The organism is Butyribacter sp. (genome assembly GCF_056818865.1).
The window spans coordinates 1-57,671 of the sequence record NZ_DBLYGC010000018.1; the positions used below are offsets into that span (position 1 = coordinate 1).

Sequence of the window (57,671 nt, forward strand, 5' to 3'; positions counted from 1 at the left end):
AGAATTAAGAATACTATATATTGTCGAACCAACATTAGGAATTAGAGATAACGCTGAAATTAAAACTTTTTTTGCATTGCTTTTTACTTCTTCAATATACGTACTTTTATCTAAAAAAGACAGAAAGGTATTTTCTTCTGTTACATAAGTTACGTTACTTTCATTATATTTTGTCTTTTTTAAGAGTTGATATGTCAAAAAACTGTAAAAAGTATCTTTCTCACAATTCTCTGGTATCTGAATAGCATCTAGATGGATTATTGTGAAATGACTAAAACAATCACTTTCATGTATAATACTAATTGCTTTTTTAGCTAATTCGGTTTTTCCTGTACCAGAATCTCCTAACATAAAAATGTTGCGATATATATTAGGAGTTGATAAATAATCTATAATTTGTTTTTCTTCTTCTCTTTCATAGTAGTCTAAGTTTGTTATATTAATTTTAGGCATATTTCCTCCCTAGAAGCGTAATTCATTCAATATAACTCTGACGATGGATAACTAAAAATCACCCATCACGACACTTCTCTCCGCGCGATAATATTCAATTATCAGTACCATTCCATTATACCACCCCCTTACCTTCTGTTTCAATATGTTTCTCTAAAATTTCCATTCGATTTCTAGGATGTTTCATTTTCAAAATCTCCATCTGCTTTTTTAATGCAACCTCAGCATAAATCTGCGTTGTCATGATTGACGCATGCCCCAACATTTTCTGAATAAAACGTATGTCAACTTCTTCTTCCAAGAGTAATGTAGCAAATGCATGGCGGAACATATGCGGTGTAATATGTATTTCAATCATTGCTTCTTGAGTGTAGCGCTGGATCATTCGGCGTGCTGACTGCTCAGAATATCGTTCCCCATAGCGATTAAGAAAGAAAAATTCGCTCGCATCCAATTCCTTTTCCCAATGCCTCTTGTATTCTTTCAACTGCACTAACACTTCTTCCGTTCCTATCTGCAGATAGCGTTCCTTCCCACCTTTTCCTTTTATGCAAAATATCCCCTGTTCAATGTCAATATTTTTTTGCAACAAATTACACAATTCCGATATTCTTATTCCTGTAGAAAATAGCGTTTCAACCACCGCTATGTCGCGATTTAGCAATTTTCTTTCATATATAGTACTCTCTATGCTTTTTTTTGAGTACATACTACTTAATAATGACTGCAAGACAGAATACGGAATCGAGCGTGGTAAAATTTTTTCTTCCCGAAATTCTGTCCGAATCTTTCTCAAAGGGCTATCATCTATGATTTCTTCATCCTCTAAATAAGAATAAAATGCTTTTATACTAGCAACCTTACGTTTCACTGTCTTTTGTTTGTATGATTCGTGTAGATGCAAAATGTATTGACGAATTACTGCTTTTTCAGTTACCAATTTCTTTTGAACACAAAATTCAGAAAATTGTCTTAAATCAATTTGATATGCACGAACTGTTTTCTCGTCCAACTTTCTTTGTTTTAAACAATAATACAAATATTCATCTATTAGTTCCTGTTGATTCTTCATGATATTCTCCTTTTTCAAACAAGAATACCACGCACACATATTTTCTGCAATTTCGACTCCTTTAAGGCCAACTACATTGCTGCATCTCCAGCCACATCTTTTTCTTCTGCAGCACCTGTCCTTCCTCAATCTCCGGACGAATGATGGACTTGATCACCTCTTCCTCTGCTCCTGCCTGCAGCAGTTCGCGGATTACTTTTCTTCTCGTCTCGCTCATCCACTCGGAAGCATAGATATCAAGAAGTGTGAGCTTATCAAAGTTTTCGATAAACCATGCTTTTCGTTCTTCCGCTTCCCGTTTCATTTCATGACTTACCGCAGACTGGATCATGCCGGCAGTGATCATCTTTTCCACTTCTGCTCCTTTGACATCTTTTGGTGTGGAATGAATCTTCTTCTCCATCGCATCCAGATCCATCATCATAAAGGAAAAGGCGTCCAGTTCATACAGCCGGATGTTTTCATTTTTCGATTGCTGCTTTTTGAGATATTCCAATGACCCTTCCCCGATAAAGTCACATTCTTCCATCTGCTGTTTCTGTTTTTCTTTCTGCACCGCCGGGACAAAAGCACCACATTTTCTTGCTTCCAGATATGCTTCGTGTTCCCACGGGAACCATTTCTTATCCCGAATCGGATTTTCCCCACGCACAAAAATAATACATTCATCATCCGGCAACAGGCGAAGCTCATACTCTAACATCAGCTCCCTGCCAAGCACATCGTAATTCTCACTGTAAGAACCGCTGGTTCCTTTGCTTTCTCCACTGGTTCGTTTGTCGATCGTCCATTTTCCAAGCAGCTTTGAGACATATTCATAGGTGCTTGCTTCGTTACCGCCCAGATAGATAAAAGTGTCGCAGTTTCCGACAATGCCTTCCCATGCTCCGTCCGCAAAAAGCGTTTTTAACTGTGCCAGGGACTGTAAGATTGGCACACAGTACACACCACGGCTTCTACAGGTGGCAAGGATCTTATCAAAGTTATTCGGCATCTTGATGTTCGCCATTTCATCGAGCCAGAATCCCACATCCATCGGCAGTTTTCCACCAAAGAATCTCGCCTGCCGGTACAGTTCTTGAAAAAGCAGCGTGTACACCATCCCCGGTACGAAGTTAAAGGTATCGTCATCATCCGGAATGATGATAAAGAGGTTGCTCTTTGTTTTCCCGTCTCCATCCATTCCCGTTCCAAACTCGTCCAGCGGGATGTCATTGGATGAAAAGATCTCTAGAAGTTCCTCATTATCAAAGGGCTGCATCCGGGCATTGACTGTCATAATGACGGAACGGATTGTTTCATCCGGACCGCCTCTATAACGCTGGTACGCTTTTACGGCTGGATGATCCGGCTTTTTCTTCGCCAGTTCTTTCATGCGTTCATCTAACTTTGGCAGCGTATCTTCATCTACAAACTGTGCCTCATCTAACAGGTAAAGAATGGATTTCCAGTTTCTCTGCAGAAGCTCTGCCTTCCCTCTTTTCGGGTTATATACCCCTTTCGGACACTCCATCCATACATAGAGAAAAAGGCTTTCTAAGAACATTCGTTCGGCACGCTCCCAGAAAGGATCTGCACTCGAATTTTTAATGTTGGGTGCGTTAGTATTCTGGATCAGATTCGTCACCAGCTTCGTGATATCGCTCTTACTGCGGATATACGGAAACGGATTGAAATGCATGCTTTTCTCCATTTCACACAAGTTCAGCGTATATACTCTGGTATCCTTCTGTTTCGCCAGCCATGCTCCCAGCTCCTCCGCAAGGCTTCCCTTCGGATCCGTATAGATGTTGCAGTCGTGTAACGACATTAGATTCGGTGTCAGGAAGAACGCTGTCTTACCGGCACCACTGCCGCCGACAACCACGATGTTGTTATTACGAAGGGTATCCGAGTCGTAGCGGAAACGCACATTTTGAGATAATACTTTGTTTTCCGGAGACAGACCGGACTTTGTTTCTTCTGTCCTTGCGGCATACTTTTCATTGAATGCCCGCACTTCACCCCATTTGGCAGAACCAAACTCATTGCCGGGCATCCGGTTATGGTCGCTTTTACTATATGCCTGAAAACTGCAGATCATCCACAACAAACCTCCCACTAGAACCATACTGTAACTTTTGTCATTATAAACTTTCAGCGGATGCAGCAGACACCAGATGATCTGTTCTTTCAATTTTGATATTTCCACATCCACAAGATACAATCCGCTCAGACTGTAAAACAAATAAAGCGTGGGCAGTAACAAAACCGCACACACTTTGAATAATTGGTGTAATCTTCTTTTTCTGCTGTCACCGGCAACATGCGTTGCACGGGAGCGTTCTTTCTTTCGTTTCATATAGATCCTATATTCCTTTCTCAGCCCACAAAGTTTGAGCTGAAACTATAAATTCGCCGTGTAAAAACGCTGATCATTTATTTCACACTGCTTTCCTATCGTTTCTTAAGGTTTACATCCGGTTTGTGCCGCAATATCTCTTCCGGCATCGGCTGCCTCTCTTTCCCTCTGCTTCTCTGATACTTCAGACACTCCGCTGCAATGTCTTCATTCTTTTTGCTGTATTTTCGCAGCTCTTTTCCCTCCAGATCAATTTCCCGAACCTCAGAAGTTCCGCTCCGCTTCAGGTATGCCTGCAGCCGTTTTCCATCCTCCGAAATACTTACTTCTGCCTTATCCAAGGAAATACACCGGATAAAGTCTTTGGATTCCTGCGGCTCCTTTGGAAGATTGGCTATATAGAGATTTGGTGATTCTGCCACCATCTGTGTTTCCATGTCAAAGGTTACCGGGATGTATTCCGGACTTTGATAACGCTCTTTCATTTTTTCCAGGGCCAACACTTTCCCCACTGTTTTCTCTGAAACCGGTTCAGGGACAGAAGATTTTTCTTTCATCTCCTGTCCCTGATTAAAAGATGGAAAGATCGCTGCATACTCCGGTTTCAGTTTTTCGATCATTTTCACACGGTCATTTCCCACCGGGGCAAATGCTTTTTCCAATTTTGCAATGTCCAGTTTCACTTTTTCTTTCTCATGGATGTTCTGCCTTTGATCCAGTGCATATCCCCAGATATCTCCCTCTCGTTTCAGGCAGGTAATCACAGTCTGTCCCTCATCCAAAAGAATACAGTCTGACTTTTTGATCCGTATGGCACTGGAAAGATTTTCTCCCAACCTGCCACGGGGAATACGAAACAGATAAGCATCTTTTTCTTCCCGCAAAAGAAGGGATTCCACATTGATACTGATCGGAAGATACTCTTTATCCTGTATCCGCTGCTGAAGCTCCTCAAGCTGCTCCTCATGCATCCTGCCTTCATATCCTTTGGCGGCAAGTTCATCCAGATATTCCAGTCCTCCGGAACTTGCCATTCCCATATATTCGTCCAGATCGATCTCTTTCGCTTCTTCCCTGAATTTCTTTTTATAGTATTCAATGACCATACGCACGCTCTCCACCTGCTCCGGATTGTATGCGATCTGTGTATAGCCGTCTCCCAGATTTAAGTCCGGCAGCTCCGCAAAAGCTACTTTCATCTTTTTCAAACGGTCATAAAAAGGGAGTAGCTCTTTTTCCCCTTCCAAAGGAATATTCAAGATCGTATATCTTCCACCGGTCATTTTCTCCAGATCGGACAATTTCATGGTATTGTGTGTCCCCTCACTGGCATAATGAAGTTTCATCCGGTGCTGCAATGCTTTCACCTGTGCGATCTGCACCCCTTTTGCTGCTCCTTTCGTTGAAAAGCGGATAGCCTTTCCTAAACCGCCCAGCCCTCTTCCATACAATTCAATGATCTGCACTAAGGATTGTAATTCTTCACTCATCTACGTTCCCTCCTGTTTTTCTTTGCTTTCTCCTGTGGTTCCTGTTCCTTCTCCATCATTTCATAAAATTCGATACACCGTCGTATCTCCATCACATACTTTCGATTTTTCGCCATCTCAAGAACATCCTCTGCAGTCTCTCTGCCGGATTCTCCATTCTTTGAATTTCACCATTAGATTCCGGTTCTATCCCAAATAAAATACAGAGCATTTTTTCATGCTTTGCAAGCAAATCCGATGTGTCTGCTGTCAGATAACTGGCGATCTGTTTTTCCGTCAAGCCGTAGCTGGCACCAAGAAATACTAAAGTCCATTCGCCATCTGTTGCTGAAATACCGTGCTTTTTTATCAATGTCTTTATCAATGTCATTTATTCTTCCGTCACCTTGTTTTATTCCTCCTTTGCTTCATCACTCGTATCAACTCCCTCTGTACCCTGCGTGCTTCTTTACGCTTTACATAAATACCGCATTTTCTGGTTTCATTCTTCATCTTTTGAAGCACTCCGACGCTCCGCTCATGCATATAAAGTGGTGTACCTGTCCGCTGGTACAATCGTCTTGCCTCCAGCACCTGACGCACCATTATTTTCTGGTACTCTGACATTTCACCATAGGGGATAAACTGATAGTTTCTGCTCATTGCCCAATCAAGGTTTTTATTTCTGCCTGTGGGCAGTTCTTCTTTTCGTGCCTGTCTTTGCGATGCGATACGCCTGTCGATATCCACCGGCATATACCCCTCACTTAATCGGTAACTGCAAATTGCTTTTCCTCTCCCCGGCGGTGTAAGGGCAAGGTAGACACCATGCTCTCTTGAAACTCCTTCCCACAACTGATAATAGTGATCCTGCACCATTCTTCTCTTAAAATCTGCATAGGATCTGCTTTCAAGGATGCCACTGGTCAATGTCCCGTTCCACCTGCTCTTTTCCGGTCCGTTTTCCATCCTTTTTCTCATAATCTGTTGAATAATCCAATGCCGGATCCTTTTCCTTTAATGGTCCGGTATGATATTTTTCTGCCAGCCGGTTTGTCAGTGGTCGTATTACTTTCTCCCAGTCTCCTTTTTGATAACGGTACTTTCCACCACTTCTGCTGACAGAATTAAAGACCAAGTGCATGTGCATATGGTCTCTGTCTTTATGAACCGAACAGGCATAGTCATACGCCCCGGCAAGATATTCTTCTGTCCATTCCTTTACAAACTCCATAGCCTGCTCCGCCGGTATCGTCTCATCCTTTGAAAAAGAAAACTTAAAATGATAACCTTCTCTGGTGCCGTGCGTAGGGCGTAGCTGCTTTGTCAAAAAGAAGGTATCTAAAATCTGCTCTGGTGTCACCCCGGCATTGCTGAAGCACAGACCATCCGTCTTTCTTTCATTGAAGATATACGGAATGGACTTTCTTAAATGTTCCTTTGTCTTGATGGCATCCATCTTGATGATTAACGACATCACGCTCCCTCCGTTTCTTGTGTTTCCTTATGCCCCTTTCATAAGCCGGATGGTGCTTTTCATCATTCCATAAACTTCATCCAGCTTTTCTAACAGATCTGCTCTCGGTTCCACATAATTGTGTTCGTTATACTTTTTGGCGATCTGATTGATGTTCACACCGATTTTGTTGATCTCATAGATCATCTGCAGAATCGAACCGTCAAACTCATCCCTTGTCACCTCCGGCGGACATTTGGCAATGCTGCGGATATATTCACTCATAGTTTTGTGCTGATCGTTTGCCTGTCTTGACAGGGCAGCTTTTTCCATCGGTGTCATTCTTACTCGAAGGATCTCTGTTTTTGCGTCATTCATGCGGTCACTCCCTTCTTATGTTTGGACAATTTGTCTAAACGCTATTTTTATCTTTTTTGTTTCTTTTTGTCTGGACAATTTGTCCAAACATAGTGTTTTCTGAGCTTTATCTGCTTTATTTTGGCACATAAAATGTGCCTTTTCCCTCTCTCATTCAAGCCCTGCAAGATACGCATAATGTGGACACATCTATGCTTCATCTTGTAAGGGATTGATCCCTTATACCCTCTGATAATGAATATAATATTACTTCTTTGTTCTTTTCTTCTTAACCTTCTTTTTCACCGGCTTCTTTTTTGCTTTTTTCTTTTTAATCGTTTTTTTCTTTTCTACCTTTTTCTTTTGTAGCTTCTGTTTTTCCGCTTTCTGCTCCTGTTCCAGTTTTTGCTGTTCTTCCTGCAACTGCTTTTCTTTCATCTGATTGATCTGGACTTCCGTATAATCCGTTTTGAAAACAGACATCTGACAACTTTTCAGATTATAATTGCACTGATAAACACTGCCATCGGACAACAGGATAAAACTTGTCACATCAAAGGCTTGTGTCTGTTGATAAGTCAGCTTTCTGACTGAGCTGCAGTTTCTTTCCTGACATATCTGAACCAACTGCGTTTTTAACTCTTCATAGGCTGTCTCCGACATAAACCCCAAAAAGGGTTCCAGATCCGTCATGTCTACAGACACATCATTATTTGAATCATCTGCCGTGGAATCCGTTTTTTCACCCTCCGACTCAACGCCTGTTTCTATATTCTCTATCGCAACACCTCCTCCGGATGCTGGCTCGGCTCCGATAGCAGTTCCACTGGCAGTCTCGGTTCTCGCAACATTTTTCTGACTCTCATTTTTTGGCATAATCACATTTTTTGTCACTGCTCCCAAAATGATCATCAAAAATAAAGCTGCGCCCACCGCCGCCATAACAGTCTGCCTACCAAGTCCTCTGTCTCGTTGTTTCCAGTAAAATCGCCGTATTTTTCTAAGCATAGTCTCCTCTCTTTCTGCGTCTGGACAATTTGTCTAAACGCTTGCTTTCTTTCCTCTTCCTCTGTGTCTGGACAATTTGTCCAAACGCTACTTCTTGTCCCACTTCTTTAGTCTCCTGAAATATGTAAAATTCGTATATACCCCAAACATCGCACCTTCAATATTCCCTGTCAAAGAGGAGCCACTGGAACTGGTACAGTGAAGCCATACTACTCTGCCATCTTTCAGTTTTCCACAGTAAATCCCTACATGGTTTGCTCCACCGGTTTCACCGGTCCTACTTTTTAGTCCGATGTCGCCCGGCTGTAACCGTTCCGCAGAAATATCGTGAAACTTTTTGGAACCGATAAAGGTTGCCGTCGTAGAGCCATATGGCACACTGGTCACTCCTGCCTTATGAAATGCCCATGCCGAAAAAGAAGAGCAGTCCAAAAACTCTGGCTTGTCTCTTCCGTCTGCCTGCCGTTTTTCCATGCTGTATTTTACACTTCCGATCAGGGAGGCACCTTTCTCGATCACATCCCATGCCTCCGCCGGTGCCGTATTGTTTTTCTTTAACTCTTCTAAGATTGTTTTGGCAGATTCATTGGATACTCTCGTTTCTTCATTCATCACATAGTACCGCAGGACATGAGGCACATACTCCACATCCCCGTAAGAAGCATAACCAAGCTCGGCACACATCTTTGCTGAAAATATCTGTGCATTTTCTTTGGTATAACAGCCATAGTTTTTGAGCGCCCAGTCAATATAGCCATTGCCGAAGTTATATCCCTGCAGGGCAAGGGAAATTCCGTTGATGTCATTGGGATCTTTGCACTTTGCTTTTGTCAGGCAGTCTGACAGTTCATGTGTCCCACAGTCTATGCTTTCCTCTGCACTGTCGATAGGCGGATTCACATTATAATAAGACTGTGCTGTCTGCATCACATCCGGCGGATTTCCTCCACTCTCCTGCTCGATCATGGCAAGACACAGATCCACATAATCATCAATACCATATTTTTCACAATACTCTGAAACCATCTCCCGGTAACTTTCTGTCTTTTCCGATACCTGTGCCTGATAGGTTCCATCCTGTGATTCATTATCAGCTCCACCGGAACCAACAATAGTACCGATTGCCCCGACAATCACAGCAAGCAAGATAATGACAAGCGGCACGATCCACACGACCGGATTTGCTGCCACTGATCTCACGATGCTCTGCATTGTCTTAACAAGTGTTTTTGCAGCCTGCGTTCCCGCTTTTGCACCTGTCTGAACCGCCTGTGCAGATTTCTGTGTAGATTTCCCTGCAGCCTTTCTCTGTGCTTTTTTGTGTCGGTTTCGTTGTACTAAAGTCCGCATACCTCCCATTGCTACCCGACTGCTCTTTTGAACCGTCTCTCTGGATAAAGCAACTTGCGGCTCATCCGTATGAGCAAAGTCTCTTTCTTCATAAGCATTGTCTGCCACGCTGCTTCCAAGCAGCATCAGATGCATGGATTGCACCATAAGATCTTTTGTTTCATAAATAGAAAAAAGGACTCGTTCACTTTTGGATGAACTGCCCTTTTTCTTTCTTTTTGCTTTATTCTGTTTTTCAATCTCCTTTTTCTTTACCCGGCTTTTCTTTTGGTTTCTTGTTTTTTCTTCCTTCGCCATTGCTCTGGCTTTCTTTAACATTCGCTGTCTGGAACGGTAATCCAGACTCCCAAATACTCTCTTTGCCGGCTCACTCAAGGATTCAATGACCTCTCTGTCGAGCTGATCCATTGATCACCACCTCCGATTTTTCATCATAGGACTTCGTGAGATTTTCAATTTTCTGTTGAATAGTCTGGGGAAATGTGATATATTGATATTAGAAAAGGAAAGCACCCACTCCAAAGTGGATGCTCCCGCATAGTGCTAAATGTCCTTACGGACACCGCCTATCCTGTTTGCAGACAGGATAGGCATTTTTATTTTCGCTTGTTTCTCTTGTCGAGAAAGGCAAGCAACGCTATAACAAGACTACCAAAGGCACATAACAATGTCAGTATGCCCAGGAAAATCGAAAGGATTTCAAAAGCTGTCATTGGCGCCACCTCCCTTCCTATGTATTCCGGCAAGCCGGTCATTGGTGTTGGGAGGCTACCACCCTGTCATGGGTACTTTCCTATGGCTTTCGCCACGCTACTAATATATCATTTTTCCTGTCACAATTCAACGATTTTCGTCAATTCATTTGTCCTTATTTTTTCTTACTTTCTCACTGTCTGCTATGCATTTTTGTCTTTTACCATCTCATGAAAATTCGTATTAAATAACTGGTACAGACTGCTGTCCTTTTCCATTGTATTGTCAAAAGGAACAATCTTATCTCCAAACCGGATAAGACCTGTTCCCGGCTCTGCTCCATTGACACAGGCAAGCTGCTCCGATGAAATATCAAACAGATCTTCCACCGCTTCTTTATCCATTGTGCCCTGGTCAAGCAAAAGCATAAACTCCGAATTGGATACCATTGTTTTCGTGGAACGGTTCCGTTTTGCATCTATAAGATTCTGGCTCATGCCGGTGCAGATACCACCCCGCTTGCGGACCTCACGCCACATCTTTTCCAATGCATGTAAGCTGTATTCCTCTCCCCAGAGTTCATGCATTTCATCCACATAAACCCAGGTGGCAACTCCGTCAGACTGATTATATTTGATCTTCGCCGTGATGCTTTCGATCATCACAAGCATTGCCATCGCACGCATCCGCTTTCCAAGCTCCGAAAACCCCTATACGGTAAAACGGTTTTCATCGGATATGGACTGTTCTCTCGCAAAAATATCCAGCGTACCATCCGCAAATACCTCCAGCTGCTCCACGATTTCCTTTGCCGCTTCGTTGTCATCATATAATTCCATGATCCTGTTTCGCATCACAGGAATGGTTGGCGATTCCGATCGGTTCTTTCTTCTTCGTTTATCCTTTCTTTTCCTAAAATATTCCTCATACATACTGCTGACTGCCTTATCGATCACAGCGATATGGCGGCTGGTAAGCGGTGCCGGTTTCAACGCCTGCTCACAAATGGCATACGCAAACTCTGCTTTTTCTGCCACAAAGCGGTCAATATCCGGCACCTCGTCCGGCACATGAAACGGATTGACATAAAAAACATTTTCCGCTGACTGTGTCAGATTGATATACTGACCACCCCATGCTGCAGCAATGCCTTTGTACTCACCCATTGGATCTACCACGATAATGTCATCCTTTGAGAAGCACAGCACCTGTCCCATTTCCGATTTCTCATTATAAGATTTTCCGGAACCGGGTACTCCAAATACCATCCCGTTTCCATTCTTTAACAGTTTTCGATTTCCAATGATCAGATTTTTCGATACCTTGTTAAATCCATAGCAGTATCCCAGATCATCATGGATCTCCTGTACATTGAACGGAATAAAGATTGAAAGTTCCTCCGATGTAATGGTCCGCATCGTATTCACAAATCTTACACCCGTCGGCAAAGAAGTATTCAGTGCGTCCAGCTGCCTATGTGAATGGGGAACGATATCCATGTTATGTGTTTTTCCTATGATGCGGACTTTTTCCGTCCGCTCCTCCAGTTCTTCTCCGGACGATGCTTTGATAACAATCGTGATTCCCACATAAAGAAGCCGTTCATCAAAGGAAGAAATGCGGTCTAACATCTCCTCCGTATCTCTTTGCTGCTTTCTTCTCTCATAGTTGATGTTGGTGGAATAATCACCATTTTCGTTTTTCAGCTCCTGTTCCCGGTTAATGCTCCGCTCATTTGACATATATTTCTTCATCACCATCTGATAAGCCACATCATTGTCAAGCGGCTCCACATCCATTGTATAGATAAGAGGAAAGTTCATGTTGGTAAGCTCATTTAAAAACTGGTCGGTAAGTCCGTTCGGATATTTTCGGATAAACATCACACAGGCACAGTTTCCACCCTCCATCTCCAGATGCTCCGGATACTCTCGCAGAGAAGTATTGATAATGTCATTTCTCCAGTCACGCTTCAGATGCAGATATTCATTCCAGTCAAAAGAAAAAGATGCCTCGTCACCCATGCGGTAATAACTGTGCAGTGCCCGCAAGCGTTCTGTGGCATCGAGTGGGATCAGGCGGCTTCCCAGCCGGTGAAATAACTGCTGAATGGAAAACTCTATGGTATTGAAATAATTCTTTGCACTCTCATAATCCGGCTTTCTGCATGTGACTATGAAATACTTGGATTGCAAAAGTCCTCCCCGTCCTTCCTGCAGCCGTTCTTCGATCATTTGGTGGTATTCCCTTGCCAAAGGCTCCCGTTCTTTGCTCACTGCCTTCTGCAGGATCTCCTCCCGCAGCTTTCCGTTATCGGCATAATGGTTGGACACGATGATCTTGTAACTGACATTCATGGAACGAAGCAGCGTTTCAAACCGTTTCCCGGTTTCTTCCTTTTCTTCTTCATCCTGCGTGGAAAAGTTGATATCCTCAAACAGATACATCCTGTCAAACTGATGCAGCTTCTTTTTCCCACCGTCTTTGTTAGTCGGACTCTCCAGCTCAAAGATACCGTTTTCAGCAATCCGGTAGATGGGAATGGTATCCTGAATGCACAGCGGAACCTTGTAAATGCGTTCCGTCTGCGGTGTAAGCGTGTCCTTTCTGAATAAATTTAGCATTTGTTTTCGCCTCCTGTTCTGTATTTTTGTGTACGAAAAAAGAACCACCGAAGCAGTTCTTTTTTCATGTGATATTAAGTTGTTATCTGGTATGTTAGATTTTCCAATTAAAATTATATTCCATTTACATCTTTATTAATAATGGCATTAACTGGTACCGTCTTTAACTTTTTCATGAGTTCTGGAGTAATAATTCTATCCTTCTTTGGAACATTCCAGTAATCATCTAAATACTTTAATAAAACTTTCGAATATCTCTGTTGTTTTTTCCAATGTTCTTTTAATGTTATGTCAGAAATAAAATTGGGATCCCGATATATGCGACACAATATTGCCAATCTTATCTCATACGAGTATTCTCTTTGAAATGTTTCACGAAAATCACCCGGAATTTTTCTCAATAGTTTAGGCAAACGCAAAATAGGAATATTATAATAATATGGTATACTTCTTGATTTTGTCGAAAAAAAAGTTCCCACTCCATCATTTATGGTATTTGTTTTTTGCATTTTATTAAATTGTTCTCTTTTGCAATTTAATGTTTCACTATTAATTATATTATTAAAATCTCCAGCCGCTTTTCCCAGTAGTCGTTCATCTGCACTAACATATTGGTATTGATTAAATATTTCAACCTCCCTCTCATCAGAAATTTTATTTGGCAGTTCACCGAATACCTTTTCATCATAAAAAAATATTATTTTCCAAGGAGATATCGGGAAAAAAATAACCTCCCCAACTGAATTCAAACCAGCTCTATAGATGCCTAACGGATTTATAATTATAATCGGCACATCCGATGTAATGAGTTTCATCTCTGTTTCATTAGTAATAACCTTCATTTTTAGATCGCTAATTACCGGTATTGTTTCTTTCACAATTGACAATCCAAATTCAGGCGTTATTTCATTTTGAATTTTATTTTCAAGTAACTCATTAAACGTCTTTCCGTCTGCCATATTCCCAAATTGTTTTTTGGAAACAGCTTCCATTACATTAGTTACCATTTCCCTATTGTGAGACAGCATTGCCTTAGTTCTACTAATTTGATATATAACAAATTCCCTGATACTTTCAATATCGCCTTCCGCAAAAGTATTATCATTTACATTCTTAAACGCTATACTCCATCTATTCTCCATTTCGGCTAATGAATTTTCTGTTTTGCCATCCTGACCATAAAAATAATCTTCCGAGCATACAGAAGTAGTGGGTATGTTTTCCCTTAATATATTATCTTTGAATTGGTAAAATGAAATCAAAACCTTTTCCTTCTTTGTACCAGCATTTCTTATATTACTAAAATATTTCATATAAAATCGTGGCACATAATGCTGATTTTTTGTGATTTGCATATACATTCCCTTCCTTGCAATAATAATTATAATCGCAAGCACAACAGCTTTTTATTTAACTCTGTAATACTTCCTTGTCAGCATCATCTTTCACTTTGAAAGCATTGCATCATTCCGTGAAAGCAGATAGACACAATACTGGTTCATGCTTATCCCCTCTCTCTTGGAATGCTCTGCAAGAGATCGGTGCAAACTGCGAGGTATCCTTAACTTAAACTGTCCGGAATATTCTTCCAAACTGTCCGGCTCATGAATCTCGATTCCTTCCTCCAATGCTGCCTGCAGCCAGGATTTCTTTGCATCCTGAGCATTTGTAATGGCTGATTCCATTGTTTCTCCACAGGTAATGCATCCCGGAAGTTCCGGATAAGAAACCACAAAACCGCCTTCCTCTTTGTCTTCAACAATCTCCATACGATAATTCATATTCATGTAATCATCCATCGTTCTCATCATTCATCGCCTCACTTTCCACAATCTGCTTTACCATCTCAACATATACCTTTTTAATTGGCTCATGTTTTGGTATCGTAATCGGCTGACAGCCGCTTTTTCGAAATGTATAATGACTGCTTCCGCCTTTGGGAGCATTCATTTCATAGCCATAACTTTCCAATACTTTCCGCAACTCATCAAAGCGTAAATCCTTTGATAAAGTGCATATTTTTCTTAATAGTTTATCCCATTTTGACATTCATAATTCCTCCTACTTATAGTATATATGGTGTCGTATTTGGCGTCAATCTTTTTTCTTCTATTTTGTCCCTTGCCTCCTGTATCACCAATGCTGCATCCTGTTTTCCATACTTATCCTGATGACAAATACACTCCGCCAATTCCCTTGTTTTCCGCGCATCTTTCATCTGCAAACCATACTTCCGGATCAGACTTTTCTCTTCTTCTGAAAAAAGACTCTTTCCCGGATCCAGTTCCCGAAGGAGCAGCTCCGTCGATATTCTCTCCGGCACTTTCTCGACCATTCCGACTTCCGGCAGATTTTCGATCAGTTCACATATTTTTTCAATGGCAGCCTCTTCTTTGCAGATTATCGGATAGTACTGCATCATATCCAGATCGATCTTTTGTCCGGATAACAGATCTAACTGCTCATCTTCCAAATCTGTTTGTCCCGGCGTATGCACTAGGATTCCGATAGATGGAATCCCATTTAACGGACTGTCTTGAAACTCTTTCCACAGTTCGATTGCTTCCTGCACATCTTTGATGTCATCCCGGTACCGTCCTATACTATGAAATTCACCGCATTCCGCAACCGTATAGGTCACTTCCGGTGGCACATAATGACTTCGTTCCAATGCTTCTTCAAATTCCTCCAGATTGATAGGGATAAGTTTCGATTCTTCTGTAATTTCTCCCTTTATCCTGTCAGTATCCGGCTGCATCTTCAGATCTTCCACGATCTCATCCAATGCCTCATAGATGGAGTTCTCCGGATCATCATAAACGCCACCGTCCAGTTCTGTGAAATCTGAATCATAGATTGTATAATCATATCCTTCCGTTGCATCCTGAATATAAATGTAGCGATCTGCGATGGAAAATGCCAGTTCACTTTCCATAAAATAGACTGCCTGCTGTAAAAAAGCGGTCAGACTTCCTGATTTTTCTTCTTTGATGGGATTGATATCCACCTTACAGCCTCCAATACAAAAATCATCCTCATGAAACAGGTTAAACAGATCATCTTCTCTGGATGTTCCCTTATATTCGACTAAAATATCCAGATCAGAAGTCTGCTTTTCCGTCCCCCGGCTTCTGCTTCCATATAACAGCACTTCACCGAATTGTATCGGCAGACCCTGCTCTCGCACTTTTTTATGAAGGTACTCTCTGACATTGTTTTCAATCTCCTCTGCCTTTCTCCCATCTACCGGGCGAAAGTATTTTTGTGTTTTCTCCCGGAAATCTGATATTATTTTCTTTTCTGCTTCGGTTCGCACAAACCTTTCCTCAAAGAAATTTTCCAGTTTCTGAAATCCAAAAGAATCCACATAAAATGGTGTTTTCTTTCCCTCCGATTCCAGCACGATCACATCACTGACCGACAGCGAATGCCCGGTAAAATCATCCGGACGGTTTATATTGAACCGTTCATACAGTGTATCCAGTGTTTCTCCCGGCTTTAATTCCCCTTTATATTTTGATTCGTAGTCACTTGCATTGACCGGAAGTTGCTGTTGTCTGATATACCGTGTTCCCATAAACCGGTATGCTTCGCCATTACTTCCATCCTTGATCTGCAGGATTTCATAGGTAACCGGAGACACCTCTGAATCGGGTGTCTCCTCTCTTACCAGATCTGCTACATGTGCCATCGGCTCCATATAATTTTTTCGGTCAAACAGTTCCGGCAGATGTTCCCGCATACTGAAAGTTTCCCCGGTTCTTCCGGCAACAATGATGTGATCCTGCAGTTCAATATCAAGAAAGATCCCGGCATACATCATCTTTCCGGTGACTTCACGGTCTTCCCTGCTCGGTGCGAGACTTGACGAGGGATAGTTGTGAAGCAGTATCACTCTGGCAGCATTACTCAAAACCGCCGATTTATACACTTCCCTGCCGGTCACCAAAGAAGCATTGATACTCCCAATGCTTACGATGTTAAAGTTAATGGGGTGGTTCTTTCCATCCAGATTGACCACACAGACCTCCTCCCGGTCAAGTTCTGCAAGGATCGGAGCCATGATAGAAACAGCTTTTGCCGGTGTATCGATCGACTCCATACTGAAGACTCCCTCTTTATCCACCAGTTTCAGCCGGACATCCACCTGCTTTAATTCATGATTCATCGGCAGCCACCTCCACTGTTACGGTAAGTATCTCATTGTCATCCTTTTCCATAATAAGTTTTTTCAATTCTTCCAGAGAATGAATCTCGATGCACTCTTTCGTTTGCTCACTCATGTAAACCTCCGTTCTTTTTGTTACCGGCTTCTTCCACCGTGCTTGATCGGCTCATGAACCTGTTCCTGCGTTTTTGTCTCATACGCAGTCTTTTCCTCCATAACCCCCATTGCAGGTTCTTGTGAAATATTCTTTCCCTGCTCCTGTGTTAGTTCCTTTCCTGGAGCACAAATGCTCAGCTTGTGTGTCTTAGCATCATACTCATACACCTGATCCGAAAGGATCTCCCCTTCCGCCAACTGCGTGGCATTGACATCCTGCACCATATTCCGAAGTTCTTTCGGATCCATATCCTCACTTTTGGGCATGATCAGCACTTCATGAACAGATGACGGGAGAACAAAATAGTCTCCGCCCACCTTTTCCGCTATCATTTTCTGGATATTGTCATCGATAATGCAGGCTGCTCCATTGATCTTGCATTCATTACTCAGGCAGTACAACTCCGGTCCCCCTGTCGGAACCATCTCTTTTGCACACTCTTTCGCTTCTTCTAACGGCATCCCTTTCCTTCTTGAAAATTCATCAGCAAAAAGTTCGATCATCATTTCCTGCAGCGACTGAAATGTAGGAGGAAATAACCGCCCCATGTTATCCATTGCCAACGCATGCAGCTCCTCCTTGTTCACACCGTACCCTTCCAGCATTGCATCCGTGATCATCAAAGAACCGAGAGTCCTTGAATTCCCTGTCATCTTGATATGATAAGTGACTGCAAGATCTTCCTTCTGTGTATATGGTACATGTTCCAGACGGCTGCTGTTCTTTTCAAGATTCACCAGTTTCGGAAAGATATTGTCTTTGACTGCCTCAAAGTTTCTGATATCATCTACATTAAGCTGAAAATCTCTTGTGAGTGCCGATCCCATATTTTCCACATAGGTATCGGCTACCTCTGCAACGATCTCATCCAGATCTCTTCCATTTTCATACTGCTCATATAGTGGATTCAGATAAATATTGGGAGAAAGATTGCTGTCTGGATCGTGAATATTTAACCCATCTAACACAACATCATTGTTTTTTACCATCTGATGCACCGTGATCTCTGCCTGCTCAGATTTCTCCGGCAGATAATCTGCCACATTTTCTTTTACATAATCCATAAATTCCTGATATAGGACTGACCCTGTTTTGTCAAAGCCTTGGTGACTTTGTCTGCTCCGGCAGATTTAAGTGCTAATCCGTCATGAAGCATAGCAAGTACCCAAGTGTCTTTTACACTGGTTCCAATCGGTTTAATGCCTGCATCAATGAATTTCTTGCAGACAGCTTTGAAATCATCCCATGTGGCTGGTACTTCGACACCTTGTTTTTTGAACATTTCCTTGTTGTACCACATTACGGATACCGGTGTACAAGTTACGGAACCATACAATTTGTCATCGTAGATATCGTTGGCAAGAGCGGTTTTACTGATTTCCTTTTCGTAATTTTTGTAATAATCATCCAGGCACATTACTTTTCCGGAAGATACGAAAGATTTGGAAAATCCACCCGCCCAGGTAAAGAAAATGTCAGGAAGTTCATTGGCAGCGACGGCCGCTTTGATCTTCGTTTTATAGGATTCATTTTCAAATGTTTCCATATTAATCTTTACACCGGGATGATTTTTCTCAAACTCCTCGATTGCCTGAAGATAAGGTTTGTGGAAAGAGTCGCTTTCTGTGGCGATCGTCCACATGGTCAGGGTTGTCTCAGTCCCTGATGAGCTGTCTTTCTCTGAACTGCTGCCACAGCCGGTCAACGCGGACACAGCCATAATGGCAGATAAAGCCAGGGGAAGAATTCGTTTTTTAAGTAACATAAAAAACCCTCCTTGTTCAAATAATGATATAGTCATTATAAGGAAAATGCAATCGAATTTGAACGGATTAATTTTACTTTAAGGGGTAAAATTTTTACTTTTGTAAAAAAATCCCCTGCCGCATTGCATGTAATACAGCAGAGGATTTTTGCGGTAACCATTCGGTTACTTCCTATCAGCCCATTGATTTTGCAGCGTTGATAAATTCATAGAAAGAAGCTTTTGGATCGGTGATTCCGTAGGCTCCAGTTTCCAACTGTATACAAAGTGTGGTTTCCCATCAATATGATATTTATATTGATATTTTTCATCTGCTCTTACACACTCTCCCGGTCTAAGGACTCTTCTTTTGGAATCACGCATTGTCTGTCCTCTTCCCGCCTTTGCCATTATACCCGCATCCTTAGTTCTGGATGATTACGCAGATACCTTTCAAAGGCAACACGAAGAATCAGCTTGCGTTCTCCGTAGTATGTCAGAAAATCTTCTCCATCCGTATTACTCAATAAATCATAAAATTTTCTCCGGCTCAAAACAAAATATTCAAATGAGAGGACTTAAAAATCAAATAATTTTGCTCCATTTATTATTCTTAAACATCAATTCTACTTTAAATATTTTACTTCTCTTTATTGTTCTTCAATACCAGTCTCTTATGCTTTGAAGAATATACCCAGTATTTTGAAGACAGTTTCGGACAGCTCTTTGTCTTGATTGAAGACACTTTCACTGCTTTTGCCAGATATGGTTTCCACGAAATACCAGCTTCTCCATATGCTTTTCCTGATTTGTAGTAGTTGTCATAAACAGCCGCTTTACCTGAAATTCCTGCCACTTCATAGCGTCCAATAATGGCACCTTTTACTACTTTCTTTCCTCCTTTAACTGTACCGATATTATAATTGCAGGCTGCCGCTTCTTTTTCTCTTCCTCTCGCATACGCTTCCTGCCATCCTGCTATTCCACCTATGTAACTGACTGCATTTGTTTTTGTAGAAACACTTCCTGTATTATAACAGTTACGCACATTACAGATGTCTGCCGCTATACCGCCTACTTTTACCCCACCGGTTTTTACATTTGCTGCAATCTTTCCTGTATTATAGCTTTCAGTGATTGAGGCTACATTTAAACCACCTATACCGCCTGCTCCTGATTCGATACCTGTTTTGCCTCCTGCCACTCCCAATATCTGAACTGCTCCCGTATTATAACATCTCATGATTCTTGTGTCTGTTTTGCTTGCAGCATTTACAATTCCTGCTGCAACTGTTCCAACATCATTACTGTTATTTGATGCGCTAATCTTTCCGGTATTGTAGCAGGATACCATCTTCTTACCAGCTCCATACACTTCACCTGCTATGCCAACTGCCAGAACTCCCCCACTTGCATAATCACCTTTGCTTACATTTTTTGCAGTGATAGTTCCTGTATTTTTGCTGCCTGTAATCCCCTTTATACTGCCAAACAGACCAATTGCACTAATTTTTTCACTTGCCCAGCGAAGATCGCCGTTTATCGTAATTTTTCCTGAATTTGAACATTTCATTGCCGTACTGTCATATGCTAAACCTGCAATTCCGTTTGCATCACCGCCCTGGTCGTCTACGCTGTCTGCATCCTCACTATTGGTAGTGTCATATGCATTTACCGTAATATCCGCTTTGTTTACGCATTTTGTAAATGTACATTTGCCGTTGGCTAATACTACTACTCCGGATGCACTGCTTGTAGTACCGCTGACTGTTATTTTTCCACTGACCGTAATATTTGAAAATGTACATTTAGTTGGATATGCTGCAAGTGCACTTGCCTTTCCACTCTTTTTTAACGATATGTTTACATTGCTTAACGTCAGATTTTTAAATGTTGCATTTTTTGCATATACAAAAAGACTCGCATAATCTGTGTATACACCGGCAGAATAAGTATAACCTTTAATCTTGTGCCCTTTTCCGTCTAATGTTCCTTTAAACTGCTTGTCCCATTTTGTAAATAAAGACGTGTTTGCTGGAACAGTAATATCTTTTGTCAGATAATAACTTCCTGATGGATTATCCTCAATCTTCAGGAAATCATCTGCCGAACTAATTGCTACCGCCTGTGCCGCCTGCGTTTTCTGTGGATGTGCAATTATAAAGCACCCTGTCATAAAAACTGCCGCAAATATTCCTGTTGTCACTCTTCTTTTCATGGCTGTTCCTCCTTGTTCAATGCTTTTCTGATGAATTTACAAACATTATACTGTGTTTAACATCAAATCAAGAAGGTTTGCGTGAGTGGTACATATATGGTGCGAATTGAATGTTGGCGACATTCCTTTTTAAATACGAAGTTTTAAAATTACAAATTTCTTATCTCCTATTTTCTGCCCTTCCATCTCCACTTTCCAAATCCACAGTTTTGTGCTGATTGATACACTGGCAGAATAATAGATTTCAGTTCTCCTGCAAATTCCGCATAATCAAGTCCTTCTCTGTAAACACGCTCCCTAATCTCGTCATTGTTAATATGTTCTTTGGCACATTTAACGAATTCATCATGAATTATGTCATACTTCCACATCAGCCGATACGATTGATACTCCTGTCTTGCCAGTTTTTCAAAATACATATCCCACTCAGGCAGATTATTGCTTTTAGAACTGTTGATACTCTTTGTTGTCGGATTCAGGTTCCACATTTCATCATGTGCCACATACGACCACGGAACAAAATGGTCAATCGACATGTCTTTTTGATTCAATATCTGACCATCATATATATCCCGCACCTGTTCTATTGACAAAATCATCTTCCAATATTTTTTAATCCTGTCAAGTTTACGTTCCTGTGGCGGGTATAGTTTATCTGCAATTCCAGGTACACTTGGATTGCGCTTTTGAAGATATTTAATCATTTTGCATTCAAGCCATCCCCGGATAATTTCCTTATTTTTTACAATATATTTCATCCAATCTTCTTGGACTGTTATTTTAGTAGAAAGACCTTCAAATTCTTTAAAATAATAAATCAGCCTGCTTTCCTGATTAATTTTCGTAATCAGTTTACTTTCGCCTATATCCCATGTTTTTCCCTTTATATTTACCATAAAAGGTGCCTGCAGACGATACGGAACATTCCGTGTTAAAATTCTTTTTTTACTTATAATTTCACTGTCATCAGTATTCTTTAAAAACTCTAATATAGTCGATTTTTTCTCACATGATTTTAATTGTGGATTTTTAGCCTTGATTAAATCTATCAGCCCCTCCAATGTATCTCTGGGTCCGAGGTTAAGATGATATTCCGTTACCATATACCATGCTTCTGCTATCATCTCATCGACCATCTCTTCATAATCTATTTCATTTTTGCCGTCAATTACCTTTGTAATAAGCGCATCAAACCAAAAGAATTTATAACATTCACTGGTATTATCAAATAAACGTCCGAGATATTCGATATTTAGTTCTTCGGAATATGGTAACTGCATACACTCACCCTCCTTTCATTTATCTGCCGATTGCCTTTTTTATTTATCCGTTACATTATCCCTTTCACCTATCCCAATCGCACTGAGTCTCTTCTTCCGTCTATCTGAAGCACTGCTTTGGATGCCACAACATGACTGTCACCGTTTTTAAGCCATTTGACAACTTTTCCATCCTGCAGTATTAAAATATCAGCTTTCGAGTGGCTCTCAATTTTATATTTTTTAGCCGCCGCGTCAAATGTCACCGTACAATTATTCTCTGCTATGGCATTCATGTTTTTAAGGCTGTTTGATGCCAATGCATCCATTGCATCAGCCGTTGTTCCGATTGTTACAGTCTGTTCATTTCCATCTGTGAGATTCCATGTAAGACCGTGGTAAATTCCGTTTCCGTCACTTATCTTTCCGACAACAGCATTACTGTTTTTATTTTTCTGTTCATCCTTTTTGTCGTCTTTTTTGTCATCGTTCCTGTCAGAATTCTTATCTTTTTTCTTTTTCTTCTTTGTTTTCTTTTTTCGGCGTGTTTTCCTTTTTGTTCTCTTCCGACGTGAACCGTCATTGTCATCATCACTGCTCTTGTCATTATCATTTCCATAACGTCCAAGTCTTCTATCCGGCTGACTGTAGCCACCTGTCAGCCAGCCTGCAAGTATAAATATCAGCGCAAATACGTTAAGCAATGTAAAAAGATAAACTCCGACCATTAAAAATGGTCTTAACTGACTAAACAACAGCAGTACAAGCACCATTTCCGCTGATGTTGCAAATGTAAATACCGTCGGCAGAAACATTGTCTTTTTTCCCTCAGCCATAAACAACATTATCATTGAAAGAAAACACAATATTATCGGAATTACTATTGCCGCCCCACAAAATACCATTATCTTTGCTCCGCCCGCATTATTTATATACAAAACACTTTGTTTTATATCTCCCCATGTGTATGGTGATTTTAGTATATAATCATCAGAAAGAGCACCTGTTTTAAAATATGTATAACCAGCTTTTCCTCCGGTTTTCAAAACTTCCACTCCTGAAAGCGTCATGTCGCCTGCTCCTGCATTAAACTTACAAAACGGAAGCAGCAAAGACAATAATGCCAGTAACAGTAAAATTCCTGCTATATTCTTCACCAGCCTGCCATGAGTTCTCATTTAAAATTCCTCCTTAGATTAATATGATGCATGTTCTTTACACACAACAAAGTTTCGATATAAACCTTTACGGTGAACGCTTATGCTTTGATTATGTCATGTAATCATATGCAACATTCTCAAGTTTCCATTCCCCTGAAACTTTCTTATATGAAAAATCATATTCTGTCATTGAACTTCCTGTATCTCCATTGTATTTTTCGGAAGTTTCACGCACTACCAGCACTACATTTGCTTTATTTTTTCCAACCTTTGAAGCAACCTGTCTTACACATTCAACCTTAGTAGACTTTACTCTCTTGTCAGGAGACATTTTCATTTCATTATCAATAATTTCCTTTATATCATCCTTTGTCATCTTATAATACGAAGATTTTTTGTCAATATTATTTAGCAGCTTATCCATCATATGGGAAATCTGCTCATTATCACTTGTCGATAATTTCACACATTTCTTATCATAAATTTCAGCCGGATGGTAGACCTCGTTAAGTTTTTTAATATAATCCACCGATTTGCTTTTAAGTACACTTTTCTGATACTGATTTTCCGCTGCAAATGAAACTCCTGCAACGACACATATTAACGCTCCACAACATAAAACTCTTAACATTTTTTTACCCATATTATACCTCTTTTCCATACATTTCGCCTTACCAAAAAATTTACTCATTGGTGCACAACCTGACATCAGGTGTCATGCTTGCGAGTGAACAATAACCATAAATTATCTCTTATATAATAACCTAAACAGATGCAACATAAAATATATTTTTTATTACATTTTCTGTGTTTTTTTAGAATGAGTCACTTATCATTTTTATTTTTTTCAAATCAGTTTATAGTTCCATCAAAAAATGCCACAGAAAACACGATAAATTCGTGACATCCTGTGACACTTGTTTTTTTAATTATTCAAAATAATGCAGATATACATCATCAAGAGACAACTGCATTTCTTCTGTTATCTCATTATCCGGTACATCATCTATAATATGAAGTGAAAGCCCCTCATCTCTTTGAATGATATTTCCAATTCTGTATTTCTTTTCATACTCTCCTAATTCTTCTTTAGAACAAAGTATTTCCTTTACATAAGGACGCACCTCATTTATCAGCACAGACGGTGCCTGATTTTGTATTACCTTTCCTTTTTTTATAAGTATTACGCTGTCTGCAATACATTCTACATCGGCTGCTATATGCGTTGCCAGAATGATTATTTTCTCCCTTGCCATATCGACAATCATGTTTCGCATGGCAATGCGTTCCTTTGGGTCAAGACCCGCCGTTGGCTCATCAAGAATCAGAATTTCAGGCTTTCCAAGAAGTGCCTGTGCAAGCAGAAGACGTCTTTTCATTCCACCTGAAAATCCACCTGCTTTCCTCTTTCTGTCATCATACAAATGCACCGATTTAAGCAGTGTATCAATCTGTTCCTTAGTCTCTGTTTTTTTAATATCTAATCCCTTTAAAACTGCCATATACCGTAAAAATTCATACGCACTAAACTGTGAATATCCCACCTGCTCCTGGGGCATATATCCTACAATCTTTCGATAATCCGCACCCATTTCAAGTATTTCCCTGCCATCGTACAAAATCTCACCGTCATCACGTTTAAGATTGTCTGTCAAAATATTCATAAGGGTTGATTTGCCGGCACCATTGGGGCCTAAAAGTCCATATACCCCCTGAGTCATAGTCACTGAAAAACCGTCAAGTGCTCTCACATCATTATATTTTTTTATCAGATTTTTTATTTCCAGTTTCATATTTTTCTCCCATTTAATTGTATAATTTCACACCCACAAAAGCAAAATAGGCAGAATGCCAAATCCAAACAAAAGAACAGCCGCCACCAGACCGTTTTTTATTACCCTGCTAAGAACTTTAGTTATAAAACCTATTGCCCAAAGATACAACATATGAAGCACAAAAAATGCTATAATCACTGCAGACAACGGAACCCATACCGGAACCTTGGAAAACATCTGCAAACTGTTTGCCGGTGAAGAAAGTCCTGCACAGCCAAAAACAGAAAACACATTATAAACCCATGGAATATATGTTATTGCAGCAACTATAATACCACTCAGCATAACATTTCCATATTTATAACGGTCTGTTTTTTTTGTTCCACATGTTGATATTCTGATAAGACAATTCATCCTGCCGGTCTGTTCAATATACCATATCAACACAGACAACAGAGCCATCAGCATCAGACTGGCACATCTGCAAAGGAACAGTGCAAACTTCCCATCTCCTTTTCCAAACAAAATATGGTATCCCTGCTCATAAATAAAGTCACCACCATTTTTATTCAGATATTTTCCATAGGCAACTGCCTTTTTCAAACCGGGTTCTTTTTCCAGCTGTCTGCTGTAATACACAATCACAGCGCCGGTATATTTTCCACCGTTTTTCTCTATTTTCTTATTTATTGCTGATAATTTCTTTTCTTTCGCATAAAGCGATTTCATTTTTTCTTCGGTATACTTTCCCTCTACCTGTTTCACATAATATTTATAATAAATCTCTTCCTTAGTAAAAAGTCTCTCACTGACAGGCTGATACACAATAAAGCCTATAATCATATAAAAAACACAGAACCAGATACCTTTTTGGTAAAAGCTCCATTTTCTGCATTCATATCCCCAAAGACCATGACCGCCAAGCAGTCTGCCCGCAATACACTCACGCAGTGCAAAAATCTTTTCTGACCCGCTCTTTTCTCTGAATGGCATAACATTGCAATAAAGCTTTCCAATCGTACATATGCATATTCCAAAAAACAGGACACATACCAACAGAACAAAAGACATATACCCTATAGGATAGCCAAATATCATTAAATTTCTGTAATCCGATATTATAGAATCTACTGCCAGAAAAGCGACAGGATTCATCCATTTTAAAATTGCTAAAAAACTGTTGGCATCAATCTGACTAAAAAGAATCCAGCTGACTGCCATAATACCCAAACCGATTATGTAAAATTTCCATGTATTTCTAAGCAGTAAAGCTACAGTAAAAAATACTGAAAATAATACTATTGTCACAAAAAGTTTCAAAATAAAAACCAAAAGCATTGCCTGTCCTATAGATATTTTCAGAGTACAGCCGGAAGTTCCTGAAACTGACTGAAAAGCCTCTGAAAACTTAGGAAATCCATATGCAATACCCGCCAGCACAAAACGCAGAACATACATTATAAACTGCACACAAAATAAAAGCACTGAACCACTTATAAATTTTGCATATGCCGTTTTTGCCCTTCCGTTTTTCGTGCAGCGAAGGAGACATATTTTATTTTCTTCCACTTCAGCAAGAATACATGAATGTACCAGTATCATTACAATGGCAATGACAGCTAAGTCCCACAAATCTGTTTTCATATACATCTCAACAGCATAAGTTCCCAAAAAGTGAGGTTTAGTTTCCGTCATTTTTTGAAAATCCTTCTGAACCTTTTCCTGCTCACGTTGTGTTCCATCACTTTCATCAAAAAGACTGATACCCGCCTTCTGAGAATTGTCTAAAACAGTTTGTACATACTTCGGATATTCCTCTGACTGACCGAATTCTTTTATAACCTGTCCGTATAAATTTAATTCACGACTATAATTTTTTTCATATTTAATCTCTGTCTCTGCTATCCCCTGCATCATATTTTTATAGCTGTCAGACACTCTTTTATATATCTCATCACCTGAAGAACTCTTTAATTCTTTGACAATCTTATGGTACCCTTCTGTTGAAAAACCACTCCCCAACTCCGGAATTTCAATTTTGCATTCAAAAAAAATACCACATACCAACAACAGTCCAACAATCGAAAAGAAAATCTGCGGCGATTTTATTATCTTTTTCAATTCAAAACAAATCTGTTTTATCATTTTATAATATCCTCCACCGATTTGACGCACCCAAGCTTGCTATTCTGTTTTTCATCTATATTTTCTATATATACCGTATTTTCAAACACTGTTTCTAATATGACATTGTCATTAATAAATCCGACCTTATCAACTTTACTGCCATCATAACTGTATATCATACTTTTCTTCTGCTTTTTATCATATTTTTCAAAATACACCTCATCCTTCTTAAAAGTCGGAATAAGCGTCATTTCATCTCCGAGCTCTTTAGTTATGTTCTTCTGCGTATCATATGCGTATAATTTACCCTTATCATTGTAAAAATATTGATTCTGCCACAGTTGCAATGTCAACAGATTATCAGGATTCTGTATTTTGGTATTTTTATCTCCCGAAAAATCACTGCGATAAATGCTCTCTACTATATGTTTATCCAGATAATCCCAATCTTCAGAATGTTTCAACGCCTGTTTTTCGCTTACATCATACCCCAAAAGTGAGTAATAGACCTCACCCTTTTTTGTAATATCTATTGACAAAATTCGGGCATTGCACAATTCTTTTTCAAATATCGTTCTGCCTTTTTTACTTTTCATATCATATACATAAACTCCGGCTGTCTGAAGCGGTAAATCTTCATAATTTTTTTTATCATATTGATTATAATATCCGATAGCAATATATCTATCTGTCACAGCAGCGCACTCTATATACTGAATATTGTCACTAAGCATACATATTTTTTTTCTGTTTTGTCCGTTGACAGATGATTGATATAAATAAACTTCACCTAACTTTTTTGCATTGTAATCCGTAATCAATAACAGTTTTTTATTTTCTTCATAAGCTATCAATTGAGTAGCATCAAAATAGGCAGAACATGTCTCTTTATCATGTTTACAGGATGCATCATTACAAATTAATACATCCTTGCCTGTTTTTGCATCCAGATAATGAAGATAATTACTTTCGGTATAAAAGCACCCATTTCCACTATATGATTTTTTTGCAAAATCTATATACCATTCCTGTCCTTCCTGCTGACCGGTTGTATTTTTTCTTAACACTCCCTTACATACTGCCACTGCTATTACTAAAGCCACCAATACTATAAATCCTGTCATAACCCGCTTTTTACTTTTTTTCATATAAAAATTCCCCCATCAATTCCTGTCATTTGCTGCGCCATTTACTAATCTGACTGTTTAATTCCTTTTCCACTTTCTTGCTTTCAGAAGCATTGCAGGCTTTTACCGCATCAGCAAGTGCTGAATCAAAATCTTTCTTCTGCCAGATTTCTTCGTATTTTGATGTAACTTCATATAATTTTATCATTTTATCATCAAAATCAGTTAAATCCGGTACAAACCCCATCAATGTAGATCTCTGCATTGCAGGTGTCCCAAGTAAACTCTGCTTTTCTTTTGCCCGGTTTCTTGGAAATTCTTCTTCTTCCCATGGATAAATGTAATCATAAATGCCAGTAATAAAAGTTTCTGCATATTCACTTTTTACATTTCCTTCCATATCATATGCATAACCATTTTTGAGTTGATATGTTTTTCCTTTTTTTCCATGAATCAATAAATTAGCGTACTTTGAATCCGTATACAGCAAAGACAACAACTGTAATGCCTCATTTTTCTTTTTACTTATCTTATTTACACCTGTGCTGCCACTTGTACGTGTAAAAAAGAGATATGGAAGCTGTACTATTTTTGTATTGTCTTTTACACGCTCAAACACCTCATCCCTTGTATATCCCATCCAAACAGCAAATTTCATGCTGCTAATCTCACTGTTTTCACCATCATCCAATGCTACAAGTTTTTTTTCCTGATACCATTTGTGCAGTAATTTAAGATACTCAACGATTTCAGAAGTTTCAAACGGACATGAAACCACACCTGTTTTAATATCAGTAACTACTCCATTTTCATATACATATCCCAATTGTTCACAAATATCTCTAAATGCTAACTGCCACAAAATACCGTTTGTTCCTTTTGGCAGCTTAACTTTATTAAGAATATCATTCAGTTCCTGTATTGAGCTGCCGTCAAAAGCTATATTTTTTCCAAATATTTTTTTATTAAAAGCTGCAAATGCAGTTCCATCCTGTGATGTCTGACTAGGTATTGCACATATCTCCCCATTGATTTTTACCGTATCCCATATCTTATCATGAAATGCACTATGCAATTTCTTTCCTTCGGCTGATTTTAGATAATTATTTAAATCGAGAAAAACACCGCTCTTAATAAGCTTTACAGATGGCTCTACCTTCTCTCCTTTCGCATCAAGTCCAAGAGAAGCAATATCTGCCGTATTATTTTTCATCTCTTTCATTACATCTTTATAATAATTATTTCCTGTCCCTGAAACACCTTTAAACGCCACCGAAAAATTATAACCGTCTTTTTTTAACTGCTGATTTAAATACACAGTATTATCCTGCAGTTTTGTAATCTTTATAAATTCTTCCGGCAAAACCCATACAATTTTATTTTCACTTATATTCTCATCTTTATTTTCATTTTTTTGTGTATCTATTTCATTTAATTTTTTAGAAGAATTCGATTTTGTGGCAGGACTGCCGCACGCTGTAAAAATAAACACAAAACAGAACAATAAAGTTAACAATATCTTTTTTTTCATATTCATCCCCCATTCTTAACAGCAGACAATTGTGAAACTCATAATCTCTGTGAGAATCATATAAATAAACAAAATTAATTTTATAAAAACATAACTAAAACAAGATGTTGTAATTCCACCTTGTTTTAGCCGTGTTAAATTTTTATTTAAAATTTAATATATTAACGAATTAAGATTCAAAAGTAGAACCTGACCATGTATCACCACCTGAACTAGCCATATGGTTTGACGATATACTTACACTCTTGCATTTCCTTGGTGCACTAAAAGATAATGTTGCCGCAGCAGTTCCACTCTGACTTCTTTTAACTTTAATCATATCATTATCTCTTAAATCTACATAAACATATGTCGATGTAACATTTGTCTTTAATTTTGGTGACGAGCTTACTGTTCCCGAACTTGCCGTTGTTCTTGAAAAATTACTGAATGCATTAAAATTGATTCCATTTACTCTTCCGCTTTTAGTTTGAGCAGAAACTGCTATTGCATTTGATGATATCAATACTGCCATCATTCCCATTGCTATAATTTTTTTAATTGATTTTTTCATAATACTTTTCCTCCACTGTTATTTTTTATTTTGAAACAATTATACCTTACCACATTAAATCCCCCTTATGTAAAATCATGTCTAAATGGTCGATTTTCGTGTCTAAATGGTCAAATATTGTCTGTGTTTATTTTTTCTAAAAGTCTATTGCTGTCCCCACAGTAATAATAACAAAAAACCCCCTCACTTTCCTTATAATTATCTCACAAGGAAAACAAGGGGGTTTTAATTCTTCTTTTAAATCTATTTTATTACTTTACAATCGGTGCAAATCTTATTCTTATCTGAGGAAGTGATTTAAGTTCCGTATAATAATTTGTCTGCCAGTCATCTCCCTGACTTTCATCATTTTCACCTGATGCAGGTGGTGCAAATATTTTGAGTGTCATATCTGCTGCCTTATCAAGCGGCTTTTTAAAGAATGCACTCATCATGTCTATGCATTTCACACCCGGCGCTTTATAGAACCAATGTCCGTTTAACTCAATCATAAGGTTCATATCAACATTATCATCATCAAAATATACTTCACAGAATACAGGGTTGCTGTCAAAGTGAAGATTTATGGCTACGCCATCTGCATCTTCTGAGCCGCCCCAGCGAAGTTTTGCAGGAAGTTCAATATCTGCGCCTGTCTCCATTGAAGGGCTGAAGAAATCATCATGAATAATTTCTCTGTATGTCTCCATAAGCGGCTGCTCGATTCCGACATCCTTGTTGTTCGGGTCTTCTATTTCAAGACCAAGACGTCCTCTGTCTCTGAACTGATACATAGTAAAGCCTGAAAGCCATTTCTCATCATCTTTCTTAAGCATTTCACAGAATTCCTTGAGCATAGCTGCCTGATCATATGGACCTGTTACATCACCGTCTGAATTGAATTCTGATAATACCATAGGCTTTTTAACGCCGTTATTTACATATGTATATCTTTCATAACTGTTTTTTGCAAGCTGATATATCTTACTTACAGCGTGGCGTGCAAATGTTGTACCGCCTTCTTCTGCAACATCATAAGGCCATCCCCAATGAAGTGCCATATATCTGTCTACGGATACTATATCTGCTGCCCTTGAAGCCTCTGCAAATATATCTTCCATCTCCATCTTTTCATCCTCAAGTTCTTTACAACCATCAAGACAAATGATTGTTTTTACATTTGGAGCTTCTTTTCTGATTATCTCGCTTGCATGTTTAAAGAATGCCGCAACTTCCTCATAGCTTGCTCTCTTGTTGAATGAGAACCAGTTTCCTGTTGCTTCATGATTTATACGAAGCTGGACTCTTCCGAAAGTTCTAAGGTCTTTAGCTATCGCTACAAGATGCTCGTCTGAAACCTTAGGGTCTATTGTCATTGTGAGAAGTACATCCTGTCCATGTCTGCGGACATCTCTCATGCATGTAAACGGTTCATCATCCAATGTACCATTTAAACCGCCCTTATAAGTAAAATAATCATCATAAGGGAAATCCCATGCAAACTGTACTGACGGGTCAGCATGAACAACGCTTGCTCTTCCCGGCCATCCTTCATCGTTCGGATAATAGCAATACATAAGGTTGACTGCTCTATGCGGTCTGCCCAGTTTCTGTAAGATATAATCCTGATTTACATATTCTCCACGCTCACTTCCATCACCAAGATCAACAGCACACTGTGCAGGTCCCATATGAAGTGCCTTTGCTTTTAATTCGCTCATCTTTGTCCTCCGATTTGATTTTTAATTTTGAAGCTTCTTTGCTCCACATATACCAATATTTTAAATAGCAGAGTTCAAAAATACAATGTAATTAGGAGACTTAAAATACATTAAATATTACAGTAAATTATGCATTATAACACACTGCACCCGATACCGTTTATTTACATGTAACTGTGCATTTGGCACTCTTTCCGTTTTTAGTATATGCGGTTATGACTGCCCTGCCTTTTGATTTCGCTTTTATTTTCCCTGTAGCCGCATTAACTGAAACTATCTTTTTATTTGATGTTTTAAAATAAACCTTACCTGTCAGTTTTTCCGGATAACTGCTCTGTTCTTTAATAGACGCAGTAAGTTTATATTCTGTTCCCTTTTTTATACTTAATTTTGTTTTTGATATTTTTACAATCTTGACATTGGCAAACACATTTTTTATTTTTTCTTTTCCGCCTATTGTCTTGACATATATTGTATACCAGCCCGGTTCATATGCCTTTATTGTAAAACTGCTGCTGTTTACATTTGTAAATTCGTTTCCGAACTTTCCAAAATATGAAGTTTCTTTTTTGCCTTTTGAATATTTTATCTCTGAAATACTTCCGCCCACAGTTACATTTATCTTTCTGGCATATCCTTTGTAAAGACTGTTCTTAACACTGATATTTATATCGTCAGTCGGTTCTTCCGATGCAGCATCCGGTGACGAAGAAGCTTCTGCCGCAGGTGTCTCTGTCGGTACACTTGTTGCACTCAAATTATTCACTGGCTCGGCTGTCTCCTGTGGTGTTTCTGTCTCTTTGACATCCGGTTCCGTTGTCGCTGAAATATCAGGCTGCTGTGATGTATTACCATAAGGTATAGCCGTTGCCGCTGTTGTGCTTGTCGGCACAGGTGTCTCACTTGCTGCCGGCGAAGCCGTGACGCTTGTCTCTTCTGTCAAACGATAAGCCAAAGCAGCTTTTACTACTTTCTCGGCATCAGGTATTCCGCCATATTGACAATATTTTTCAAGTCCCGATATTTTTTTAAGATTGTCACTGTTACATATGAAATCTTTCAAAACCTTCCCATCAGATGAACCCGAGGCTGCCTCTGCCAGTGCCGCAACTCCCACGACATAAGGTGTTGAAAATGATGTTCCCCATTCAAAGACATAGCCGCCGCCTGCGTTTACCGTATATATTGCTGCTCCCGGTGCACATATCTCCATTGAATTTGAGCCATAATTGCTAAACCAGCTTAAACTTCCGTCCCATTCAATACTTCCGACAGTTATCAAATTATCGGTAGTAAATGATGCCGGTATATACTCTGTGTTATCTATATCTGTAGTCTCGTTTCCTGATGCCGCTACAAACAGCATATCACTGGCTGCTATCACCTGTTTCATAAGCATATCTTGCAAAAATTCACGTGCGTCAGACTCGCCGCCCCAGCTACAATTACATATCGTCGCTCCGTTTGCATCTGCATATTTCATTCCTAAAATAAGATTTGACGTCGAAGCCTCTCCCTTAGAATCAACGGACTTAATAGGCATAATTTTAATATTTATATTCGACGCAATTCCGACAACTCCACTATTGTCATTTGCCGCTGCTATCACACCTGCTACGGCTGTGCCATGTCCGTTATCATCTGTTACATTGCTGCTTCCTCTGCGTGACACAAAATTCCATCCTCTAATATCGTCCCTATAACCATTATTATCACTGTCAGTTCCGTCCGAAGCCTCATCCTCATTCTGCCATATAACATTCTTAAGCTCATCGTTAGTGTAATCAATACCGGTATCAACTACCGCTACAACAACTTCTTTTGTTTTTACGGATGCATTCTGAGCATTGTCTATCTCGTCCCATGCTCCCTGCGCATTAAGGTCAATATCTTCAACTGCTTTTATATTTGCATCTTCAACGTCAGTCTCCGGATTTTCAAAAGTTCCGTCGTTTTCCAATGCCCATTGCTTTCCTTCTTTATAATAATCCGTCACTTCACTATTCTGGGATGCTATGTTGAATTTATAATCCGGCTGTGCAATCTGAATATCAGAACTGTACTTTTTCGTTATTTCTATAACTTTTTTAGTGTCTTCCTGAGACTTTATGCGATAAACCTTTATAAGTTCATCAATATCTTTTTCTTTTTCAGCATATTTTGAAAGTTCGGCAGGTTCCTTTACATTATTCCTATATTCGATTATGATGCGATTATCATTCTTATAATAATCTTTTTCTTTATCGACAATAACCGTATTCTTTAACTCGCCGTTTTCATCAAGCCAGTCATCATTGTCGTCTGCCGTATTTGAACCTGCTTTTGTTTCCGATTGGTTTAAAAGATTAATTTTATTACTGCTGCTTTTTAAATTGTAACTTTCTTTTTGTGATATAGATTGCTGTGTGTTTCTTCCTATAATAATATCTGAAATATCTGTTGACTTGCCAAATGCCAGAACAAGTGCGATACATAAAATTCCCGATATTGCTTTTTTATGTATTCCATGCATATATTAGACCTCCTTAATTTATGCATAGTATACAATTTTTCTTTGTCATTTTTGTGAATTTATACCTCGTATATTATACCTTCACTGCAATTTTTATAATTGCCCGGTATTTTGTCTGTCAGGATATGTATTTCTCCGAAATCAGCAAATTTAACTGATGATACATTATCAAATTTTTCACTGTCAGTCAGGATATATTTTATATTGCACTGCTTTAATGCAGTCTTTTTCACCAATGCTTCGTTAGGGTCGGGCGTCGTAAAACCGTGTCTTACACTCACGCCATTTGTTCCAAAAAATCCCTTTGTAAAATTATAATTCTGAATAGATAAAATTGCTTCATTTCCAACGACAGCTTCTGTCGTTCCTTTCAATTCGCCACCTACAAGTATTACATGAAAACCTGATACGGCTAACTTTTTGGCATGTGCAACTGCATTTGTAACGAATGTTGCATCTTTCTGTTTTATATAATCTATCATGTAACCTGTTGTTGTTCCAGCATCAAGGTAAATAAAGTCAGTAGGTTCAATCATTGCTGCCGCATTCTTCGCTATACGTCTTTTCTCTTCTTCATTAACACGAAGTTTTTGGGAAACAGAAAGTTCTTTTGCATTATAGTTTGAATTTATTGCTATCGCACCGCCAAATACTTTTACAAGCTGTCCTTCACTGTCAAGCACCGTCAAATCTCGTCTTATTGTTGACTCTGAAATTCCAAGTGCATCTTTTATTTCAGTAACCGTAACACTTTTCTTTTCCTCAAGCATCTTTAATATCATCTGCTGCCTTTTCTCTACTAACATTTCAATAATCCTTTCATTTATTATACCAAAGTAAACCCCCGAATACTCTTTGAAAGTATCCGAGGGTTTATTTACTTTTCAGATTTGCTTACATATTATAAGTTTTCTTTCATAAATGCAGAAATTTTTTCGTATGCTGCATCTTCGTCTTCACCATCAAAGCTTAACACAACTTCCATGCCGCCTTTTATTCCAAGACCCATGATAGCAAATATCTTTTTGCAGTCACCTTTCTTTCCGTCTTTTGAAATATTAACATTACAAGAAAATTCCTTTGCAAGTTTTACAAGTTCTCCTGCCGGACGAGCATGAATTCCATTTGGGTCTGTAACTGTGTAAGTAAATTCTTTCATAATAATCCTCATTTCTGCACACGTTTTGTGTATATCAGGACTTATGCCAAGTGTGCCCAGACACAAATCCAGTGTACGAAAATTTAATTTTCACACTATATGCTGCTTTCAATAATCGAGTTTTTTGTTCTTTTTTCTTTGTAAATTTATATTACCATAATTTTTTTACATGGTCAAAATACACTTTTACCATTTTATTCTGTCAAAAAGTTTTCTTCAATGTCTTAATGTCTCTTATGCTATTTTCTTTTTAAGTACACCGAGCAATGCTGTTGAAACGATTGTTCCTATTACAAGCGATACAAGATATAACCATGAACCTCCAACAACAGGGAATACAAAAATTCCACCATGCGGTGCCATAAGTGTACAGTTAAATACCATGCTGAGTGCTCCTGCCACACCTGAACCGATGATACATGAAGGTATTACATGAAGCGGATCTGATGCTGCGTAAGGTATCGCACCTTCTGTAATAAATGCAAGTCCCATTACAAAGTTTGTAGGGCCGCTTTCTCTTTGCTCTTTTGTAAACTTATCTTTAAATAACATTGTTGCAAGTGCTATAGCACATGGTGGAACCATACCACCAATCATAACAGCCGCCATAATATCATAATTTCCGGCTGCTATGGAATTTATACCAAATACATAAGCTGCTTTATTGAATGGGCCTCCCATATCAATTGCCATCATTCCGCCCAAGATAAATCCGAGAACAATCTTACTTGAACCGCCCATGCTTCCAAGCCATGAATTAAGTCCTGTGTTTATAACACCCATAACAGGCTCAACAATATAGTTCATTCCCAGTCCCATTATAAGAATACCTACAACAGGGTAAATAAGTACCGGCGCAAGTTTTTCAAGTGCTTCCGGAAGTTTCTCACATACTTTTCTAAGAAGAATAATTACATATCCTGCGAGGAAACCTGCTACCATAGCTCCGAGGAAACCTGATTTCCCGTTATATGCAATCATTCCGCCTACAAAACCAAGTGCAAGTGCCGGTCTGTCACCGATTGCCATTGCTATAAAGCCTGCCAGAACCGGAAGCATAAAGTTAAATGCTAGTCCGCCAATGCTCTTAAACATTGCGGCTGCCGGTGTGATTGTACCGAAGTTTGAACGATCCTCAACTGAAAGTGATGATATATCAACTGACAATCCGTCAATGAGGAATGCTATTGCTATAAGTATACCACCGCCTACTACAAACGGAAGCATATGAGATACACCATTCATAAGCTGTGTATATATCTTATGCCCTATACTTCCTCCTGATGTCTCTTTGCTCTGGCTCTCTGATGCATTTGCTGCATGGTAGACAGGTGCATCGCCGTCTACTGCTCTCTTTATAAGTTCATCAGCTTTATTTATACCATCTGAAACCTGACACTCAATAACTTTCTTTCCGTCAAATCTCTCCATAGGAACTTTTGCATCTGCCGCAACGATAATGCAGTCAGCCTGTGCAATATCACTGTCTGTAAGTACATTCTTTGCCCCACCGGAACCTCTTGTCTCTATCTTGACATTTACACCTGCTGCACTTGCAGCTTTCTCAATTCCTTCTGCTGCCATGTATGTGTGTGCTATTCCTGTCGGGCATGATGTAACTGCGAGAATTTTCTTTCCCAATTCATTAGGCACATTTGTTTTTTCAAGCCTCTCATCAATATCCGGTTTCTCATCATCAGCTTTATCTATAATTGCAAGAAATTCTTCAACTGATTTTGCCTGTCTGAGGGATTTGGAAAACTCCTCATCCATCATAAGCACAGATAACTTGCTAAGCACATCGAGGTGCACATTATCCTCTGTATTTGGTGCCGCAATAAGGAAAAGAAGTGTTACCGGTTCGCCATCAAGAGAGTCAAAATCAACTCCATTCTTAATAACCATTGCCGCAAGTCCCGGCTTGTCAACTGCATCACACTTTCCATGCGGAATTGCAATTCCCTCACCAATTCCTGTTGTGCTTTCTTCTTCTCTCAGATAAACCTGCTTTTTGTAAGCTTCTCTGTCGTTTATCTTGCCGCTTTTTACCATGAGGTCTATAGCCATATCAAGTGCTTCCGACTTAGACCCAGGTGCAAGGTCAAGACTTATACTCTTTACATCCAATAAATCTGTTATTCTCATGCTCATCTCCATCCTTTCTTCTGTAAACCTTTAAACGGTTATACTAAATATTTTAAATCCACCCTCTTAAGTGACTCCTCAACTTCCGGTTTTGTTGCTAAGTAATCAGACGCCGCACTCGCACCGCCTGTTGCCATAGCCATACTGAATGCATAATCATAATTTTTCTTTTCAAGCCAGCCTGCTATAAAGCCTGCAACTGAAGAATCCCCTGCTCCCACTGAATTTTTAACTACAGTTGTAGTTGCCTTTGTCGCAACAACCCTGCCGTCATCACTTACCAATACTCCACCTTTTCCTCCCATGGAAACAAGAACATTTACTGCACCCATCTCCTGAAGTTTCTTTGCGTATGGTACCACATCATCCCACTCTGACAGCTCAACATCAAATATTTCTCCAAGCTCATGATGATTTGGCTTTATTAAAAATGGGTGATATTTCAATACGTTTAATAAAAGGTCTTTCGTCGCATCAACAATTATAGTGACTTTCCTGTCATAAAGTTTTTCCATAATCTGCTCATAAATGTCAGATGGCATCGTTGCCGGAATACTTCCCGCAAGTACAAGAATGTCCCCTTCTTTAAGAACCATCAATCTTTCCATGAGCATGTCAAGCTGCTCTTTTGGAATATCAGGACCCTGACCGTTTATTTCCGTTCCGTCAATAGATGAAAGTTTAAGATTTATTCTTGATATTCCTTCTTTCATCTTTACAAAGTCTGTATGAATACCAGTCTCTTCCAGTTCCCTGACAATCTCATCTCCGGTAAATCCTGCTACAAATCCAAGTGCTGTACTGCTTATTCCAAGATTTTTCAAAACAATTGAAACATTTGTACCTTTTCCACCCGGGAGCATAAGTTCACTCGATGTACGATTTGTATAACCAAGTTTAAAGTCATCAACTGTAACAATATAATCCAGCGAAGGATTTAAAGTAACCGTATATATCATATTCGTCCTTTCTGCCGTTTCTCATAAACGACTGTTTTTGATTTGTTGAACACATTATACAATCATATCCAATCAAAATCAATCAAATTTATTCACAAATCACCAACTTATTTTTTGTGCAATATATACAAAAAAAGAGCAAATACCTCTTATAGTATCTGCTCTCTTTATATAATTATTCTTTTTTTCATTCATTTACGCTCAAATTCATTATAACTAAGTCACTTTTTATTTTTCAAAAAAAGAAGCCTTTCAAGACTTCTGATAAGCAATGCGGAAGAAGGGACTTGAACCCTCACGTCGTTGCCAACACTAGATCCTTAGTCTAGCCTGTCTGCCAATTCCAGCACTTCCGCATTTATTTCTGTTCGTTGTCACGAACAAGATATATACTACCAGCTTTTTTTACAGTTGTCAACACTTTTTTTCATATTTTTATAATTTATATTTTTACTATTCGACATATATAAACCGATTTTCTTTTCCGTTTCACTTGTCTTTTAGTACACTATAATGATATAATTTAACATATAATATTTATTAAAGGGGTGGCTTTTTAAGCCTGTTTGAATTGATTTACATATATAATTTATGTTAAAGAGGGGGTGGACTGAAATGAAAACAAAAAAAGTATTTACCGCTAATCTCGTACCCGGAATGGTCATCGCAGAAGCAGCATACACAAGCGACAATCATCTGGTTATACAGAGCAATACCGAGATTACTGAAGATATAATTGATAAATTAAAATATTATTCAATAAAGACGGTTCGCATATATCTGAATGAACCTAATGAAACAAATAAATCCAAAACAAATAAAATTGAACCAACTTATTTTGAACGAATTGAACAATCCGAAGATTTTAAAAAATTTCAAAACGAGTTTAATGCCTGTCTTGAAGGTTTTCAAAAAACACTTAACAATATAATTATCAAAAGTAGTGATGGACTTATCGATGAGATGCTCTCCGAGATTGAAAGTGTCTTAGAAAAATCAAGAAACCCGCTCCATTTGCTTGAAATGATGCAGTGTATGCGTGGATATGATGACCTTACATATACACATTCCATCAATGTTGCACTCATAAGCAATGTTATAGGAACATGGATGAACCTTGGTCACGACGATATAGAAACCCTGATGATTGCGGGTATGCTTCATGATATTGGAAAACTGCGTATTCCTCCTGAAATCATCCAAAAACCGGGACGTCTTACTGATGAAGAATATGAGATAGTCAAAAAGCATCCTCAATATGGATATGACATTTTGTCTACGAAAAACCTTAATCCAAAAATAAAGCTTGTTGCGCTCCAGCATCATGAAAGATACGATGGAAAAGGTTATCCATACGGCTTAAAAGGAAATGAAATAGACCTTTTTTCCGGAATAGTTGCCATTGCGGATGTCTATGATGCCATGACTGCCGACAGAGTTTACAGAAAAGGTATTTGCCCGTTTCCTGTTCTTGAACATATGGAACTTCAAAAAGAGTTATACGAACCGGGTGCTTTATTTAAATTTATCGAAAGAACAGTCGAGGCATACATCAACACAGAAGTTCTTCTCTCAAACGGTGATGTCGGACGTGTTGTTTTATTAAACAAAAGTTTTCTTTCAAGACCGATTGTTATATCCGGTGATAAAACTTATGATTTATCTAAAGATTTTCATTTACAGATTGAAGCTTTACTTTAAATTTGGAATTTTATAGTAAAAATAGCCGCAGAAAACACGATAAAATCGTGATATTCTGTGGCTATTTTTTGAATATTTTAAGCAGTGTTTGAAGTTGCCTTATACTCTATAATTTAGGCAGATATATAAACATAAGATACGCCCATCTTGCTACCATTCCCGTTATTATAACAACTATCTGAAGTATAATATCAAACCATTTTCTCTTTACTTTCTGCTCTCCTGTTTTTGCATCTTCCTCTATGAGGTCAATTTTTGGGGAACTTCTCTTTATAATCCATATATAAAAACCTACAACAACAAAATATCCCAAAAACATGACCGCACCCAGAAGCTGTGACAAACCGTCACCTTTAGGGCTGTATGCCGCCGCACTTCCCGATGCATTTATCAGCTTTGTGAAAGCAGAATAAAGATAATCGAGAGAAATATATCCCAATACCAGACTGATAACAGAAAAAATCAATCTCTTCCACCATTTCATCATGCGATAATTCCTCCCGTTCAATGCTTTCTACGCATATTCATCAAAATTCATTCCCGACAATATCATACTATCTCTCTCCATTTTTGAAATTTCGTATGGATTGTCAGTGTTGTTATATGAAACGCTCTGCACATCTGCATATCTTGCCTTAACTTCATTCGCTTCTTTTGTGTCATATGTTTCACTTGTTTTGTCATCACCATAAACTACAGCATACTTTGCTTTGTTCTCCTGTTCTTCAACCGCAGGTGTCCGATTTATCTTTTTTACCGGCGTAACAGGACTATTCTGTACCTGATTAAAATTTGAATTTCCGTATGTGTATATACTGCTTATATTGTTTACGTTATTTATACCACTAATCTGCATATACATCCCTCCTAATTATCTTCAATTATACTCTCCATTTTCATTCAATGCAAGGGATTTTGCTATTACGAATTACTTTCGCTGCAGCTGGCAATATAAACTTTCCGGCTCATCGACCGACTCTCGTCTCAGAAAATATCATACAACTTCTATCTCCATATCAAACGGATTCAAAGTAATTTTCTCTTTGCCGATTACGACTTCCTGCTTTTTTTCTGTATTATTAAATATGAAACGCCACTTCTTTTCTCCGTAACGATAAGTTATTTCTACTCCTTTCGGAAGGTTTTCTACAATATCAAGTCCATGTTCTTCTGCCATTGTTTTAGCAAAGCCAATGCTTGCGTCACGGTTTAATACGCTTGCAAAATAATACACTTCTCCATTGCCATATTTGTTTCTGGTGACAGCGGGAGCATCCTTATAAAACTGTTCATTATATCTTGCGAGAACTTCCACATTATCATTTTCTTCTATAATGTCACACCAGCGTTTTCCGTAAATAATATTGTTTTGTTCATCTCTTATCGCAACTTTCATTCCATCAGGAAGTACATCATATTCAGTCACTTTTATTCCCGCAAGTTTTGAATAAACTGTAGGAAGTTGTTCCATAATGCATTTATTGTTATAATCCCTTTCGCCGGAACGATTTGTCAAAATGACTGCTGCCCCATTGTCCGCCGCTTTATATAAATTTGCTGTTGTCTCCTTATTCTCAACAAACATCGTTGGTGCAACTATTATTTTGTAATCATCAAGGTTTTGCGTCTGATTTATAATATCAACTCCAAGTCCAAGACAGGTAAATGCATCGTGCCATTGCTTCATCTGCTCAAAATAATGCATTTCCTGAGCCTGATGCTGATTTTTAAATGCATACTCATTGTCAGACGAATACAATATTGCAATTTTATTTCTGCAGACCGTTGTGCTAAGTCCCTGAATTTCTTTTACTTTATTGCATAATTCACAAAATTCTTTATATCTTCTTCCCGGGACATTACTTTGGTCTATTATTCCCTGCCAGTACATTTCAGCTCCTGAGACTGCTGTTCTCCATCTGAAATGAATAACCGCATCTGCACCGTGCGCTATTGCCTGAAGCGAATACCCTTTAAGCATTCCGGGCTGTATTGCCCTTGACATCGGCGTCCAGCTTCCTACTATTCCACTGAGCTGCTCCATAATCCAAAAATTCTTATTCTTAATTCCACGCATAAGGTCAAGATGAAATCCGTGTGAGTAAAGTGTTTCTTCATCTTTTGGCAACGCCGTTGTCGGATAATTGTCAAATGAAACAACATCAAGTTCATTAAACATATCATAAAAATCCGGCATGTTAGCACACAGCCATGTATTTGTTGTGATAAGTTTATCAGGTGAAATTTTTCTTATTATATCCGACTGGAATGCCACATAATCGCATGTACTGTCAGACGCATATCTGTTAAAATCAAGATTAAGCGACGGATTAAGCCATTTGTCATTTTCATTCATAGGAGGCATAACCTGTGAAAAATCACTGTATTCACCACTCCATACATTGTTCCCGTATGCCTTATTTACTGTCTGAACTGTTCCGTATTTTTTTCTGACCCAGTTTCTGAAGCTTTCTTTGCAAACATCACAGCAACAATGATTTGCTTCAAGTTCATTATCTATCTGATAACCGATTACGCTTTTATTATCTTTGTATCTCTCTGCCATCTTAACTATAATCTTTTTTGAAAGTTCCCTGTAAACAGGACTGTTAAGACAACGGTGTCCTCTTATCCCTGTCTGAATTTTCTTTCCCGTCTTGTCAACCTGAACAATTTCGGGATACTTTTCAAAAAGCCACTGCGGAGGTGTGTTTGTCGGGGTACACAAAATCACATACATATCCCTCTCGCCGAAAAGTTGTACGGCTCTGTCAAGCCATTCAAAGTCAAATTTTTCCTCCTCCGGTTCAAGTCTGCACCATGCAAACTCTGCCATTCGCACAATTTTAACCCCGGCGTCATACATCATATCCGCATCCTTAACCCAAAGAGCCTCATCCCAGTGCTCAGGATAATAATCCACACCTATATTTATACCCTCAGGAAAATTTACAATATTATTATCTGCCATTTGTACCTCACTTTTCTAATATTCCAATTTTTTAATCTCCAAAAGCTGGTCTCTGAGTTTTGCTGCCAATTCAAAATTAAGTTCTGCCGCCGCTGTATGCATCTGTTTCTTAATTTTTGCGACAAGCTTATCGATTTCTTTTTCACTCATCGACTCAATGTCTTTAACTATATCGTCACTGCTTGTTTCTACCTTCTTTGAAATACTTATCAAATCTCTGACGGCTTTTTTAATAGTCTGCGGTGTAATTCCATGTTCCTCATTATATTCTGCCTGTATTTTTCTTCTTCGATTTGTCTCATCTATGGCATTTCTCATAGAATCAGTTATGACATCCGCATACATGATAACTCGTCCGTCTGCATTTCTCGCCGCTCTTCCTATCGTCTGAATAAGTGAAATCTCTGAGCGCAAAAATCCCTCCTTGTCGGCATCAAGAATAGCCACAAGTTCAATCTCAGGAATATCAAGTCCCTCTCGCAAAAGATTGATCCCCACAAGTACATCGAATACATCCATTCGCATATCTCTGATTATCTCTGATCTCTCAAGCGTATCTATATCAGAGTGAAGATATCTTACTCTTATTCCAATCTCTTTAAGATAATTTGTAAGATCCTCCGCCATCTTCTTTGTAAGTGTATTTATCATAACCTTATTTCCGGCATCAAGTGTTTTTCTTATCTCCCCCACAAGGTCATCAATCTGTCCTTTTACAGGTTTAACCGTAATCTCAGGGTCAAGCAAACCCGTTGGTCTGATAATCTGCTCAACCCTTGCAAGTTCATGCTCTTTCTCATATACATTCGGTGTTGCTGAAACAAAAAGCATCTGATTTATGTGGCTCTCAAATTCATCAAAGTTGAGAGGTCTGTTATCAAGTGCCGATGGCAGTCTGAAACCGTATTCTACGAGTGTATTTTTTCTTGAACGGTCACCTGCATACATTCCCCTTATCTGAGGTATCGTGATATGAGACTCATCAACCATGATAATAAAATCATCAGGGAAATAATCTAACAACGTATGCGGTGGCTGTCCCGGCTTTAATCCCGACAAATGTCTTGAATAGTTTTCTATCCCCGAACAAAATCCAGTCTCACGAAGCATCTCTATGTCAAAATTTGTTCTCTCAGAAATTCTTTGTGCCTCAAGAAGTTTATCCTGGCTTCTAAATTCTTTTACTCTGTATTCAAGTTCATTTTCAATGCCTATAATGGCTCTGTTCATATTGTCTCTGTCTACTACATAATGTGATGCCGGGAATACTACCATGTGTTCAAGTTCAGCTTTTATCTCTCCAGTCAGTACATCTATCTGAGTAATTCTGTCAACTTCATCCCCGAAAAATTCAACTCTAAATGCCATATCCGACTCCGAAACCGGAAATATTTCAAGCACATCACCACGAACTCTAAATGTACCACGTTTAAAGTCCATGTCATTACGCGCATACTGAATTTCAACAAGCTTTTTAATAACCTCATCCCTGTCTTTCATCATACCAGGTCTTAAAGACACTGTCATGTTCTGATAATCTATCGGACTTCCAAGACCGTATATACATGAAACACTCGCTACAATGATAACATCTTTTCTCTCTGTCAGTGCGGCTGTAGCTGAATGTCTCAATTTATCTATCTCGTCATTTATAGATGAATCCTTTTCTATATAAGTGTCTGATGACGGAACATACGCCTCCGGCTGATAATAGTCATAATAAGACACAAAATATTCAACGGCATTTTCAGGAAAGAACTCTTTAAATTCTCCATACAGCTGTGCCGCCAATGTTTTATTATGCGCAATTATAAGCGTCGGCTTATTCAATTTTTCTATGATATTTGCCATTGTAAAAGTTTTTCCTGAACCTGTAACCCCAAGCAACGTCTGGAACTGGTCACCCTCTTTAAACCCCTTCACCAATTCTTCAATAGCCTGCGGCTGGTCGCCGGTCGGTTTATATTCAGAATGTAATACAAAATTATCCATATTGTCATGCCTCCTCTTCAAACGATTAGTAATTCTACCTTACATCACCTGTTTTTTCATCAGCCTTCCGGCTAACGAAATAAGTTTTCAAAATAATCAAGAGCAGCTTCCACCTGATTATCAACTTTTATTCCCGTCTCTTTTAATTTCGTCATTTTCCCTGTATATTCAACTTTCATATCAGGTTCAAATCCTTTTCCGTGAATATTGTTCCCTTTCGGCGTGTAATATTTTGATGTTGTAAATTTTATTGCTGTTTTGTCCTGAAGTTCAAATGATGACTGTACTATACCCTTTCCAAAAGTCTTTGTCCCTATAAGCTTTGCCTTTCCATAATCCTTAAGTGCACCGCTAAACACCTCAGACGCACTTGCGGAATTGCCATTTACAAGTATGACAATAGGTACATTTACCTCCTGTTTATCCTTTGTGTAATATTCCTGTGCCATACCTTGCTTATCTTTTGTGTAAACCACAAGTTCTTTCGGAAGCAGCCTGTCAAGCATTCCTATTGCAGTATTTAAAAGTCCTCCGCCATTGTCCCTAAGGTCAATTATAAGACCTTTTTCACCTTTATTCTCCAAATCGTCAACAGCTTTTATAAATTGTTTCTCAGTTACCTCTTCAAAACCGCTTACAGAAATATAGCCTATATTATTATCAAGCATCTTGTATGAAACAGTATTATCCCTTATCACTTTTCGCTCTATTTTCATCTTTAATAACTGAGCAGCATTTTTCCTTTGCAGTGCAATTTCAACACTTGTGCCCTCTTTTCCTTTTACTTTTGACACAATATATGAAATATCTTTGTTTTCAATATTTTCTCCGTCAACCTCGACCAAAATATCCCCCTTTTTTACTCCCGCTTTTTCAGCAGGTCCGCCGGACACAACACCTATTATAGTGAGAACACCTGTCTTTGAATTTTGAGACATATATGCGCCAATTCCACAAAATACGCCGCTTGATTTTTCAGAAATATCCTCATATTCATCCTTTGTATAATATGCCGCATATTTGTCATCAAGACCATTTAATATTCCCTTATATATCGAATCCGCCATCTTTTCATAATCTATATTATTCAGATAATACTTATCTATATAAGCAGACAGCAGATTTACCTTATCTTTAATTTTTTCCGCCTGCTCATCCGTAACCTGGCTGCTGCCTGTTTTTATTGCTGAATTTAAATCAAGCCTGCCTGTATACAATCCAACCGTTACAAGCACAACAAAACAGGTAACAGTCACTATAACTCCCATTAAAACGCCTTTTATATAACTTAATGTTTCTTTTTTATTATTCATATAATCACTCTTCCAATCAGTTTTTGATATTGTTTACTGCTAATAAAATATATATGTTGTTGGTTTCAAAAATATTTTACCCCTGTCTCCGGCAGTGTCAGCTCGATGGCATCTGCGGCAACAGGGGTATTTTTTATTTTTCAATATTAAAACTCAAATGTTTCCATATATTTCATATATTTAACAACCATCAACGCAATCTTAAATGTAATCGCATCATCAAACACTCTCAAATCAAGTCCTGTGCTCTTTTCGAGCTTGTCAAGTCTGTATACGAGTGTATTTCTGTGAATGTAGAGCTGTCTTGATGTCTCTGATACATTCAGGCTGTTTTCAAAAAATTTGTTTATCGTTGCGATAGTTTCCTCGTCGAAATCGTCCGGTGTCTTGTCACCGAATATCTCACCTATAAACATCTTGCAAAGGGGCATTGGCAGCTGATATATCAATCTTCCTATTCCAAGACTGCTGTATGCAATAACATTCTGGTCACTATAGAAAATCTTTCCTACGTCAAGTGCCATCTTTGCTTCCTTGTAAGAACGTGAGACATCTTTTATCTCATTTACGATAGTTCCATAAGACACATGAACACTTATCATCGCCTCTGTGTTTAACATATCAAGAATGACATTTGCTGTCTTATCCATGTCCTCATAGCCTTCATTTTCTTGAAGCTCTTTGACAAGAATAATATTTTTTTCATCAACCTGAGTTATAAAGTCTCTTGTCTTTCCTGCAAATAATCCCTTTACAGTTTCTAAAGCGTTTGAATCTTTTTCATTTTTTGTCTCTATCAAAAATACTACTCTATTTACACTTGTGTCTATATGAAGTTTCTTTGCACGATTGTAAATATCAACCAAAAGAAGATTATCAAGCAAAAGATTTTTTATGAAATTATCTTTATCATAGCGTTCCTTGTATGCAACAAGAAGGTTCTGAATTTGAAATGCCGCAAGTTTTCCGACCATATACACGTCATCACTGTCACCCTTTGCAAGAATAACATATTCAAGCTGATGGTCATCAAAAACTTTGAAAAACTGGTACCCCTGAAGTACCTGACTGTCTGCCGGAGACTCTACAAATGCCATAACTGCATCTTCATACTCTTCAACATTATTTATTGTCGTAGCTAATGCTTTCCCCTCTGTGTCCATAACACATATATCAATTCTGGTAATATTCTTAAGTCCATCTATTGTTGTCTGTAAAACCTGATTAGATATCATATATTCCCTCCAACATTTATCATCTATATTTTACTTGCCGCCGTTTACACTATAAAACTACACAGCATCCTACTTTTTAACTCTATTATTAAACTATACCATCAATTTGCACAAAAGTAAATACTACATAAAACAATATATCCATATTTACCATATCATCATACTAAAAAATTGTGCATTTTAACAAAAACCACCTTCCCTGTAAAAATATATATCATAAAATTCACGTCCAAAAAAGAACCGTCACAAAATCGTGACGGTTCTTTAAATAGAACTGTATATTTAAAATACATAACATTCTTTTAAAACTAGTTTGTAATAACTTTCTCTGTTTCCTTGTCGAATACATGAATCTTGCTTGTGTCAAGCGCAATCTTGATTGTATCGCCAGGACGAGCTGTTGTACGAGGATTTACACGAACTGTGATGTCAAATCCTTCTACTGTGAAGTATAAGAATACTTCGGCACCAAGCATTTCGTAAACTTTTACAGTAGCTTCAAGAACATTGTCTGTACCGTTGTTTACATAAATCTCTTCATCCTTGATATCCTCAGGACGAATACCCATGATAACATCCTTATCAATATATCCGCCTTCAACAAGCTTCTCAGCTTTTCCTTCAGGAAGTTTAACTGAGTATGTACCAAACTCAAGTTTAACGTCTGAACCGTCTTTAACTGCTTTACAGTTGATGAAGTTCATCTGAGGTGATCCGATGAATCCTGCTACGAATACGTTGCAAGGTTTTGTATAAAGGTCGATAGGTGAAGCAACCTGCTGCATAACACCATCTTTCATAACTACGATACGAGTACCAAGTGTAAGAGCCTCTGTCTGGTCATGTGTAACGTAGATGATAGTAGCTTCAAGTCTCTGATGAATCTTAGAAATCTCTATACGCATCTGTACACGAAGTTTTGCATCAAGGTTTGATAAAGGCTCATCCATAAGGAATACCTTAGGATTACGAACGATTGCACGACCCATAGCAACACGCTGTCTCTGACCACCTGATAAAGCCTTTGGCTTACGGTCTAAGAGATGCTCAATATCAAGAATCTTTGCTGCTTCATGAACAAGCTTGTCAATCTTCTCCTTTGGAGTTTTTCTAAGTTTAAGACCAAATGCCATGTTGTCATAAACTGACATATGAGGATAAAGAGCGTAGTTCTGGAATACCATCGCGATATCTCTGTCTTTTGGCTCTACATCATTTACAAGAGTATTTCCAATCCATAACTCACCTGAAGAAATTTCTTCAAGACCCGCAATCATACGAAGTGTTGTAGATTTACCACAACCAGAAGGTCCTACGAAAATGATGAACTCCTTGTCTGCGATGTCAAGATTGAAATTTTTAACTGCCTGAAATCCGTTTGGATATGTTTTACAAATGTTTTTTAAAGATAAACTTGCCATTATATGTTTCCTCCTAAATTTTATACAATTCGTTTAAGCTGAATATGATGCAGCCATTTGAATGAAATCATCAAACACTTTGCAATCATATTATATAGTGTGATTTGCCTGTCACATCTTTCATGTTTGTATAATACACTATCTTGAAATATTTTACCATAGGATAAATAGCCAAATAAATTTTTGACTTTTTGTGCAAAGAGTATATAAATAAGATTTATTATATTTTTTTTGCCGTTTTATTATTAAATGTCACAATATTTTCACTCTCAAACTGTCTGTTTTAACCAAAAACGATATTGTTTTTGGTTAAAATAGTCAAATTATTCGTCTTTTTTGGTGTTATATATGTCAATTCTTTTCCTAAAAAATTTCGCCTTAAAAAATTTCTGAGGTATTCTCTCTATAGCAATCTTTTCATATATGCCCGCTAACCCGATTTTTCTTATCCATGACGGAATTTTTTTTTCTTCTGCCATTATTATTTGTGCAACTCCACCAATAGCAACACATAATTTTGAGTTTAACAAATTCGCATGCTCCATAATCCAGCTTTCCTGAACGCCTATTTTTAAATCAACAAGCAAAATGTCAGGTATACAGCTGTTTATTTCATTTACCATTGCTGCATCCTCCACCTCTTCGCTGTATACACACGAACCTATAATACGAAGCTCAGGCTGATTTTTTTTGCAGTAATTTCTGAGATTTTCCACATCCTTGCCGCTGTCTGTCACTATGTATATAGTTCTGTCCTGCTTCTGAAGATTTTCAAGCATAATCCCAAAACTTTTGCAGCTCACAACCATACCGGCATCCTTCAAAATATCTATTTTATAATTTGTCAGAAGAGCTTCCTCTCCCGGCAGAAAAAGTTCCGCTCTGTCTACAAGTTCATGATATTTTTCATTTTCTGCAGCTTTGTTAAGAATGTCAGCTGACGCAAAAAATATTACATCCAGCTTGTCATCATTAAGATATGTATTTATTTTTTCTATAAAAACATCATTGCTGAGCATATCAATTTCAATGCCCATAACATTTACAACCGATTGCATAATATACCATGCCTTTCCTAAATACTTACCTGCACATTCAGCTATATACACTGTTTTATGCGGTAAAGTTAAAAATGCACGTCAACAAATCTGTAGCGTGCATTTTAAATTTGCTATTCTATATCAATTATTAGCATCAGCTGTTCCTATAATAATCTTTATATCATATCCGGTATCAACTGTTCCTGTCTCAACAACAGGATTGCTAAAATATTTCACCAAATCTTTACCAACACCATCTTCCTTTACAATAATCTTTGTCTGCGTCAATGTAGCAGCTGTGTAATCACCAATTTTCTTTACTTTATATCCCGCATTTGTAAGCGTAGTTTTTGCAGCCGTTGCAAGACCTCCTATCTGACTTCCGTTTAATACAATTATACTCTTTCCTTTTGATGATTTTGTCGAAGTTTTTGCAACTTTGTTAAATACCTGTGCCTGAGTATATGTTGTAGTGTTATTTACAAGGTTATTTATAAATGATTTTGATGCTTTTGTATCTACCGCAAATATTTTGTCGGAGTATTTGCCCGGAATCCCCCAATAGTGAATCAAATCCGGATCCATTTTTTCATAACTTTCCACATAACCAATTTTATTATAGACAGTAAGATTTGAATCCACTCTCTCATACTGATCCTTTATAAACTCGGCTATCTTGTTCTGATCACCCTTTATATCTTTAAGCTGATTCACATAACTTCTGCTTGCAACATTTATTTTTTCCGTAACCGTAACAGATTTTTCACTGCTTGACTCCGCAAGTGATAACGGTTTAAATTTCACTTCTGTATTTCTTCTTGAATAATGATTAAGATATGTTTCCTGGTCTAATACCGTGTAATAACTAATCTTTACACCAAGCATTTTCTCTATAATAAGTTCTCCATAACCATACGCGTCCTCGTCATTCTGAAAATACTGTTTAAGTCTCCCTATTCTTATTATCTGAGGTATCTCCTGATTAACTATACTAAGTTTCTGATACATCTCAGTCGGTATCGTATAATCTGTTCCGACAGGAATAGTTATATAGTCCATATTGTTTGTTTTTGTGTTGCAGATTTCAAGCATAAGATGTGATATCTTATTGTCGTTGCTTACATATATAAGATTTTTTGAAATTTCATCTGTCTGTGCTTCCTCAACAATATCTTTTATTTCATTTGAAGATGTTCCAACATTTTCCGAATTGTTTGAGAGAACCATATATGAAATTTTGTAACTTGCAAAACCTACTGCAATTATTATCGCTATTCCCAATATTGATTTCAATAAGCTCAGGATAAATACCTTTGCTATACTTTTCTTTTTCATGATTGTACCTTTCTAATCTTAATTCTTTTTGTATAATACTTAAAAAACATATGAAGTATTATAACAAAAAAAAAATTCTATGTAAAGCAAAACCCCTATGAGCATAACTTTTTTAAATAAATTGTAATATTTTAACCATTGGATTATAAATCTATCGGAAATAGTATATTTTCTTTACAGCTGACACAATACTTCACAAATATGATATATTAATAACATATGAAGAAAAACACTCTTACTTTTAACACAAATATGAAATGAGGTTATAAATTTATGAATAAAACAGTTGTCGTAACAGGAGCTTCCCGTGGTATCGGCCGTGCCGTTTCTATTTACTATGCACAAAACGGTTTTAATGTATGTATATGCTGCCGCAAAAATTCAGAAATGCTTGAAAAAGTCAGACAGGAGATTTTAAATTATGGTGTTGAATGTATCGCTTATACAGGAGACATAGGCAATTTTCAGAAATGTGAAACATTTTTCAAATTAATTGCACAATCCTATTCTAAAATTGATATTCTTGTAAACAATGCCGGCATCTCACATATAGGTCTTTTGCAGGACATGTCTCCTGACGAATGGCACAATATTGTCGAGGCAAATCTCACTTCGGTATTTAACTGCTGCAAACTTGCAATTCCCATAATGTTAAGCAGGCATGCCGGAAAAATCGTAAATATATCATCCGTTTGGGGATGTGTCGGTGCTTCAACCGAAGTTGCATACTCAGCGACAAAAGGCGGTATAAATTCTTTTACAAAGGCTCTTGCAAAAGAACTGGCTCCAAGCAATATACAGGTCAATGCAATTGCCTGTGGCATTATAGATACGGATATGAACGGCTTCTTAAATGACGACGAATTGCAAAGCGTATTGGATGAAGTTCCAGCCGGACGCATAGGAAAACCGGAAGATGTCGCAAAACTTGCCTTCGATATTACAAATACAAGTGATTATCTGACGGGACAGGTTATAAAACTTGACGGGGGCTGGATATAATTCCCACATATTTTTTCAAATCTAAAACTATTTTGCAGGAACAAAGAGTCGCTTGAGCGGAATGCGTAGCATTTATTTTTTTTCCGCGAAATGCGCATCCTCACGGAATGTTTATTATGTTACAGGAAACGATAAGTTTTCTATAACATAATAAAGGATTCCTCAAAACCAAATCGGAATCCTTTTTATATGTCATTTTATTATTAAATCTACATTTCAACGTAAAAATCTCTTGTTTTCACTATTTCCTGTGGTACATCTACCTTGTCTTTATCCCAGACTCTGAACTTAAGGTCATACTCCTTGGTCTTTTTGCCTATCTCCCTGTTAAATCTTGCCATGGCATCCCTGAACAATGGCTGATCTGCAATCGAATCTCTTATATCTTTTGCAAACGGACAGTATGTAGCCATAATTTCACGGACAGGTTTGCTAAGCAAAAGTCCTCCATGTGCCTCATGCTTAATCCAGTTTTCATAGTCAATAACAAAAACTTCTCTTGTATTGTTTCTGCATTTTTGTATCTGCATTTTGAGCTTGTCCTTCTTATCCTCAGACAATTCTCTGTTTTTTCTGTAAAACTGGACAAAATCACTATATTCACTTGTAAGAGATTTAACCTGGATGTTATTCCATGATGTTCCCTGTATAGTTCTGCAGAGTTCCCATCTGAATCTTCCAAACAGTTTAACCATAGTGGCATCAATATCTGTATCAAGAAATGCCGGAAGCAGAAATCTTCCCTTTGAATTTCTTCTTCTTCCGCTAATCTCCTGCCACATAATAGAATTGCTTCCCGAAATAGGAAGTATTATAAAGTCAGGGAATACCTCTTCCATAATATATTCTTTCTTTATATGTTCACCGTCACCCGTGTAAAGGCTCTCTCTGTAAAATGCCGAATAGTCTATCTGAAGTAGTCTGTGTACTGCCGCATTTATTCTGTCTCCCGACATGTATGTCTTTAAGAGTGATGATGCACAGCCATCCGTAAACAAAAACGGAACAAATGCTGATACCTGACCAAATATAATACGGTGATTTGCCCTGAACATATTGTCAACTTCAAACTCAAACTTGGCATTTCTGTCATTTTTAAGTTTTTCTATCTGCTCATCATTAAGCGCTCCTGTTCTTTTCTGGTCTCTGAGACTCTCCGCATAATCAAGATCAAACTCACTCTTTGACGGTTCTTTTCTTCCCTCCATTATCTCGGTGAGCCACTGTTTCATATCATATACTGCACATGCAGCTCCATTGGTTTCATGTCTTTCAATCGAAAGCAGCTGTTCAAGCAAGTCACTGTTTAAAAGTTTCTCGCTCAAAAAGCCGTATCTCAAAAACAAATCTATGATAAGAGGTGTTTCTTCTTTTGATTTGTAATCCTTCAAAAATACTTTCTTGTAAATCTTATAGTATAGCTTTGCTATACTTCTTCTCAATGTTCTCACATTGTCATCTGTCGAAAATTTATCTTTTAATCTTATAAAGTCAGAAATATATCCGTCAAACTGACCGGCTTCCTCTGAATCAATTTCTGAATATTCAAGAATATATGACAATGCACCGTTAAGCTCGCTTATATCGTGATACTCGCTCTCAGTCAACGCAAACTCATCACTTTCTTCATTTCTCGCTGAACCTTCGCCATTTAAAAGATTGCAATATGCATCTTCCATAAATTCATGGTCAATTTCAAGTTCTACGCCTGCTTTGTCAAGCAGAAGATTTTCAAGATTGTTTGTGTAATCTATAATATCATCAAACAGTGACATTGCCTCAGTTGATTGTCCACCAACATGCTGAATCGTATTTGTAAGCTGAAACACCTGCATATATAAACTTCTGTCATCTTTTATGAGCGGTTTTGACAATTCCAGAAGATACTCAGTTCCTCTTTCACACTCATCCATAAGAATATTTATCATGCCGACCTGTTCTAAGACATGATAAACTGATATTACTGAACTTGCACCAAAATACTCTTTCTGTATCTGCGGTGCCACCTCACAGCACGCTCTGTAATACATTACTTTATCTATGTCAACAGCTGTTCCATGTTCATATTCCGATATCTCATCTATAGCTCTCAGACTATCAGCTTTTATTCCTGCTTCTTTTGCCATCTCAACATATCTTTCTCTTCCGGAAAGCAGAAATTCATATAACTTATCTGATAATTCAGTGATGCTGTTATATATTATTGAGAGTTCTCGAATCAATCTGCTAAACGATGCCACCATAAGACCAGCGTAATCTTTGTTTGCCTTTATAAGGCTTCTTATTGCCTGAGTAAGACGCATTTTAGGAAATGCATACACTAATGCATTTGTCTCAGCAGTGTATGTAACATTGTATGTCTCACTTTTCAAATCACACAATCCTATAAAATTTCCTGAACCCTACTACTACATTCACTCCCTCTTTGCTGATGCGTATACGACCTTTTACAACCAGGCTGACTGACGATATATCGTCACCTTTTTCATATATTACAGTATCTTTTATTATCTGATTTACGCTGTTTAGCTTTAATTCCGCTTTCAATGCCTTTCCTCCCTTTTCCTTCAATCCATATATCCCACACCTGAAATTCTATTTCATACCTGTTTATTATACAATACTAATGGCTCTATCGTCAATTTAGTAAATGAATAAAATAGAACAAAAAAGGCAAAAACGACAAAAAAAGACAAGGCTCTATGCCTTGCTCAAATATATATATAAATCCGTGCGCCCTGCGTTGAAAATGTCAGTGTGACCGTTACCCCGGCAGTTAACTCGGCTCCGGCTACCTTACGGCACACGAAAATTCTCACTTAGTGCTGCTAGGTTCCCCTCCTGACACGGTTCATGAGTTTCCATTGCGCAAGACCAAAACGTCAACGCCACTTACTGAGGGCAGCATCACAAATGACAAGCCCTAAACAGGACATCACCCCTGCTATAGCGGATTGCAGGTTATAGGGCGCCGCTAATTCCCCGGCTAGCACGGAAGCTTTTACAAAAGCTGATTGCTTTCATCACATAGCTTTCCATAAATTCCTGATTATTCAAAAATAAGGAAACCTTTTAAGATTTCCTTATCTGATATGCAATGCGGAAGAAGGGACTTGAACCCTCACGTCGTTGCCAACACTAGATCCTTAGTCTAGCCTGTCTGCCAATTCCAGCACTTCCGCTCTTTCCTGTTCACAACATTTGTCTGTCACGAACAAGACATATATTATCAGTTTTTTTTCAGCTTGTCAACAACTTTTTTTATTTATCTTTAATTTTTTTATTTATCTTTAATTTTTTTATTTATCTTTAATTTGCATCAATTTTTCAAAAATTTTGCATGAGGCAATACCGCACAACAGCCCGACTATAAGCCCTCCGACAACATCACTCGGATAGTGCACACACACATAAATTCTTGAAACTGCCATAAGAATTGCTACAATCAGCGCGGCAATTCCTATCTTTCTCGTATTTTTGTTTACAATTGCCGGAACAACTGCCGCAAACGAACTTGCAGTGTGACCTGACGGGAACGAATAATCCGGCTGCGGCGGCACTATACATCTTATATTTTCAAATGCATCATATGGTCTTGTTCTCGCAATAACATTTTTTAATATGCCATTGCATACTATCAAATCAATTATCAATGCCACCGCACACATGATTCCTACTTTCCTTGTATCTGAATATATCAGCAGAGCCAAGGTAAATAATATCCAAATAAGTCCATAATTTCCGAGTGAAGTAAATGCTTTTACAACCCCGTTTAGAACCTCATTTCGCAGATTATCCTGTACATAATACAAAATGTGTAAATCAATCTGTGTAATCCATGAAATCATATTTTTCTCCAATCTTTCGTCTCTATATACGCTTTTCTCTATTTTTTACATCTGTTTTCTGACTACTTTGTATTCATCACCGTTTCTGTAGTAAGGACATGTCTCCCGCTTATTTGTCATAAACCTCACAAAATCGTCCTCATCCATATTCACGTCACATACATACTCTTCATATTCCTCATCGTATGTATAATTTGCACATGTATCATATTCAGACATCTTTTTCCTCCTGAGTTGCTTTCGTTAAAATGAATATCATCTCAAAAAATTGACTTAATTCACTTTTAATATTTATTTTTCCTATTTTTGATTTTAACATAAATCACATGAGTTTTACAATAATTACACTTGCTATCATTCCTGCCAAAGTACAAAAAAGTGCTCCGGGTAATGTCCAGCCTGTTTTTTCAAATGGTTTGTTCTTCTCTGTTGACGTTGCCAGAAAATACACTGAAATTGTGTAGAAAATCGTTTCCGAACAGCTCATAAGTATTGAAGCCAGCATTCCCTCTTCTGAGTCTGTTCCAAATTTTTTAAAAACATCCAGCAATAATCCTGTTGCCGCTGATGATGAAAACATCTTTACCAATGACAGCGGTACAAGCTGTGCCGGAAATCCGATTACCGACAACGGCTTTGACAGCAAATCACCTATTATATCAAGTATTCCCGATGTTCTGAGTATTCCTACCGCCA

Annotated in this window: 52 protein-coding genes, 2 tRNA genes and 1 other RNA gene (1 of these 55 running past the window's edge); 2 read left to right on the plus strand and 53 right to left on the minus strand. The window is 38.3% G+C overall.

From position 1 onward, the window contains the following. From ACZLXV_RS09275 to ACZLXV_RS09455, 37 genes are all read right to left on the minus strand, one after another. On the minus strand, positions 1-453 hold a 453-nt coding region (locus tag ACZLXV_RS09275), incomplete at its 3' end, for a Cdc6/Cdc18 family protein (RefSeq protein ID WP_482383221.1). A 115-nt stretch (positions 454-568) separates the two neighbouring features. Next, entirely contained in the window at positions 569-1,525 is a 957-nt protein-coding gene (locus ACZLXV_RS09280; RefSeq protein ID WP_482383222.1) for a tyrosine-type recombinase/integrase, read from the minus strand. 61 nt (positions 1,526-1,586) lie between these two features. After that, on the minus strand, positions 1,587-3,866 hold the full coding sequence (locus tag ACZLXV_RS09285) for a VirD4-like conjugal transfer protein, CD1115 family (protein WP_482383223.1): 2,280 nt from the start codon (positions 3,864-3,866) through the stop codon (positions 1,587-1,589). 95 nt (positions 3,867-3,961) lie between these two features. Then, positions 3,962-5,356 (minus strand): hypothetical protein, encoded by a 1,395-nt coding sequence (locus ACZLXV_RS09290; RefSeq protein WP_482383224.1) that lies wholly within the window; start codon positions 5,354-5,356, stop codon positions 3,962-3,964. Positions 5,357-5,447: 91 nt separating this feature from the next. After that, positions 5,448-5,726 carry a hypothetical protein gene (locus ACZLXV_RS09295; RefSeq protein ID WP_482383225.1) on the minus strand — a complete coding sequence of 93 codons (279 nt, stop codon included), beginning with the start codon at positions 5,724-5,726 and terminating at the stop codon, positions 5,448-5,450. An 11-nt stretch (positions 5,727-5,737) separates the two neighbouring features. Next, positions 5,738-6,316, minus strand: a complete 579-nt coding sequence (locus ACZLXV_RS09300) for a hypothetical protein (RefSeq protein WP_482383226.1) — start codon at positions 6,314-6,316, stop codon at positions 5,738-5,740. Continuing rightward, entirely contained in the window at positions 6,246-6,812 is a 567-nt protein-coding gene (locus ACZLXV_RS09305; protein WP_482383227.1) for a relaxase/mobilization nuclease domain-containing protein, read from the minus strand. The genes ACZLXV_RS09300 and ACZLXV_RS09305 overlap by 71 nt, the downstream gene beginning before the upstream one ends. Positions 6,813-6,839: 27 nt before the next feature. Beyond that, positions 6,840-7,169 carry a plasmid mobilization protein gene (locus ACZLXV_RS09310; RefSeq protein WP_055941656.1) on the minus strand — a complete coding sequence of 110 codons (330 nt, stop codon included), beginning with the start codon at positions 7,167-7,169 and terminating at the stop codon, positions 6,840-6,842. Positions 7,170-7,415: 246 nt separating this feature from the next. Continuing rightward, entirely contained in the window at positions 7,416-8,156 is a 741-nt protein-coding gene (locus ACZLXV_RS09315; protein WP_482383228.1) for a hypothetical protein, read from the minus strand. An 87-nt stretch (positions 8,157-8,243) separates the two neighbouring features. After that, positions 8,244-9,914, minus strand: coding sequence for a lysozyme family protein (locus ACZLXV_RS09320; protein ID WP_482383229.1), 1,671 nt, complete (start codon positions 9,912-9,914; stop codon positions 8,244-8,246). Positions 9,915-10,102: 188 nt separating this feature from the next. Continuing rightward, positions 10,103-10,219: a putative holin-like toxin gene (locus tag ACZLXV_RS09325; protein WP_270393713.1), complete on the minus strand. Its 117-nt coding sequence runs from the start codon at positions 10,217-10,219 to the stop codon at positions 10,103-10,105. Between the two features lie 183 nt (positions 10,220-10,402). Further along, positions 10,403-10,876 carry a hypothetical protein gene (locus ACZLXV_RS09330; RefSeq protein ID WP_482383230.1) on the minus strand — a complete coding sequence of 158 codons (474 nt, stop codon included), beginning with the start codon at positions 10,874-10,876 and terminating at the stop codon, positions 10,403-10,405. A 33-nt stretch (positions 10,877-10,909) separates the two neighbouring features. Continuing rightward, the gene (locus tag ACZLXV_RS09335; protein ID WP_482383231.1) at positions 10,910-12,823 is read right to left on the minus strand and encodes a VirB4-like conjugal transfer ATPase, CD1110 family; all 1,914 of its coding nucleotides are present in this window, start codon (positions 12,821-12,823) and stop codon (positions 10,910-10,912) included. Positions 12,824-12,936: 113 nt separating this feature from the next. After that, positions 12,937-14,178, minus strand: a complete 1,242-nt coding sequence (locus ACZLXV_RS09340) for a DUF4238 domain-containing protein (protein ID WP_482383232.1) — start codon at positions 14,176-14,178, stop codon at positions 12,937-12,939. A gap of 90 nt (positions 14,179-14,268) precedes the next feature. Beyond that, complete coding sequence (locus ACZLXV_RS09345) at positions 14,269-14,631, minus strand: type II toxin-antitoxin system HicB family antitoxin (protein ID WP_482383263.1); 363 nt, start codon at positions 14,629-14,631, stop codon at positions 14,269-14,271. Beyond that, entirely contained in the window at positions 14,615-14,872 is a 258-nt protein-coding gene (locus tag ACZLXV_RS09350; RefSeq protein WP_482383233.1) for a type II toxin-antitoxin system HicA family toxin, read from the minus strand. The genes ACZLXV_RS09345 and ACZLXV_RS09350 overlap by 17 nt, the downstream gene beginning before the upstream one ends. Positions 14,873-14,888: 16 nt before the next feature. Beyond that, complete coding sequence (locus ACZLXV_RS09355; RefSeq protein WP_482383234.1) at positions 14,889-16,925, minus strand: JAB domain-containing protein; 2,037 nt, start codon at positions 16,923-16,925, stop codon at positions 14,889-14,891. Between the two features lie 55 nt (positions 16,926-16,980). Continuing rightward, positions 16,981-17,106, minus strand: a complete 126-nt coding sequence (locus ACZLXV_RS09360) for a hypothetical protein (RefSeq protein WP_482383235.1) — start codon at positions 17,104-17,106, stop codon at positions 16,981-16,983. A gap of 20 nt (positions 17,107-17,126) precedes the next feature. Beyond that, a complete protein-coding gene (locus tag ACZLXV_RS09365) occupies positions 17,127-18,212 on the minus strand; it encodes a DUF5688 family protein (RefSeq protein WP_482383236.1) in 1,086 nt (361 codons plus the stop codon). Continuing rightward, positions 18,200-18,913, minus strand: coding sequence for an ABC transporter substrate-binding protein (locus ACZLXV_RS09370; RefSeq protein ID WP_482383237.1), 714 nt, complete (start codon positions 18,911-18,913; stop codon positions 18,200-18,202). The genes ACZLXV_RS09365 and ACZLXV_RS09370 overlap by 13 nt, the downstream gene beginning before the upstream one ends. A gap of 165 nt (positions 18,914-19,078) precedes the next feature. Continuing rightward, a complete protein-coding gene (locus tag ACZLXV_RS09375) occupies positions 19,079-19,303 on the minus strand; it encodes an integrase DNA-binding domain-containing protein (RefSeq protein WP_482383238.1) in 225 nt (74 codons plus the stop codon). A gap of 229 nt (positions 19,304-19,532) precedes the next feature. After that, positions 19,533-21,110 (minus strand): ZmpA/ZmpB/ZmpC family metallo-endopeptidase-related protein, encoded by a 1,578-nt coding sequence (locus ACZLXV_RS09380; RefSeq protein WP_482383239.1) that lies wholly within the window; start codon positions 21,108-21,110, stop codon positions 19,533-19,535. Between the two features lie 167 nt (positions 21,111-21,277). Next, positions 21,278-22,390 carry an HNH endonuclease domain-containing protein gene (locus ACZLXV_RS09385; RefSeq protein ID WP_482383240.1) on the minus strand — a complete coding sequence of 371 codons (1,113 nt, stop codon included), beginning with the start codon at positions 22,388-22,390 and terminating at the stop codon, positions 21,278-21,280. Between the two features lie 68 nt (positions 22,391-22,458). After that, complete coding sequence (locus ACZLXV_RS09390; protein ID WP_022224062.1) at positions 22,459-23,547, minus strand: hypothetical protein; 1,089 nt, start codon at positions 23,545-23,547, stop codon at positions 22,459-22,461. 91 nt (positions 23,548-23,638) lie between these two features. Continuing rightward, complete coding sequence (locus ACZLXV_RS09395; RefSeq protein WP_482383241.1) at positions 23,639-24,172, minus strand: hypothetical protein; 534 nt, start codon at positions 24,170-24,172, stop codon at positions 23,639-23,641. Between the two features lie 286 nt (positions 24,173-24,458). After that, entirely contained in the window at positions 24,459-25,322 is an 864-nt protein-coding gene (locus ACZLXV_RS09400) for an ATP-binding cassette domain-containing protein (protein WP_482383242.1), read from the minus strand. A 27-nt stretch (positions 25,323-25,349) separates the two neighbouring features. Beyond that, the gene (locus tag ACZLXV_RS09405; RefSeq protein WP_482383243.1) at positions 25,350-27,449 is read right to left on the minus strand and encodes a hypothetical protein; all 2,100 of its coding nucleotides are present in this window, start codon (positions 27,447-27,449) and stop codon (positions 25,350-25,352) included. After that, positions 27,446-28,579 carry a hypothetical protein gene (locus ACZLXV_RS09410; protein WP_022224066.1) on the minus strand — a complete coding sequence of 378 codons (1,134 nt, stop codon included), beginning with the start codon at positions 28,577-28,579 and terminating at the stop codon, positions 27,446-27,448. The genes ACZLXV_RS09405 and ACZLXV_RS09410 overlap by 4 nt, the downstream gene beginning before the upstream one ends. Before the next feature lie 25 nt (positions 28,580-28,604). Beyond that, positions 28,605-30,089 (minus strand): hypothetical protein, encoded by a 1,485-nt coding sequence (locus ACZLXV_RS09415; protein WP_482383244.1) that lies wholly within the window; start codon positions 30,087-30,089, stop codon positions 28,605-28,607. Between the two features lie 169 nt (positions 30,090-30,258). After that, on the minus strand, positions 30,259-30,642 hold the full coding sequence (locus ACZLXV_RS09420) for a hypothetical protein (RefSeq protein WP_022224068.1): 384 nt from the start codon (positions 30,640-30,642) through the stop codon (positions 30,259-30,261). Positions 30,643-30,893: 251 nt separating this feature from the next. Then, a complete protein-coding gene (locus ACZLXV_RS09425; protein WP_482383245.1) occupies positions 30,894-32,342 on the minus strand; it encodes a glycoside hydrolase family 26 protein in 1,449 nt (482 codons plus the stop codon). A 160-nt stretch (positions 32,343-32,502) separates the two neighbouring features. Then, complete coding sequence (locus ACZLXV_RS09430; protein ID WP_482383246.1) at positions 32,503-34,854, minus strand: S8 family serine peptidase; 2,352 nt, start codon at positions 34,852-34,854, stop codon at positions 32,503-32,505. A 59-nt stretch (positions 34,855-34,913) separates the two neighbouring features. Beyond that, positions 34,914-35,660 carry a DeoR/GlpR family DNA-binding transcription regulator gene (locus ACZLXV_RS09435; protein WP_482383247.1) on the minus strand — a complete coding sequence of 249 codons (747 nt, stop codon included), beginning with the start codon at positions 35,658-35,660 and terminating at the stop codon, positions 34,914-34,916. A 95-nt stretch (positions 35,661-35,755) separates the two neighbouring features. After that, positions 35,756-36,013, minus strand: a complete 258-nt coding sequence (locus ACZLXV_RS09440) for an HPr family phosphocarrier protein (protein ID WP_022225092.1) — start codon at positions 36,011-36,013, stop codon at positions 35,756-35,758. A gap of 234 nt (positions 36,014-36,247) precedes the next feature. Then, a complete protein-coding gene (locus ACZLXV_RS09445; RefSeq protein ID WP_022225093.1) occupies positions 36,248-38,158 on the minus strand; it encodes a PTS fructose transporter subunit IIABC in 1,911 nt (636 codons plus the stop codon). Positions 38,159-38,196: 38 nt separating this feature from the next. After that, positions 38,197-39,117, minus strand: a complete 921-nt coding sequence (pfkB, locus tag ACZLXV_RS09450) for a 1-phosphofructokinase (RefSeq protein ID WP_482383248.1) — start codon at positions 39,115-39,117, stop codon at positions 38,197-38,199. 272 nt (positions 39,118-39,389) lie between these two features. Further along, positions 39,390-39,473: transfer RNA gene (locus ACZLXV_RS09455), tRNA-Leu, on the minus strand. A 259-nt stretch (positions 39,474-39,732) separates the two neighbouring features. Between ACZLXV_RS09455 and ACZLXV_RS09460 the strand changes: the two genes are divergently transcribed. Then, positions 39,733-40,818, plus strand: a complete 1,086-nt coding sequence (locus tag ACZLXV_RS09460; RefSeq protein ID WP_482383249.1) for an HD-GYP domain-containing protein — start codon at positions 39,733-39,735, stop codon at positions 40,816-40,818. Between the two features lie 106 nt (positions 40,819-40,924). Here the strand turns inward: ACZLXV_RS09460 and ACZLXV_RS09465 are convergent, their stop codons facing one another. The 9 genes from ACZLXV_RS09465 to ACZLXV_RS09505 all read right to left on the minus strand — a co-directional run bounded on the left by ACZLXV_RS09465 (position 40,925) and on the right by ACZLXV_RS09505 (position 52,125). Continuing rightward, the gene (locus tag ACZLXV_RS09465; RefSeq protein WP_022223962.1) at positions 40,925-41,305 is read right to left on the minus strand and encodes a hypothetical protein; all 381 of its coding nucleotides are present in this window, start codon (positions 41,303-41,305) and stop codon (positions 40,925-40,927) included. Positions 41,306-41,332: 27 nt separating this feature from the next. After that, positions 41,333-41,674, minus strand: a complete 342-nt coding sequence (locus tag ACZLXV_RS09470) for a hypothetical protein (RefSeq protein ID WP_367335732.1) — start codon at positions 41,672-41,674, stop codon at positions 41,333-41,335. Between the two features lie 138 nt (positions 41,675-41,812). Then, positions 41,813-43,789 (minus strand): beta-galactosidase, encoded by a 1,977-nt coding sequence (locus tag ACZLXV_RS09475; protein ID WP_482383250.1) that lies wholly within the window; start codon positions 43,787-43,789, stop codon positions 41,813-41,815. Positions 43,790-43,804: 15 nt separating this feature from the next. After that, the gene (gene uvrB, locus ACZLXV_RS09480) at positions 43,805-45,781 is read right to left on the minus strand and encodes an excinuclease ABC subunit UvrB (RefSeq protein ID WP_482383251.1); all 1,977 of its coding nucleotides are present in this window, start codon (positions 45,779-45,781) and stop codon (positions 43,805-43,807) included. A 71-nt stretch (positions 45,782-45,852) separates the two neighbouring features. After that, a complete protein-coding gene (locus ACZLXV_RS09485; protein ID WP_482383252.1) occupies positions 45,853-47,094 on the minus strand; it encodes a S41 family peptidase in 1,242 nt (413 codons plus the stop codon). 146 nt (positions 47,095-47,240) lie between these two features. Next, on the minus strand, positions 47,241-48,329 hold the full coding sequence (locus tag ACZLXV_RS09490; RefSeq protein WP_022223967.1) for a PucR family transcriptional regulator: 1,089 nt from the start codon (positions 48,327-48,329) through the stop codon (positions 47,241-47,243). Positions 48,330-48,637: 308 nt separating this feature from the next. Further along, the gene (locus ACZLXV_RS09495) at positions 48,638-49,750 is read right to left on the minus strand and encodes an ABC transporter ATP-binding protein (protein ID WP_022223968.1); all 1,113 of its coding nucleotides are present in this window, start codon (positions 49,748-49,750) and stop codon (positions 48,638-48,640) included. Between the two features lie 323 nt (positions 49,751-50,073). Next, a complete protein-coding gene (locus ACZLXV_RS09500) occupies positions 50,074-50,808 on the minus strand; it encodes a WecB/TagA/CpsF family glycosyltransferase (protein WP_482383253.1) in 735 nt (244 codons plus the stop codon). A 123-nt stretch (positions 50,809-50,931) separates the two neighbouring features. Continuing rightward, the gene (locus ACZLXV_RS09505) at positions 50,932-52,125 is read right to left on the minus strand and encodes a LytR C-terminal domain-containing protein (protein ID WP_022223970.1); all 1,194 of its coding nucleotides are present in this window, start codon (positions 52,123-52,125) and stop codon (positions 50,932-50,934) included. A gap of 273 nt (positions 52,126-52,398) precedes the next feature. On the opposite strand from ACZLXV_RS09505, the gene ymfI reads away from it, so the two are divergent. Next, positions 52,399-53,127, plus strand: a complete 729-nt coding sequence (gene ymfI, locus ACZLXV_RS09510) for an elongation factor P 5-aminopentanone reductase (RefSeq protein ID WP_022223971.1) — start codon at positions 52,399-52,401, stop codon at positions 53,125-53,127. Positions 53,128-53,336: 209 nt separating this feature from the next. On the opposite strand, the gene ACZLXV_RS09515 is transcribed toward ymfI, so the two are convergent. The 7 genes from ACZLXV_RS09515 to ACZLXV_RS09545 all read right to left on the minus strand — a co-directional run. Next, on the minus strand, positions 53,337-55,499 hold the full coding sequence (locus tag ACZLXV_RS09515; protein WP_482383254.1) for a DUF8509 domain-containing protein: 2,163 nt from the start codon (positions 55,497-55,499) through the stop codon (positions 53,337-53,339). Position 55,500: 1 nt separating this feature from the next. Further along, positions 55,501-55,674 carry a hypothetical protein gene (locus tag ACZLXV_RS09520; protein WP_482383255.1) on the minus strand — a complete coding sequence of 58 codons (174 nt, stop codon included), beginning with the start codon at positions 55,672-55,674 and terminating at the stop codon, positions 55,501-55,503. A gap of 182 nt (positions 55,675-55,856) precedes the next feature. Continuing rightward, positions 55,857-56,122: signal recognition particle sRNA large type (gene ffs / locus ACZLXV_RS09525), an RNA gene on the minus strand. A gap of 103 nt (positions 56,123-56,225) precedes the next feature. Next, a tRNA-Leu gene (locus ACZLXV_RS09530) sits at positions 56,226-56,309 on the minus strand. 117 nt (positions 56,310-56,426) lie between these two features. Beyond that, positions 56,427-56,975, minus strand: a complete 549-nt coding sequence (locus ACZLXV_RS09535) for a phosphatase PAP2 family protein (RefSeq protein ID WP_022223973.1) — start codon at positions 56,973-56,975, stop codon at positions 56,427-56,429. Between the two features lie 45 nt (positions 56,976-57,020). Then, complete coding sequence (locus ACZLXV_RS09540) at positions 57,021-57,194, minus strand: DUF6472 family protein (RefSeq protein ID WP_482383256.1); 174 nt, start codon at positions 57,192-57,194, stop codon at positions 57,021-57,023. A 103-nt stretch (positions 57,195-57,297) separates the two neighbouring features. Next, positions 57,298-57,671: the 3' portion of a nucleoside recognition domain-containing protein gene (locus ACZLXV_RS09545; protein ID WP_022223975.1), read on the minus strand. The gene runs 163 nt beyond the window's last position; 374 of the gene's 537 nt are visible here — the last part of the coding sequence; its start codon lies beyond the right edge, outside the window; its stop codon occupies positions 57,298-57,300.

Excerpts from the sequence above, each read along its gene's own strand:
- ACZLXV_RS09280 (WP_482383222.1), bottom strand. The coding sequence starts at position 1,525 with ATGAAGAATCAACAGGAACTAATAGATGAATATTTGTATTATTGTTTA.
- ACZLXV_RS09285 (WP_482383223.1), bottom strand. The coding sequence starts at position 3,866 with ATGAAACGAAAGAAAGAACGCTCCCGTGCAACGCATGTTGCCGGTGAC.
- ACZLXV_RS09290 (WP_482383224.1), bottom strand. The coding sequence starts at position 5,356 with ATGAGTGAAGAATTACAATCCTTAGTGCAGATCATTGAATTGTATGGA.
- ACZLXV_RS09295 (WP_482383225.1), bottom strand. The coding sequence starts at position 5,726 with ATGACATTGATAAAGACATTGATAAAAAAGCACGGTATTTCAGCAACA.
- ACZLXV_RS09300 (WP_482383226.1), bottom strand. The coding sequence starts at position 6,316 with ATGAGAAAAAGGATGGAAAACGGACCGGAAAAGAGCAGGTGGAACGGG.
- ACZLXV_RS09305 (WP_482383227.1), bottom strand. The coding sequence starts at position 6,812 with ATGTCGTTAATCATCAAGATGGATGCCATCAAGACAAAGGAACATTTA.
- ACZLXV_RS09310 (WP_055941656.1), bottom strand. The coding sequence starts at position 7,169 with ATGAATGACGCAAAAACAGAGATCCTTCGAGTAAGAATGACACCGATG.
- ACZLXV_RS09315 (WP_482383228.1), bottom strand. The coding sequence starts at position 8,156 with ATGCTTAGAAAAATACGGCGATTTTACTGGAAACAACGAGACAGAGGA.
- ACZLXV_RS09320 (WP_482383229.1), bottom strand. The coding sequence starts at position 9,914 with ATGGATCAGCTCGACAGAGAGGTCATTGAATCCTTGAGTGAGCCGGCA.
- ACZLXV_RS09325 (WP_270393713.1), bottom strand. The coding sequence starts at position 10,219 with ATGACAGCTTTTGAAATCCTTTCGATTTTCCTGGGCATACTGACATTG.
- ACZLXV_RS09330 (WP_482383230.1), bottom strand. The coding sequence starts at position 10,876 with ATGGCAATGCTTGTGATGATCGAAAGCATCACGGCGAAGATCAAATAT.
- ACZLXV_RS09335 (WP_482383231.1), bottom strand. The coding sequence starts at position 12,823 with ATGCTAAATTTATTCAGAAAGGACACGCTTACACCGCAGACGGAACGC.
- ACZLXV_RS09340 (WP_482383232.1), bottom strand. The coding sequence starts at position 14,178 with ATGCAAATCACAAAAAATCAGCATTATGTGCCACGATTTTATATGAAA.
- ACZLXV_RS09345 (WP_482383263.1), bottom strand. The coding sequence starts at position 14,631 with ATGAGAACGATGGATGATTACATGAATATGAATTATCGTATGGAGATT.
- ACZLXV_RS09350 (WP_482383233.1), bottom strand. The coding sequence starts at position 14,872 with ATGTCAAAATGGGATAAACTATTAAGAAAAATATGCACTTTATCAAAG.
- ACZLXV_RS09355 (WP_482383234.1), bottom strand. The coding sequence starts at position 16,925 with ATGGAGTCGATCGATACACCGGCAAAAGCTGTTTCTATCATGGCTCCG.
- ACZLXV_RS09360 (WP_482383235.1), bottom strand. The coding sequence starts at position 17,106 with ATGAGTGAGCAAACGAAAGAGTGCATCGAGATTCATTCTCTGGAAGAA.
- ACZLXV_RS09365 (WP_482383236.1), bottom strand. The coding sequence starts at position 18,212 with ATGGATTATGTAAAAGAAAATGTGGCAGATTATCTGCCGGAGAAATCT.
- ACZLXV_RS09370 (WP_482383237.1), bottom strand. The coding sequence starts at position 18,913 with ATGTTACTTAAAAAACGAATTCTTCCCCTGGCTTTATCTGCCATTATG.
- ACZLXV_RS09375 (WP_482383238.1), bottom strand. The coding sequence starts at position 19,303 with ATGGCAAAGGCGGGAAGAGGACAGACAATGCGTGATTCCAAAAGAAGA.
- ACZLXV_RS09380 (WP_482383239.1), bottom strand. The coding sequence starts at position 21,110 with ATGAAAAGAAGAGTGACAACAGGAATATTTGCGGCAGTTTTTATGACA.
- ACZLXV_RS09385 (WP_482383240.1), bottom strand. The coding sequence starts at position 22,390 with ATGCAGTTACCATATTCCGAAGAACTAAATATCGAATATCTCGGACGT.
- ACZLXV_RS09390 (WP_022224062.1), bottom strand. The coding sequence starts at position 23,547 with ATGAGAACTCATGGCAGGCTGGTGAAGAATATAGCAGGAATTTTACTG.
- ACZLXV_RS09395 (WP_482383241.1), bottom strand. The coding sequence starts at position 24,172 with ATGGGTAAAAAAATGTTAAGAGTTTTATGTTGTGGAGCGTTAATATGT.
- ACZLXV_RS09400 (WP_482383242.1), bottom strand. The coding sequence starts at position 25,322 with ATGAAACTGGAAATAAAAAATCTGATAAAAAAATATAATGATGTGAGA.
- ACZLXV_RS09405 (WP_482383243.1), bottom strand. The coding sequence starts at position 27,449 with ATGATAAAACAGATTTGTTTTGAATTGAAAAAGATAATAAAATCGCCG.
- ACZLXV_RS09410 (WP_022224066.1), bottom strand. The coding sequence starts at position 28,579 with ATGAAAAAAAGTAAAAAGCGGGTTATGACAGGATTTATAGTATTGGTG.
- ACZLXV_RS09415 (WP_482383244.1), bottom strand. The coding sequence starts at position 30,089 with ATGAAAAAAAAGATATTGTTAACTTTATTGTTCTGTTTTGTGTTTATT.
- ACZLXV_RS09420 (WP_022224068.1), bottom strand. The coding sequence starts at position 30,642 with ATGAAAAAATCAATTAAAAAAATTATAGCAATGGGAATGATGGCAGTA.
- ACZLXV_RS09425 (WP_482383245.1), bottom strand. The coding sequence starts at position 32,342 with ATGAGCGAATTAAAAGCAAAGGCACTTCATATGGGACCTGCACAGTGT.
- ACZLXV_RS09430 (WP_482383246.1), bottom strand. The coding sequence starts at position 34,854 with ATGCATGGAATACATAAAAAAGCAATATCGGGAATTTTATGTATCGCA.
- ACZLXV_RS09435 (WP_482383247.1), bottom strand. The coding sequence starts at position 35,660 with ATGTTAGTAGAGAAAAGGCAGCAGATGATATTAAAGATGCTTGAGGAA.
- ACZLXV_RS09440 (WP_022225092.1), bottom strand. The coding sequence starts at position 36,013 with ATGAAAGAATTTACTTACACAGTTACAGACCCAAATGGAATTCATGCT.
- ACZLXV_RS09445 (WP_022225093.1), bottom strand. The coding sequence starts at position 38,158 with ATGAGAATAACAGATTTATTGGATGTAAAGAGTATAAGTCTTGACCTT.
- pfkB (WP_482383248.1), bottom strand. The coding sequence starts at position 39,117 with ATGATATATACGGTTACTTTAAATCCTTCGCTGGATTATATTGTTACA.
- ACZLXV_RS09460 (WP_482383249.1), top strand. The coding sequence starts at position 39,733 with ATGAAAACAAAAAAAGTATTTACCGCTAATCTCGTACCCGGAATGGTC.
- ACZLXV_RS09465 (WP_022223962.1), bottom strand. The coding sequence starts at position 41,305 with ATGATGAAATGGTGGAAGAGATTGATTTTTTCTGTTATCAGTCTGGTA.
- ACZLXV_RS09470 (WP_367335732.1), bottom strand. The coding sequence starts at position 41,674 with ATGCAGATTAGTGGTATAAATAACGTAAACAATATAAGCAGTATATAC.
- ACZLXV_RS09475 (WP_482383250.1), bottom strand. The coding sequence starts at position 43,789 with ATGGCAGATAATAATATTGTAAATTTTCCTGAGGGTATAAATATAGGT.
- uvrB (WP_482383251.1), bottom strand. The coding sequence starts at position 45,781 with ATGGATAATTTTGTATTACATTCTGAATATAAACCGACCGGCGACCAG.
- ACZLXV_RS09485 (WP_482383252.1), bottom strand. The coding sequence starts at position 47,094 with ATGAATAATAAAAAAGAAACATTAAGTTATATAAAAGGCGTTTTAATG.
- ACZLXV_RS09490 (WP_022223967.1), bottom strand. The coding sequence starts at position 48,329 with ATGATATCTAATCAGGTTTTACAGACAACAATAGATGGACTTAAGAAT.
- ACZLXV_RS09495 (WP_022223968.1), bottom strand. The coding sequence starts at position 49,750 with ATGGCAAGTTTATCTTTAAAAAACATTTGTAAAACATATCCAAACGGA.
- ACZLXV_RS09500 (WP_482383253.1), bottom strand. The coding sequence starts at position 50,808 with ATGCAATCGGTTGTAAATGTTATGGGCATTGAAATTGATATGCTCAGC.
- ACZLXV_RS09505 (WP_022223970.1), bottom strand. The coding sequence starts at position 52,125 with ATGAAAAAGAAAAGTATAGCAAAGGTATTTATCCTGAGCTTATTGAAA.
- ymfI (WP_022223971.1), top strand. The coding sequence starts at position 52,399 with ATGAATAAAACAGTTGTCGTAACAGGAGCTTCCCGTGGTATCGGCCGT.
- ACZLXV_RS09535 (WP_022223973.1), bottom strand. The coding sequence starts at position 56,975 with ATGATTTCATGGATTACACAGATTGATTTACACATTTTGTATTATGTA.
- ACZLXV_RS09540 (WP_482383256.1), bottom strand. The coding sequence starts at position 57,194 with ATGTCTGAATATGATACATGTGCAAATTATACATACGATGAGGAATAT.